General features: G+C 66.7%; 53 protein-coding genes and 1 tRNA gene. 24 read left to right on the top strand and 30 right to left on the bottom strand.

Going from position 1 to position 55,143, the window contains the following annotated elements; all coding sequences use genetic code 11:
• Positions 1-772 precede the first annotated feature (772 nt).
• The 8 genes from QO207_RS25560 to QO207_RS25525 form a co-directional block, all read right to left on the bottom strand.
• Positions 773-2,602 (bottom strand): long-chain-acyl-CoA synthetase, encoded by a 1,830-nt coding sequence (locus QO207_RS25560; RefSeq protein WP_301535059.1) that lies wholly within the window; start codon positions 2,600-2,602, stop codon positions 773-775.
• A 336-nt stretch (positions 2,603-2,938) separates the two neighbouring features.
• Positions 2,939-3,760 (bottom strand): NAD(P)-dependent oxidoreductase, encoded by an 822-nt coding sequence (locus QO207_RS25555; RefSeq protein WP_301535058.1) that lies wholly within the window; start codon positions 3,758-3,760, stop codon positions 2,939-2,941.
• A gap of 152 nt (positions 3,761-3,912) precedes the next feature.
• Positions 3,913-5,895: a geranyl-CoA carboxylase subunit apha gene (gene atuF, locus QO207_RS25550; RefSeq protein WP_301535057.1), complete on the bottom strand. Its 1,983-nt coding sequence runs from the start codon at positions 5,893-5,895 to the stop codon at positions 3,913-3,915.
• A gap of 68 nt (positions 5,896-5,963) precedes the next feature.
• On the bottom strand, positions 5,964-6,761 hold the full coding sequence (atuE, locus tag QO207_RS25545) for an isohexenylglutaconyl-CoA hydratase (protein ID WP_301535056.1): 798 nt from the start codon (positions 6,759-6,761) through the stop codon (positions 5,964-5,966).
• 133 nt (positions 6,762-6,894) lie between these two features.
• Positions 6,895-8,055 carry a citronellyl-CoA dehydrogenase gene (gene atuD, locus QO207_RS25540; protein WP_301535055.1) on the bottom strand — a complete coding sequence of 387 codons (1,161 nt, stop codon included), beginning with the start codon at positions 8,053-8,055 and terminating at the stop codon, positions 6,895-6,897.
• Between the two features lie 104 nt (positions 8,056-8,159).
• The gene (gene atuC / locus QO207_RS25535) at positions 8,160-9,776 is read right to left on the bottom strand and encodes a geranyl-CoA carboxylase subunit beta (protein ID WP_301535054.1); all 1,617 of its coding nucleotides are present in this window, start codon (positions 9,774-9,776) and stop codon (positions 8,160-8,162) included.
• Between the two features lie 3 nt (positions 9,777-9,779).
• Positions 9,780-10,655, bottom strand: coding sequence for an SDR family oxidoreductase (locus QO207_RS25530; protein WP_301535053.1), 876 nt, complete (start codon positions 10,653-10,655; stop codon positions 9,780-9,782).
• 141 nt (positions 10,656-10,796) lie between these two features.
• Positions 10,797-12,599, bottom strand: a complete 1,803-nt coding sequence (locus QO207_RS25525) for an acyclic terpene utilization AtuA family protein (protein WP_301535052.1) — start codon at positions 12,597-12,599, stop codon at positions 10,797-10,799.
• 231 nt (positions 12,600-12,830) lie between these two features.
• Between QO207_RS25525 and QO207_RS25520 the strand changes: the two genes are divergently transcribed.
• On the top strand, positions 12,831-13,451 hold the full coding sequence (locus QO207_RS25520) for a TetR/AcrR family transcriptional regulator (protein WP_301535072.1): 621 nt from the start codon (positions 12,831-12,833) through the stop codon (positions 13,449-13,451).
• A gap of 260 nt (positions 13,452-13,711) precedes the next feature.
• Here the strand turns inward: QO207_RS25520 and QO207_RS25515 are convergent, their stop codons facing one another.
• Together QO207_RS25515 and QO207_RS25510 are read right to left on the bottom strand one after the other, a co-directional pair.
• Entirely contained in the window at positions 13,712-14,476 is a 765-nt protein-coding gene (locus tag QO207_RS25515; protein WP_301535051.1) for a CPBP family intramembrane glutamic endopeptidase, read from the bottom strand.
• 100 nt (positions 14,477-14,576) lie between these two features.
• Positions 14,577-14,747 (bottom strand): DUF2897 family protein, encoded by a 171-nt coding sequence (locus QO207_RS25510; RefSeq protein ID WP_301535050.1) that lies wholly within the window; start codon positions 14,745-14,747, stop codon positions 14,577-14,579.
• A gap of 215 nt (positions 14,748-14,962) precedes the next feature.
• Here QO207_RS25510 and QO207_RS25505 point away from each other — a divergent pair, with 215 nt between their 5' ends.
• The 3 genes from QO207_RS25505 (at position 14,963) to pyrF (ending at position 17,989) form a co-directional block, all read left to right on the top strand.
• Complete coding sequence (locus QO207_RS25505) at positions 14,963-16,264, top strand: sensor histidine kinase (protein ID WP_301535049.1); 1,302 nt, start codon at positions 14,963-14,965, stop codon at positions 16,262-16,264.
• A 2-nt stretch (positions 16,265-16,266) separates the two neighbouring features.
• Positions 16,267-17,190 carry a response regulator gene (locus tag QO207_RS25500; protein ID WP_301535048.1) on the top strand — a complete coding sequence of 308 codons (924 nt, stop codon included), beginning with the start codon at positions 16,267-16,269 and terminating at the stop codon, positions 17,188-17,190.
• 100 nt (positions 17,191-17,290) lie between these two features.
• Positions 17,291-17,989 (top strand): orotidine-5'-phosphate decarboxylase, encoded by a 699-nt coding sequence (gene pyrF / locus QO207_RS25495; protein ID WP_024764511.1) that lies wholly within the window; start codon positions 17,291-17,293, stop codon positions 17,987-17,989.
• Positions 17,990-18,190: 201 nt separating this feature from the next.
• Here pyrF and QO207_RS25490 read toward each other — a convergent pair whose 3' ends face one another.
• Complete coding sequence (locus tag QO207_RS25490; protein WP_184586806.1) at positions 18,191-18,634, bottom strand: multidrug/biocide efflux PACE transporter; 444 nt, start codon at positions 18,632-18,634, stop codon at positions 18,191-18,193.
• A gap of 133 nt (positions 18,635-18,767) precedes the next feature.
• Between QO207_RS25490 and QO207_RS25485 the strand changes: the two genes are divergently transcribed.
• The 6 genes from QO207_RS25485 to QO207_RS25460 all read left to right on the top strand — a co-directional run bounded on the left by QO207_RS25485 (position 18,768) and on the right by QO207_RS25460 (position 25,368).
• Positions 18,768-19,628: a LysR family transcriptional regulator gene (locus QO207_RS25485; protein WP_301535047.1), complete on the top strand. Its 861-nt coding sequence runs from the start codon at positions 18,768-18,770 to the stop codon at positions 19,626-19,628.
• A 112-nt stretch (positions 19,629-19,740) separates the two neighbouring features.
• On the top strand, positions 19,741-20,658 hold the full coding sequence (locus tag QO207_RS25480) for a MoxR family ATPase (protein WP_301535046.1): 918 nt from the start codon (positions 19,741-19,743) through the stop codon (positions 20,656-20,658).
• A complete protein-coding gene (locus tag QO207_RS25475) occupies positions 20,658-21,620 on the top strand; it encodes a DUF58 domain-containing protein (RefSeq protein WP_301535045.1) in 963 nt (320 codons plus the stop codon). The genes QO207_RS25480 and QO207_RS25475 overlap by 1 nt, the downstream gene beginning before the upstream one ends.
• Positions 21,617-23,620: a DUF3488 and transglutaminase-like domain-containing protein gene (locus tag QO207_RS25470; RefSeq protein ID WP_301535044.1), complete on the top strand. Its 2,004-nt coding sequence runs from the start codon at positions 21,617-21,619 to the stop codon at positions 23,618-23,620. The genes QO207_RS25475 and QO207_RS25470 overlap by 4 nt, the downstream gene beginning before the upstream one ends.
• Positions 23,621-23,699: 79 nt before the next feature.
• The gene (locus QO207_RS25465) at positions 23,700-24,470 is read left to right on the top strand and encodes a CHAD domain-containing protein (protein WP_301535043.1); all 771 of its coding nucleotides are present in this window, start codon (positions 23,700-23,702) and stop codon (positions 24,468-24,470) included.
• A gap of 97 nt (positions 24,471-24,567) precedes the next feature.
• Positions 24,568-25,368, top strand: coding sequence for an acyl-CoA thioesterase II (locus QO207_RS25460; RefSeq protein ID WP_301535042.1), 801 nt, complete (start codon positions 24,568-24,570; stop codon positions 25,366-25,368).
• Positions 25,369-25,384: 16 nt separating this feature from the next.
• Here QO207_RS25460 and QO207_RS25455 read toward each other — a convergent pair whose 3' ends face one another.
• The 5 genes from QO207_RS25455 to QO207_RS25435 all read right to left on the bottom strand — a co-directional run bounded on the left by QO207_RS25455 (position 25,385) and on the right by QO207_RS25435 (position 30,475).
• Positions 25,385-26,956, bottom strand: coding sequence for a diguanylate cyclase (locus QO207_RS25455; RefSeq protein WP_301535041.1), 1,572 nt, complete (start codon positions 26,954-26,956; stop codon positions 25,385-25,387).
• A 5-nt stretch (positions 26,957-26,961) separates the two neighbouring features.
• A complete protein-coding gene (locus QO207_RS25450) occupies positions 26,962-27,474 on the bottom strand; it encodes an oxidoreductase (protein WP_301535040.1) in 513 nt (170 codons plus the stop codon).
• A 94-nt stretch (positions 27,475-27,568) separates the two neighbouring features.
• Complete coding sequence (locus QO207_RS25445) at positions 27,569-27,928, bottom strand: Mpo1-like protein (protein ID WP_301535039.1); 360 nt, start codon at positions 27,926-27,928, stop codon at positions 27,569-27,571.
• A gap of 130 nt (positions 27,929-28,058) precedes the next feature.
• Positions 28,059-29,537 carry a methyl-accepting chemotaxis protein gene (locus QO207_RS25440; RefSeq protein WP_301535038.1) on the bottom strand — a complete coding sequence of 493 codons (1,479 nt, stop codon included), beginning with the start codon at positions 29,535-29,537 and terminating at the stop codon, positions 28,059-28,061.
• A 137-nt stretch (positions 29,538-29,674) separates the two neighbouring features.
• Entirely contained in the window at positions 29,675-30,475 is an 801-nt protein-coding gene (locus tag QO207_RS25435) for a TatD family hydrolase (protein ID WP_301535037.1), read from the bottom strand.
• 224 nt (positions 30,476-30,699) lie between these two features.
• On the opposite strand from QO207_RS25435, the gene QO207_RS25430 reads away from it, so the two are divergent.
• Together QO207_RS25430 and QO207_RS25425 are read left to right on the top strand one after the other, a co-directional pair.
• A complete protein-coding gene (locus QO207_RS25430; protein WP_301535036.1) occupies positions 30,700-32,124 on the top strand; it encodes a transglycosylase SLT domain-containing protein in 1,425 nt (474 codons plus the stop codon).
• Positions 32,125-32,255: 131 nt separating this feature from the next.
• Complete coding sequence (locus QO207_RS25425) at positions 32,256-32,690, top strand: DoxX family protein (protein WP_184586785.1); 435 nt, start codon at positions 32,256-32,258, stop codon at positions 32,688-32,690.
• A gap of 238 nt (positions 32,691-32,928) precedes the next feature.
• Here the strand turns inward: QO207_RS25425 and QO207_RS25420 are convergent, their stop codons facing one another.
• The gene (locus QO207_RS25420; protein ID WP_301535035.1) at positions 32,929-33,957 is read right to left on the bottom strand and encodes a YeiH family protein; all 1,029 of its coding nucleotides are present in this window, start codon (positions 33,955-33,957) and stop codon (positions 32,929-32,931) included.
• Positions 33,958-34,050: 93 nt separating this feature from the next.
• On the opposite strand from QO207_RS25420, the gene QO207_RS25415 reads away from it, so the two are divergent.
• Positions 34,051-34,950 carry a LysR family transcriptional regulator gene (locus QO207_RS25415; RefSeq protein WP_301535034.1) on the top strand — a complete coding sequence of 300 codons (900 nt, stop codon included), beginning with the start codon at positions 34,051-34,053 and terminating at the stop codon, positions 34,948-34,950.
• Here QO207_RS25415 and thpR read toward each other — a convergent pair.
• Entirely contained in the window at positions 34,936-35,454 is a 519-nt protein-coding gene (gene thpR / locus QO207_RS25410) for an RNA 2',3'-cyclic phosphodiesterase (RefSeq protein WP_301535033.1), read from the bottom strand. The genes QO207_RS25415 and thpR overlap by 15 nt on opposite strands.
• 181 nt (positions 35,455-35,635) lie before the next feature.
• On the opposite strand from thpR, the gene QO207_RS25405 reads away from it, so the two are divergent.
• Entirely contained in the window at positions 35,636-35,956 is a 321-nt protein-coding gene (locus tag QO207_RS25405; RefSeq protein WP_301535032.1) for a hypothetical protein, read from the top strand.
• 117 nt (positions 35,957-36,073) lie between these two features.
• Here the strand turns inward: QO207_RS25405 and greB are convergent, their stop codons facing one another.
• The 3 genes from greB to QO207_RS25390 are packed head-to-tail and all read right to left on the bottom strand — an operon-like array spanning position 36,074 to position 39,811.
• Positions 36,074-36,571: a transcription elongation factor GreB gene (gene greB / locus QO207_RS25400; RefSeq protein ID WP_017517009.1), complete on the bottom strand. Its 498-nt coding sequence runs from the start codon at positions 36,569-36,571 to the stop codon at positions 36,074-36,076.
• Positions 36,572-36,612: 41 nt separating this feature from the next.
• Positions 36,613-39,114, bottom strand: a complete 2,502-nt coding sequence (locus QO207_RS25395) for an ABC transporter permease (protein ID WP_301535031.1) — start codon at positions 39,112-39,114, stop codon at positions 36,613-36,615.
• A 13-nt stretch (positions 39,115-39,127) separates the two neighbouring features.
• Positions 39,128-39,811, bottom strand: coding sequence for an ABC transporter ATP-binding protein (locus QO207_RS25390; protein WP_301535030.1), 684 nt, complete (start codon positions 39,809-39,811; stop codon positions 39,128-39,130).
• A 10-nt stretch (positions 39,812-39,821) separates the two neighbouring features.
• On the opposite strand from QO207_RS25390, the gene QO207_RS25385 reads away from it, so the two are divergent.
• From QO207_RS25385 to QO207_RS25375, 3 genes are all read left to right on the top strand, one after another.
• Complete coding sequence (locus QO207_RS25385) at positions 39,822-40,427, top strand: arylesterase (protein WP_301535029.1); 606 nt, start codon at positions 39,822-39,824, stop codon at positions 40,425-40,427.
• Positions 40,428-40,514: 87 nt separating this feature from the next.
• Positions 40,515-40,793 carry a hypothetical protein gene (locus tag QO207_RS25380; RefSeq protein WP_301535028.1) on the top strand — a complete coding sequence of 93 codons (279 nt, stop codon included), beginning with the start codon at positions 40,515-40,517 and terminating at the stop codon, positions 40,791-40,793.
• Positions 40,794-40,866: 73 nt separating this feature from the next.
• A complete protein-coding gene (locus tag QO207_RS25375; protein WP_301535027.1) occupies positions 40,867-41,850 on the top strand; it encodes a L,D-transpeptidase family protein in 984 nt (327 codons plus the stop codon).
• A gap of 143 nt (positions 41,851-41,993) precedes the next feature.
• On the opposite strand, the gene oprI is transcribed toward QO207_RS25375, so the two are convergent.
• Both oprI and QO207_RS25365 read right to left on the bottom strand, forming a co-directional pair.
• Positions 41,994-42,245, bottom strand: coding sequence for an outer membrane lipoprotei OprI (oprI, locus tag QO207_RS25370; protein WP_017517003.1), 252 nt, complete (start codon positions 42,243-42,245; stop codon positions 41,994-41,996).
• Positions 42,246-42,659: 414 nt separating this feature from the next.
• Positions 42,660-42,749 (bottom strand) — tRNA-Ser (locus QO207_RS25365).
• 173 nt (positions 42,750-42,922) lie between these two features.
• Here QO207_RS25365 and earP point away from each other — a divergent pair.
• Positions 42,923-44,050 carry an elongation factor P maturation arginine rhamnosyltransferase EarP gene (gene earP / locus QO207_RS25360; RefSeq protein ID WP_301535026.1) on the top strand — a complete coding sequence of 376 codons (1,128 nt, stop codon included), beginning with the start codon at positions 42,923-42,925 and terminating at the stop codon, positions 44,048-44,050.
• A 42-nt stretch (positions 44,051-44,092) separates the two neighbouring features.
• Entirely contained in the window at positions 44,093-44,659 is a 567-nt protein-coding gene (gene efp / locus QO207_RS25355) for an elongation factor P (RefSeq protein ID WP_138521874.1), read from the top strand.
• 69 nt (positions 44,660-44,728) lie between these two features.
• Here efp and QO207_RS25350 read toward each other — a convergent pair whose 3' ends face one another.
• The 3 genes from QO207_RS25350 to QO207_RS25340 form a co-directional block, all read right to left on the bottom strand.
• Positions 44,729-45,157, bottom strand: a complete 429-nt coding sequence (locus QO207_RS25350; RefSeq protein ID WP_301535025.1) for an organic hydroperoxide resistance protein — start codon at positions 45,155-45,157, stop codon at positions 44,729-44,731.
• A gap of 172 nt (positions 45,158-45,329) precedes the next feature.
• On the bottom strand, positions 45,330-45,779 hold the full coding sequence (locus QO207_RS25345; RefSeq protein ID WP_301535024.1) for a MarR family winged helix-turn-helix transcriptional regulator: 450 nt from the start codon (positions 45,777-45,779) through the stop codon (positions 45,330-45,332).
• Between the two features lie 59 nt (positions 45,780-45,838).
• Complete coding sequence (locus QO207_RS25340) at positions 45,839-46,795, bottom strand: LysR family transcriptional regulator (protein ID WP_301535023.1); 957 nt, start codon at positions 46,793-46,795, stop codon at positions 45,839-45,841.
• 120 nt (positions 46,796-46,915) lie between these two features.
• Here QO207_RS25340 and QO207_RS25335 point away from each other — a divergent pair, with 120 nt between their 5' ends.
• Positions 46,916-47,662 carry a sulfite exporter TauE/SafE family protein gene (locus QO207_RS25335; RefSeq protein WP_301535022.1) on the top strand — a complete coding sequence of 249 codons (747 nt, stop codon included), beginning with the start codon at positions 46,916-46,918 and terminating at the stop codon, positions 47,660-47,662.
• A 6-nt stretch (positions 47,663-47,668) separates the two neighbouring features.
• On the opposite strand, the gene QO207_RS25330 is transcribed toward QO207_RS25335, so the two are convergent.
• Entirely contained in the window at positions 47,669-48,520 is an 852-nt protein-coding gene (locus QO207_RS25330) for a LysR family transcriptional regulator (protein ID WP_301535021.1), read from the bottom strand.
• Positions 48,521-48,617: 97 nt separating this feature from the next.
• On the opposite strand from QO207_RS25330, the gene QO207_RS25325 reads away from it, so the two are divergent.
• The 3 genes from QO207_RS25325 (at position 48,618) to QO207_RS25315 (ending at position 50,687) form a co-directional block, all read left to right on the top strand.
• On the top strand, positions 48,618-48,848 hold the full coding sequence (locus tag QO207_RS25325) for a DUF1127 domain-containing protein (RefSeq protein WP_301535071.1): 231 nt from the start codon (positions 48,618-48,620) through the stop codon (positions 48,846-48,848).
• Between the two features lie 87 nt (positions 48,849-48,935).
• The gene (locus QO207_RS25320) at positions 48,936-49,406 is read left to right on the top strand and encodes a DUF3291 domain-containing protein (RefSeq protein WP_301535020.1); all 471 of its coding nucleotides are present in this window, start codon (positions 48,936-48,938) and stop codon (positions 49,404-49,406) included.
• Positions 49,407-49,466: 60 nt separating this feature from the next.
• A complete protein-coding gene (locus QO207_RS25315; protein ID WP_301535019.1) occupies positions 49,467-50,687 on the top strand; it encodes a winged helix-turn-helix domain-containing protein in 1,221 nt (406 codons plus the stop codon).
• 34 nt (positions 50,688-50,721) lie between these two features.
• On the opposite strand, the gene QO207_RS25310 is transcribed toward QO207_RS25315, so the two are convergent.
• Together QO207_RS25310 and QO207_RS25305 are read right to left on the bottom strand one after the other, a co-directional pair.
• Complete coding sequence (locus QO207_RS25310) at positions 50,722-51,483, bottom strand: M48 family metalloprotease (RefSeq protein ID WP_301535018.1); 762 nt, start codon at positions 51,481-51,483, stop codon at positions 50,722-50,724.
• Positions 51,484-51,612: 129 nt separating this feature from the next.
• Positions 51,613-52,959, bottom strand: a complete 1,347-nt coding sequence (locus tag QO207_RS25305; protein WP_301535017.1) for a class II 3-deoxy-7-phosphoheptulonate synthase — start codon at positions 52,957-52,959, stop codon at positions 51,613-51,615.
• A 404-nt stretch (positions 52,960-53,363) separates the two neighbouring features.
• On the opposite strand from QO207_RS25305, the gene QO207_RS25300 reads away from it, so the two are divergent.
• Entirely contained in the window at positions 53,364-54,140 is a 777-nt protein-coding gene (locus QO207_RS25300) for a spermidine synthase (RefSeq protein ID WP_301535016.1), read from the top strand.
• A 6-nt stretch (positions 54,141-54,146) separates the two neighbouring features.
• On the opposite strand, the gene QO207_RS25295 is transcribed toward QO207_RS25300, so the two are convergent.
• On the bottom strand, positions 54,147-55,143 hold a 997-nt coding region (locus QO207_RS25295), incomplete at its 5' end, for a ShlB/FhaC/HecB family hemolysin secretion/activation protein (protein WP_301535015.1).

The following is a 55,143-nucleotide window of genomic DNA, read 5'->3' as shown; positions in this document are numbered from 1 at the left end:
GGGACGGGTTATCCGCCGATGCCTCAACGGCGGATAACGCTGGCGCGTTATGCGCCCTACGGGCACTCCGGCGCGCTCGGATATTCCTCTGGAAACCTTCAAGAGCCAAAGCCGGAGCCAGATGTGGAGCGGTGCGGCGCGGCTTTTCGTAGGAGCGAGCTCGCTCGCGAACCGCCTCGCTCCGAACTCCCCTGTAGGAGCGGAGCTTCTCCGCGAATCGTCGGCAGGCGATGGGAAATCCCCTGTGGCTGCCATTTGCGCCGCGATGGATTTCGCGGACAAGGTCCGCTCCTACGGGAAGGTTCGGCGAGCTCATCGCATGGCGTAGGGCGAATAACCCGGAACGGGTTATCCGCCGATGCCGCGACGGCGGGTAACGCTGGCGCGTTATGCGCCCTACGAGGAACACCGGCGCGCTCGGATATTCCTCTGGAAACCTTCAAGAGCCAAAACCGAGCCAGATTTAGAGCGGTGCGGTATGGCATTTCGTAGGAGCGAGCTCGCTCGCGAACCGCCTCGCTCCGAACCCTTCCGTAGGAGCGGAGCTTCTCCGCGAATCGCCAACAGGCAATGGGAAATCCCCTGTGGCTGCCATTTGCGCCGCGATGGATTTCGCGGACAAGGTCCGCTCCTACGGGAGGCGGCGACGAGCTCGGCGCATTGCGTAGGGCGAATAACCCGGAACGGGTTATCCGCCGATGCCGCTACAAACAAGGTGAAACGTCGGCAGTGTGCGGTTCGCGAGCAAGCTCGCTCCTACAGTCTGTCGACGCTAGAAACGGTGGGTGCCGCCGCGTATAGCCTCGAACAATGTGGCGTCCAAAGCCCGATAGTCCGCCTCGCCGGGCAGCCGCACGAACAGCGCCTCGGTCACGGCAGAAGGGTCATAGGCGTTGCGCTTTAGGTCGGTCTTCTTGTACTTGAAGGTCCCGGTGGTCTCCACCTGGGCCAGCAGGCGCAGGAACAGCGGCACGGCGTAGGCGGGCAGTTCGCGGTCGAGGTGAGCGGCCAGCAGAGCTGCGTCCAGCGTTGCGCCGTCGGCCAGGCGCAGTGCGGCCATGCCGCAGCGGCCGTTGGTGCCGGGGATCTCCACGCCGTAGACCACCGCATCCTCCACGCCGGGGAAGGCGCCAAGGGCGTTTTCCACCTCGGTGGTGGAGACGTTCTCGCCCTTCCAGCGGAAGGTGTCACCCAGGCGGTCGACGAACTGGGTGTGCTTGAAGCCGATATCGCGCATCAGGTCGCCAGTGTTGAACCAGGTATCGCCTTCCTTGAACACGTTGCGATAGATCACCGCCTCGCTCTTGGCCGGGTCGGTGTAGCCGTCGAATGGCCACTTGTCGCTGATCTCGCTGATCAGCAGGCCGGCTTCGCCCTTGTCGACCTTTTCCATGAAGCCCTTGGCGCTGCGTACCGGCTGGTCGTTCTCCAGGTCGTAGCGCACGATCGCGTAGGTTGCCGGCGAGAAGCCCACGGTATTGTCGAAGTTGAATACGTTGGTGAAGCCGATGTTGCCCTCGCTGGAGGCGTAGAACTCGGTGATGCGCTCGATGCCGAAGCGCTCCTTGAACTCGTTCCAGATCGACGGACGCAGGCCGTTGCCGATCATGCAGGTCAGGCTGTTGCCGCGCTCCTCGGCGCACTCGGGCTGGTTGAGCAGGTAGCGGCAGAGTTCGCCGATGTAGCCGAAGCAGGTCGCCTGGTAGGTCTGCACGTCCTTCCAGAACGCGCTGGCGGAGAACTTGCGGCGCAGGGCGATGGCCGCACCGCCGGCCAGCACGGCGCTCCAGCACACGGTCACGGCGTTGTTGTGGTAGCAGGGCAGGGTCAGGTAGAGCACATCGCTGCTGGTCAGCCCCAGCCCGGAGTGGCCGAAGCCGCCATAGGCCTTGATCCACTTGCCGTGGCTCATGATCGAGGCTTTCGGCAGGCCGGTGGTGCCGGAGGTGTAGATGAAGAAGCAGGCGTCCTTCAGGCGTACCCGCGCGGTTTCGGCGAGGTTGTTCGAATCCTGCTCCTGAGCCAGGCGCATCAGGTTCTGCCAGCCAACCGGGGCTTGCGGCTGCACCTGCGAGGCGTCGTCGCCGTCGGCGATCCAGTAGCAGCGCCCGCCGCTGTTCTCCAGGGCCGGGCGGACGTCCTCGAAAGCCTCACGCAGTTCTTCGCCGACCACGAAGTGGCTGGGCTTGACCAGGTTCAGGCTATGGCTGAGCACCTGGCCGCGCTGGGTGGTATTCACCAGCGCGCCGATGGCGCCGAGCTTGGCCAGGGCGGCGAGTACTACCATGAGTTCGGCGCGGTTTTCCAGCATCACTGCCACCACGCTGGCATGGCCTACGCCTTCAGCCTGGAAGGCCCGCGCGAGGCGGTTGGCCCAGCCGTTGAAGAGGGCATAGGACAGGCGCCGCCGTTCGTCGATCAGCGCCGGGCTATCCGGGTAGAGACGCGCGGCGCGCTCCAGCGCCCAGCCCAGGGAGAGGTTCTTCTCGCGGTTGCGGATGCCGGTGTAGTACAGCCCGCGCAGCATGCGCGGCACGCGGCCGAGGGTGGCCGGCAGGTGGGCGAGGAAACGGGTCGGGGTGATGATGTCGGCGTGGCTCATTGACGCGTGCCCTTATTGTCATTGTTGTCTGGCTTGCAGACGCTCAAGCGCGACTCTAGGCCGGCCCCTGGCGGGAGGCTATGGCCCAGGTGCGCACGTGGCCGGGCAGATCGGCAAACCGGCCGGCAGCGTGTTCATCGCAGTCTAGGAGCGGTTGGCCGGGCGGCCAGGGTGGGATTGTGTCGATTGGTAAATGCCGCAGGGCGGGGCATTGGCGGCCTTTCGACGGATAACGCGTGCCGCGCTATGCGCCCTTCGGGGAGCTGGTGCTTAGGGGCGCAGGGCGAATAACCGCTTGCGGTTATCCGCCGTTGGCCGTGGTGCGATGGAAGGCGGTCAGTCGAGGAACAGGTCGGGCACCAGGCTGCCGCCGTCCGGGTCGAAGCGGTACTGCTCGAAGTCGGTCTCTCCCTGTTCGCGGAGGATGTCCTCGTCGATCAGCAGGCGCCCGCTGATCGCGCGTTCGCTGCTGGAGAGGATGGCGTAGGCGGCATCGGCCATGATCGCCGGGGTGCGCGCGCGCTTGAAGGCGTCGCGGCTGCCCAGTTCGAACTCGATGGCGGCAGTGGCGATCATGGTCTTCGGCCACAGCGCGTTGACGCTGATGCCGTACTTCTTGAACTCCTCGTGCATCCCCAGGGTGAGCATGCTCATGCCGTACTTGGTGACGGTGTAGGGGCCGTGCTGGGCGAACCACTTGCCCGCCAGGTTGATCGGCGGCGACAGGCTGAGGATGTGGCCCTTGCTCTGCTTCAGGTAGGGCAGCGCGGCCTGGCTGCAGACCATCACGGCGCGGGTGTTGATCTGGTACATCAGGTCGAAGCGCTTGGGCTCCAGGCGCTCCACACCGACCAGCTTGATGGCGCCAGCGTTGTTGATCACCGCGTCGATCCCACCGAAGTGCTCGGCAGCCTTGGCCATGGCATCGCGCACGGCGTTCTCGTCGCGCACGTCCAGTTGCAGGGCCAGCGCCTTGCCGCCGGCAGCCTCGACTTCCTCGGCGACGCTGAAGATGGTGCCTTCGAGTTTCGGGTGGGGCTCGGCGCTCTTGGCGGCGATGACGATGTTGGCGCCGTCGCGGGCGGCGCGCAGGGCGATTTCGCGGCCGATGCCACGGCTGGCGCCGGTGATGAAGAGGGTTTTGCCGTTAAGGGACATGCGTGGGGCTCCGTGTTCTTGTTATGAGTCTTCAGCTGTGGGACTGGTGGTGGCTGTAGGAGCGAGCTTGCTCGCGAACCGGCCCCGCAGCGGGGATTGTTCGCGAGCAAGCTCGCTCCTACGAAAAGCGCAAAGTGAAGAGTGGGTCAGACTTATTCTGCCTCCACTTCCACCAGCAACTGCCGGGATTTCACCTGTTCGCCCTTGCTCACCTGCACGCGGCGGATCACGCCGTCGACGCCGGCCTTGAGCGGGTGCTCCATCTTCATCGCTTCCAGCACCAGCAGCAGCTGGCCCTTGCTGACCCGCGTACCCTCGGCCACCAGCACGTCGACGATGGCGCCATCCATCGGCGCCTTCACCGTGCCGGAGCCGGCGCCCGCGGCAGCGCCGGCCGGTTCGTGGGTAACGTCCTGCAGCTCCAGATTGCCGTCCGTGCCATACAGCCACAGGCGTGCGCCGTCGCGGTGGAAGGGCAGGCGGCGGCGGATGCCGTCGGCTTCGAGGATAGCGTCGCCGTTCTCTTCGCCGAGCAGCCGCAGGTTGATCTCGCTGTCACCGATGCGCACCAGCAGCGTCGGCTGGGGGCCGTGCTCGCGGACCTGCAGCTCGACGACGAATTTCTCCTCGCCATGCTTGAGGGCGAAACGCCACGGCGCACTACCCGCACTACGCCAGCCGGAAAGGCCGGGCTGGTGCGCGCGGTCGTTGGCCGAGGCCTGGTAGAGCAGGGCGGCGGCGCAGGCCAGCTCCAGTGCCTGCGGCTGGCGCGGGGCCAGGCTCGGGTCGCCGGCGAACTGCTCGCCGATGAACGCGGTGGTGGCCTTGCCGGCAGCGAATTCCGGGTGCTTGAGCAGGTTGGCGAGGAAACGCTGGTTGCCAGTCACGCCCAGCAGCACGCAGTCCTCGACGGCGCGTATCAGCTTGCGCCTCGCCTCGTCGCGGGTGGCGCCGTAGGCGATGACCTTGGCAAGCATCGGGTCGTAGAACGGCGTCACCGGCTGGCCTTCGCGCAGACCGTGGTCGATGCGGATGCCGTCCAATTGCGGCGGCGTCCAGCGCAGTACCTGGCCGGTCTGCGGGAGGAAGCCGCCACCTGCGTCCTCGGCGTACAGGCGCACTTCGATGGCGTGGCCCCTGAGCTGGATCTGCTCCTGGGTCAGCGGCAGCGGATGGCCTTCGGCGACGCGGATCTGCCAGGCCACCAGGTCCTGGCCGGTGACCAGCTCGGTGACCGGGTGCTCCACCTGCAGGCGGGTGTTCATTTCCAGGAAGTAGAAGGCGCCGCTGGCGTCCAGCAGGAACTCCACGGTGCCGGCGCCCAGGTAGTTCACCGAAGCGGCGGCCTTCACCGCTGCCGCACCCATGGCGGCGCGCAGCTCTTCGCTGAGCACCGGGCAGGGCGCTTCCTCGATGACCTTCTGGTGGCGGCGCTGCACCGAACAGTCGCGCTCGCCGAGGTAGACGATGTGGCCGTGGCTGTCGCMGAACACCTGGATTTCCACATGGCGCGGCTGCACCACGGCCTTTTCCAGGATCAGCTCGCCGCTGCCGAAGGCGTTCTGTGCTTCCGAACGCGCGGTGCGCAGTTGTTCGGCGAGGTCTTCGCTGCGGGTCACCAGGCGCATGCCGCGCCCGCCGCCGCCGGCGCTGGCCTTGATCATCAGCGGGTAGCCGATGCGTTGCGCTTCGCGGGTGAGTGTGGCGTCGTCCTGCTCCGCGCCTTCGTAGCCGGGGATGCAGGGCACGTCGGCTTCGAGCATGGCGATCTTCGACAGGCGCTTGCTGCCCATCAGGTGGATGGCCTCCACGCCGGGGCCGATGAAGACGATGCCGGCGGCTTCGCAGGCGCGGGCGAAGTCGGCGTTCTCCGAGAGGAAGCCGTAGCCGGGGTGGACGGCGCCGGCGCCGGTGCGCTTCGCGGCGTCGAGGATCGCTTCGGGCTTCAGGTAGGACTGGCCCACCGGCGCCGGGCCGATGCACACGGCTTCGTCGGCCAGCTGCACGTGGCGGGCGTTGGCGTCGGCCTCGCTGTACACGGCCACGGTGCGGTAGCCCAGGTCATGGGCGGTGCGGATCACCCGGCAGGCGATCTCGCCACGGTTGGCAATCAGGATCTTGTCGAAGCTGGGCATGCTGGCTATTTCCCTCTCCCCAGCCCTCTCCCTGAAGGGAGAGGGGGTTGTCTGGCGTGCGCGGTGAGTCACTGCGCCCAGTTCGGTTTGCGTTTCTGCACGAAGGCCATGGTGCCTTCGGCACCTTCCGCGCCGGTCACCGCGGCGGCGAACTGGCGCGCGGCGTCGTCCAGCAGCGGGCCGAGGGCCTCGGTCTCGGTGGCCAGCAGGAGCGCCTTGGTGGCGGCGTTGGCGCCGGGGGCGCAGCGGCGCACCTGGTCGAGCGTCTGGGCCAACTGCTCGCCGAGGCTCTCGGCGCCGTCCGCGCAGGCGTGCACCAGGCCCAGGCGCAGCGCCTCGCGGCCGTCGAAGCGGGCGGCGGTGAGCGCCAGGCGTCGCGCCTGGGTCAGGCCGACGCGCTTCACGACGAAGGGTGCGATCTGCGCCGGCAGGATGCCGAGGCTGGTTTCCGGCAGGCCGAACTGCGCGTCCATCGCCGCCAGGGCGATGTCCGAGACGCAGGCGAGGCCGAAGCCGCCGCCGAGCACCGCGCCTTCCAGCACGGCGACCAGCACCTGGGGCTGCGCCTGGGCTTCCTCCAGCAGGCCGCCGAAGGCGCGGTTCAGCGCGGCGTAAGCATCGGGACCGGCGGCGCGAGCGCCGGCCATGTCCTTGATGTCGCCACCGGCGCAGAAGTGCCCGCCAGCGCCGCGCAGGACGATGGCGCGCACGGCGCGGTCGTCGCGCACGGCGGCGAGCACCGCGCGCAGTTCGCTGACCATCGCCAGGCTCATGGCGTTGCGGCTGTCCGGGCGGTTCAGGGTGACGTGCAACACGCCGCCGTCAGCTTCCAGCAGCAGGGTTTCGCAGTTCGGCAATTCGTTCATGCCGGGGTCCTCGTCAATTCGGTATCGGCCGGTTTTCTGTAGGAGCGAGCTTGCTCGCGAACGGAGTTTCACTTGGCGCCGAGGTGCCATGCGGTTCGCGAGCAAGCTCGCTCCTACGAAGAGCCAAAGGCTCTCAGCCCTTCTTCTTGCCCGGCAGGGTGCCCATCATCTTGCAGATGATCCCCAGCATGATTTCGTCCGCGCCGCCGCCGATGGACACCAGGCGGGTGTCGCGGTAGGCGCGGGACACCGGGTTCTCCCACATGAAGCCCTGGCCGCCCCAGTACTGCAGGCAGGCGTCGGTGACTTCGCGGGCCAGGCGGCCGACCTTGAGCTTGGCCATGGAGGCCAGGCGGGTCACGTCCTTGCCACGGATGTACTGCTCGGTGGCCTGGTAGGTGAGGGCGCGCAGGCACTCGATCTCGGTCATCAGCTCGGCCATGCGGAAGTGGATGACCTGGTTGTCGATCAGCGACTGGCCGAAGGTCTTGCGCTCCTTGCAGTAGTCGATGGTGGCGTTGACGCAGTACTCCAGGCCCTTGATCCCGCTGGCGGCGCCGAACAGGCGTTCCTCCTGGAACTGCAGCATCTGCATCATGAAGCCCGCGCCCTCGGCGCCGATGCGGTTGCGCTGCGGCACGCGCACGTCGTCGAAGAACACCTGGGCGGTCTCCGAACTGCGCATGCCGAGCTTGTCCAGGTGCGGGCTGACGCTGATGCCCTTGGACTTCATCGGCACCATGATCAGCGACTTGTTGACGTGGGGTTTGTCGTCGGAGGTATTGGCCAGCAGGCAGATGAAGTCGGCGGACGGCGAGTTGGTGATCCACATCTTGCTGCCGTTGATGACGTAGTCGTCGCCATCCTTGCGCGCGGTGGTCTTCAGGCCCGCCACGTCGGAGCCGGCGCCGACTTCCGAGACGCCGATGCAGCCGACCATCTCGCCGGCGATCGCCGGCCGCAGGAACTCCTCGCGCAGCTCGTCGGAACCGAAGCGCGCCAGGGCCGGGGTGCACATGTCGGTCTGCACGCCGAGGGCCATCGGCACGCCGCCGCAATGGATGGTGCCGAACTCTTCGGCAGCGACCACCGAGTAGCTGTAGTCCAGGCCCATGCCGCCGAATTTCTCCGGCTTGGAGATGCCCAGCAGGCCGAGATCGCCGGCCTTCTTGAAGACCTCATGAATCGGGAAGCGGCCGGCCTTTTCCCATTCGTCGACGTAGGGATTGATCTCGCGCTCGACGAAATTGCGCACGGTGCGGCGGAGTTCTTCGTGTTCCTGGGTGAAGATCATTTCTTGTTCTCCGTGGGATCTTTCAAGTCAGGTAGGGCGAATAAAGCGGAACGCTTTATCCGCCGGCTTGGCGGATGACGCCGGAGGCGTCATGCGCCCTACAGTCAAAATCGTGCAACGCCGAAACGGTTGTTCTTCAGCGGCCGCACGGCCGCCTCCGCGCAGATGTCCAGCAGGTAGCCGAGCAGCGCGCGGGTGTCGCGCGGGTCGATCAGCCCGTCGTCCCACAGGCTCGCCGTGCCGTAGAGCGCGGTGGACTGGGCGTCGAGCTTCTGCGCGGTCATCTGTTCGAGCATGTCGAGCATCTTCGGGTCGGGCTCCTTGCCCTCCTTGGCGTGCTTCTCCTCGGTGACGATGCGCAGCACCTTGCCGGCTTGGGCGCCGCCCATCACAGCCGTGCGGCTGTTGGGCCAGGCGAAGATGAAGCGCGGGTCCAGCCCACGGCCGCACATGGCGTAGTTGCCGGCGCCGTAGGAGCCGCCGACGACCAGGGTGAGCTTGGGCACCGTGGCGTTGGCCACCGCCTGGATCATCTTCGAGCCGTGCTTGATCACGCCCAGGCGCTCGGATTCGGTGCCGACCATGAAGCCGGTAGTGTTGTGCAGGAACAGGATCGGCGTGTTGCTCTGCTCGCACAGCTGGATGAACTGCGCCGCCTTGGCCGCGCCTTGCGGGGTGATCGGGCCGTTGTTGCCGATCAGGCCGCAGGCGTGGCCTTCGATGTGCAGGTGGCCGCAGACGGTCTGGCTGTCGAATTCGTTCTTGAAGTCGAGGAAGCGCGAACCATCGGCGATGCGCGCGACGATCTCGCGCACGTCATAGGGCTTCTTGGCGTCCGCCGGGACCACGCCGAGCAGCTCCTCGGCCGGGTGCAGCGGGGCGTCCCACTCCTTCTTTGGGCGCGCTGGCAACTGCGCATTCCACGGCAGCGAAGCGAGGATCTCGCGGGCCAGGCGCACGCCGTCGGCGTCGTTCTCCGCCAGGTACTCGGCGGTGCCGGCGACCTGGGCGTGCAGCTCGGCGCCGCCGAGGTCTTCATCGGTGGCGATTTCGCCGGTGGCGGCTTTCAGCAGCGGTGGGCCGGCGAGGAACATCTTGGCCTTGCCGCGCACCACCACCACGTAGTCCGACAGCCCCGGCTGGTAGGCGCCGCCGGCAGTGGACGAACCATGCACCACGGTGACCTGCGGAATGCCCGCCGCCGACATGCGTGCCTGGTTGGCGAAGCCGCGAGCGCCCTCGACGAAGATGTCCGCGGCGTAGTTCAGGTTGGCGCCGCCGCTCTCGGTCAGCGCCACCACCGGCAGCTTGTTCTCGAAGGCGATCTGCTGCAGGCGCAGGGTCTTTTTCAGCCCGGTGGGGGAGATGGTGCCGCCCTTGATCGCGCTGTTGCTGGCGGTCACCAGGCAGCGCACCCCGGCGATGTAGCCGATACCGGAGATGATGCCGCCGCCGGCCTGGGTGCCGTCCTTGTCGTCATGCAGCTTGTAGCCGGCCAGCGAGGAGATTTCGAGGAACGGCGCGCCGGCGTCCAGCAGCAGGTTCAGGCGTTCGCGCGGCAGCAGCTGGCCGCGCTTGTCGAACTTGGGCTTGGCCTCGGCGGCCTTGTCCAGCACCTTCTGCTCGACCTCGCGGAAGCTCGCCACGGCGGCCAGCATGGCCTCGCGGTTGCGGGCGAATTCTTCGCCCTGGGGATCGACTTCGGATTGGATGACGGGCATCGCTTACTCCTGATCCTTGAGGACGTCCGGCAGGTAGGCGCGGTGGAAGCCGTTGTAGGAGCGGCTCTGCCCCGGCTTGCCCTTCACCAGCGGGAAGGCGCGGCTGCCCTGGCTGGCGGCGCCGTCGATGCGGATGGTGTTGCCGCTGATGAAGGCGGCGCCGGGGGAGAGCAGGAAGACGATGGCGGCGGAGACTTCCGACTCGGTGCCGATGCGCTTGAGCGGCACGTGCTCGCGCAGGGTCGGGATCACCGCCTTGAACGCGCCTTCGTAGGTGTCCATGCCACTGGAAGCGACCCAGCCCGGCGCCACGGCGTTGACCCGTACCCCGGCGTGGCCCCACTCGATGGCGGCGGTCTTGGTGAAGTTCTCCATGCCGGCGCGGGCGGCTCCGGAGTGGCCCATGCCGGGCATGCCGCCCCACATGTCGGCGAGCATGTTGACGATGCTGCCACCAGTCTTGCTCAGGCTCTGGTTGAACACTTCGCGGGCCATCAGGAAGCCGCCCACCAGGTTGGTGCGCACCACGGCCTCGAAACCCTTGAGGTTGATCGAGGCCAGCGGCGCGGGGTACTGGCCGCCGGCGTTGTTGACCAGATGATGGATCGGCCCGCGCTCGGCGATGACCTGCGCCACCAGTGCCTTCACCGCCTCCTCGTCGCGGATGTCGCAGCTGTGCCAACTGGCGCTGCCGCCGTCCTCGATGATTTCGCCAGCGGTCTTCTCCAGCTTTTCCGCCTTGCGCCCGACCAGCACCACGTGGGCGCCGAGGGCCGCCAGCTCATGGGCAGTGCAACGGCCGATGCCGCTGCCGCCGCCGGTGACGATGATGGTCTGGCCGTCGAACAGGCCGGGTTTGAAGATCGAGTCGTATGCCATTTGTTGTTGTCGTCCTGCCGGGTTTGGACCCCACCATGTCAAGGTGGCGCTCTAACGCTGTTCTTTTGTAGGAGCGAGCTTGCTCGCGAACCGCCTGACGTCATTGCCTCCGGCGAAAAGCGTTCGCGAGCAAGCTCGCTCCTACAGGGTGTGGGCGTTCACTTCATCGGCGATGTGCTGCGGCACCGCCACCGGGAATTCCAGCAACTGCTGGGCGAAGGCCTTGCCCTGCGGGTCGATGCGCAGGCTGGCGACGCCGCCGCCGCCCAGGGCGTTCTCCAGCAGGAAGTTCAGGCTGTGGCTGCCCGGCAGGTACCAGCGGCCGACCCGGCCCAGTTGCGGGTCGAGCACGTGCTGCATCCATTCGGCCACGGCGCCTTCGCTCAGCGCCTCGGCGATCCACGGCAGGTACTCAGCCTTGCGCGCCATGACGCCGATGTTGCTGTGGTTGCCCTTGTCGCCGGAGCGCGCGACGGCCAGCTTCACCAGCGGCACGCTGGCCTGGGCCGGGCCGCTGGCGGCCGGCACCGGAAGGTCGTCGGCCAGCGCGGCGGGGTCGAAGGTATCGAGGGCGGGCAGGGCGGCGCTGTGGCGCTCACCGTCGATATCCACCGCCAGCTCGCAGCTGTCCTTGTCGATCAGGAAGGAGAACAGGCGGATCACCGGGTACACGGTCGGTCGGCCGCCGACGATGCCGGTCAGACCCGGCGCCATGCCGGTGGCAGCCTGGGCGATCTCGCGGGAGAACAGCACCAGCGCCTCCTTGCGGCTGTGGCGCACGGCGAGCTTTACCACGATCTCGCGGTTGTCGCCGCGGCGCCCGTGCGGGCCGTAGGTGGCCTCGCTGCCGAGCAGTTCGATACTCACCTCGCGGTACGGGCCCCAGCCGCGTTCCATGAGGATTTCCTCGGTCTTGGCGATGATCGCCTGGCTGACCCGCTCAGCCTTCTTCACCGCGTCGATGCCGGCAATCAGGCAGCTGGCGGTGCAGCGGAAACCGTCCGGGTAGGTGGCGCTGACCTTGTATTGCCCGGTCGGCGGTAGCCCGCGCGCGCCACTGACGGCGACGCGGTTGTTGCCCACCTGGGCAAGCTTGACCTGGGTGAAGTCGCAGACCACGTCGGGCAGCAGGTAGGCGCGCGGGTCGCCGATCTCGTAGAGCATCTGCTCGCCCACCGACAGCGGCGTCACCAGCCCGCCGGTGCCTTGCGGCTTGGTCACCACGAAGTCGCCGCTGGCCTGCACTTCGACGACGGGGAAGCCGATGTGCTCGTAGTCCGGCACGCTTTCCCAGTCGGTGAAGTTGCCGCCGGTGCACTGCGCGCCGCATTCGATGATGTGCCCGGCCAGGGCGGCCTGGGCCAGCTTGTCGTAGTCGTTCCAGGCCCAGCCGAATTCATGCACCAGGGCGGCGCTGACCACGGCGCTGTCCACCACGCGGCCGGTGATGACGATGTCGGCGCCGGCTTGCAGCGCTGCAACAATGCCGGGAGCGCCGAGGTAGGCGTTGACCGAGACACACATGGGCGGCATCGGTGCATCGCTGAACATCTCGCGGATGCCGGCCTTGGCCAGTTCGCCCAGGCGCGGCTGCAGGTTGTCGCCGTGCACCACGGCGATCTTCAGCGCCACACCGGCCTTCTCGCAGGCGGCGGCCAGGGCGCTGGCGCAGGCGCCGGGATTCACCCCGCCGGCGTTGCTGATCACCCGCACCTGTTTCGCCGCGAGGTCGCCCAGCAGGGGTGTCATCACCTCGACGAAATCGGTGGCGTAGCCTGCCTCGGGATTCTTCAGGCGCGCCCCGGCCATGATCGACATGGTGATCTCGGCGAGGTAGTCGAACACCAGGTAATCCATTTCTGCGCCGCGCACCAGCTGCGCGGCGGCGGTGGAGGTGTCGCCCCAGAAGGCGGAGGCGCAACCGATACGTACGGTTCTAGTCATTGTTCTGCCCGTGACGCTGAGTGATGGAACGACATTACCAAGCAAGCGCTTGGTTGAAAAGAGCCGAATTGTGGCTGTCTGTCACCGGCACCCCAACCATTGGATGGCCAAGCGCTTGCTTGGTTGGTATTCGCGGGCTTACATTTCGTCAGACAACACAAGCACTTGCAGGACGTTTCGATGAATCGTCCTGAGCAGATCGGCCGGATGCGGCCCATGGGGAGAAACAGCGTGGATGACCGCAAAGCTCGCGAAGTGATGCAGGAGCTGGTCGGGACCGGGCAGATCACCGACCCGGAGAGCGCCCGCGGCAAGCTGCTGCAGACCGCCGCCCACCTGTTCCGCAGCAAGGGCTACGAGCGCACCACGGTGCGCGACCTGGCCGGCGCGGTGGGCATCCAGTCCGGCAGCATCTTCCACCACTTCAAGAGCAAGGACGAAATCCTCCGCTCGGTGATGGAGGAAACCATCCTCTACAACACCGCCCTGATGCGCGCGGCCCTGGCCGACGCGACGACCCTGCGCGAGCGCCTGCTGGCGCTGATCCGCTGCGAACTGCAGTCGATCACCGGCGGCACTGGCGAGGCGATGGCGGTACTGGTCTACGAATGGCGCTCGCTGTCGGAAGAGGGCCAGGCCTACATCCTCAGCCTGCGCGACATCTACGAGCAGATGTGGCTGGAGGTGCTGGAAGAGGCGCGGCTTTCCGGCTACAGCCAGGGCGATCCGTTCATCCTGCGGCGTTTCCTCACCGGGGCGCTGTCCTGGTCGATCACCTGGTTCCGCCCCGAGGGCAGCCTGACCCTCGACGAGCTGGCGCAGCAGGCGTTGTTGCTGGTGATGCGCGAGTGAGTTCGGCGTTGGCGGAAATCGATCGCGGACGGAGTCCGCTCCTACGCACGTATCAGGTTCGGTAGGAGCGGACTCCGTCCGCGATAGCTCACCGGCGGAATCGATCTGACCCGGTGCCACGGCCTCGACGGATTACCCGTTCCAGGCCGAGCTTGGAGGGAGATGGATACCAATCGCGGACGGAGTCCGCTCCTACGCATGGTTCAAGTTCGGTAGGAGCGGACTTCGTCCGCGATAGCCCGCCGGCCGCGCGGAACTACTCAGATAATCCGCAACGGATAGCTGAACAGCAGCAGGTGCAGGCAGTTCACCGCCGCATGCAGCAGCACGGGCACGATCAGGCGGCCGCTGAAGTGGAAGGCCAGGCCGTAGCCGAGGCCGGCGACGCCGGCGACCACGGCGAACAGCGGGTTGATTGGCCAGTGCACCAGGCCGAACAGGATGCTGGAGAGCGCCACCCCGAAGAAGGCGCCCAGGCGGCGTACCAGTTCGCTTTGCAGCAGGCCGCGGAAGAAGGCTTCCTCGGTCAGCGAGATGACGCAGACGTTGACCAGCATCCACAGCCAGAAGCCCGGCGGCCATTTCGGGTTCCACACCACCAGGCCGCCCGCCACGGCTACCAGCGGCACGGCGAACAGCGTGGTGACGATGGCGATGGCGGCAAAGTCCGGCGAGYGTTTTTCTTCGGCGACCGGCTCGCGGCGCAGCCACCAGGCGAGCAGGGTGATGCCCACCAGGGCCTTGTCCCAGGACAGGTGCAGGGCGTAGACGGGAGCGTCGGGGCTGAGCTGGCGCACCGGCCAGAGCGTCCACGAAGTCGTGCCGGGCAGCAGGTGCGCGGCCAGCGCCACGCTCAGCACCAGGCACACAGGCCACCAAATGAGACGCGGCAGGCGCGCCTCGGCGTAGAGGGTCCAGGCGATGTAGACGGCGCCTATCAGCAACCCCACCGGCTGGACGAAGCCCAGCGCGAATCCGCAGAGCAACAACACGATCGGCAGCAGCGGCAGGAGTTTCCTGAGCATTCTTTCCTCCATCCAGGGAGGCGCAGTCTAGGCAATTTCAACCGCCGCTGGCCATCGCCGAGGCCAGTTTTTGACTGAAGCGTCAGTCAGTTAGCCCATTTCAGCGCTTGTCCTGCGCTTCCTTGGCATCCATCTCGGCATTGCGCTCGTGGATGCGCTTGAGCTGTTCCTCGGTGAGCGGGAGCTTCTTCGCGGTGTCGCGCAGCATCATCAGCGCGCCGACGATGGAGCCCATGGCAAGGGCAATGATCAACCAGGCATACCAGGGCATGGCCGCGTCTCCGAAAAAGTGGCAGGAATTGACTCACGATACGCTGTGATTCAGACCTTGTCAGGCGCGCTGCGGTTCAGAGAATTCGCGGGCATGGGCAGTTGTTGCACGCCGATGACCGCGCCGTGAAGCTTCCCGGCCGCGCGACGGCTGTCACAGGATGGCAATCTGCCGCTGCTCTACTGGCGCCCATCCCAGCGACCGGAGTTTCGCCGATGACCACCCGCGCCCTGCACGAGCTGTTGCGCCAGGTAGCGCCCTTGGCCCCGGAATTGAGCATCAGCGACGTAGCTGAACGCTTCCTCGACGCCGAGCACCGTTCCTTCCTCTCGCTGCCGGTGGTGGACGCCGCCGGCATGCCGCTGGGGCTGGTCAGCCGCAACGGCCTGCAGGACATCTTCATGCAGCGCTTCGGCCGCGACCTCTGGGGTCGCCGCCCGGCCAGCGACGTGATGAACGCGCAGCCGCTCAAGGTGCGTGCCGACCTCAGCCTCGAGGAAGCCTCGCAACAGGTCACTGCACAGCTGAGCTACCCGATCACCGAGGACTTCGTGCTGATCGACGAGCAGGGCCGCTACCTCGGCCTGGGCACCGTGCTCGACCTGCTCAAGGCCATGGAGCAGCGCGTCGCCCAGCGCAACCGCGTGCTCCACCAGACCCTGCAGGACCTGCGCGAATCCCAGGCGCAGCTGGTGCAGTCGGAGAAGATGGCCTCCCTCGGGCAGATGGTCGCCGGCGTCGCCCACGAGCTGAACACCCCGCTGGGCTACGTGAAGAACAACGTCGCGCTGCTGCGCGAACTGCTGATCCCGCTGCTCGGCCTGACCGAGGCGCAGACCCTGCTCAACGAATGCCTGGACGACCCAGCCTGCGATCCCGAGCAACTGACCCGCGCCCGCGCCGCCTTCGAGCAGGCCCGCGACGAGGCCGCGCTGGAGCAACTGGTGGGCGACCTCGACCAGCTGTTCGGCGACACCGACTTCGGCCTCGCGCAGATCGGCGAGCTGGTCGGCGGGCTGAAGGATTTCGCCCGCCTGGACCGTGCCCGCAGCGAGGAAGTCGACCTCAACGACTGCGTGCGCAGCGCGCTGCTGATCGCCCGCAACAGCATCAAGGAAAAGGCCGAGGTCGCCACCCAGCTCGGCGCGCTGCCCAAGGTCGCCTGCGCCGCCAGCCAGATCAACCAGGTGCTGCTCAACCTGCTGACCAACGCCGCCCAGGCCATGGAAAAATTCGGCCTGATCCAGGTGAAGTCCTGGGCCGACGAGACCCATGTGCACCTCTCGGTGCAGGACAACGGCAAGGGCATGAACGAGGAGGTGCGCGCGCGCATCTTCGACCCCTTCTTCACCACCAAGCCGGTGGGGCAGGGCACGGGCCTGGGCCTGTCGATCAGCTACAAGATCGTCCAGGACCACGGCGGCCGCATCCGCGTGGCGTCCGAACCCGGACGCGGCACGCGATTCCTCATCAGCCTGCCGCTCGTGCAGGCCAGCGAACTGAAACGGAGCGCCTGAACATGAGCCAGCAGCCTGTCCGCATCCTCTTCGTCGACGACGAGGAGCGCATCCTGCGCAGCCTTGCGATGCAGTTCCGCCGTCACTACGAAGTGCTGGTGGAGACCGATCCGCACAAGGCCCTGCAGCGCCTGCGCGAGGAGCGCATCGACATCCTCGTCAGCGACCAGCGCATGCCGCAGATGACCGGCGCCGAGCTACTGGCCCAGGCCCAGGAGATTGCCCCGGATACTCTGCGTATCCTCCTCACCGGTTATTCCGACCTCGACGCGGCGGTGGAGGCACTCAACAGCGGCGGCATCTTCCGCTACCTGACCAAGCCCTGGGACCCGCAGGAAATGGCCTTCACCCTGCGCCAGGCGGCCGAGATCGCCCTGCGCCAGGCGCCGGTCGAGCCCATCGACACCAAGGCCATCAGCCGTGTGGTAGCGCCGCTCAACGTGCTGCTGCTGGACGAGGACCCCGAGACCCTGGCCAGCGTCGGCGAGTTCTGCAGCGCCGGCACCCACCAGCTGCACCGCGCGCGCAACCTGGCCGAGGCCATCCTGCGGTTGAACAGCGAGCCGATCGACATCCTCGTCAGCGACCTGAAGCTCGCTGGCGAAGACACCGCGCCGCTGCTCAAGTCCCTGGCCCAGGCCCATCCGCGCCTGCTGAGCATCGTCGTCACGCCGTTCCGCGACACCCAGGATCTGCTGGCGCTGATCAACCAGGCGCAGATCTTCCGCTACCTGCCCAAGCCGATCCGCCGCGGGCTGTTCGAGAAGGGCCTGAAGGCCGCCGCCGAGCAGGCGTTGCTGTGGCGTGCGCAGCCCGAGCAGAAGGTCACGCGCATCGCCGAGGTGCCGCGCGAGGAGCGCGAACGCGAGAAGGTCGGCAGCCTGCTGGGCATGCTCGGCCGGCTGCGCGAGCGGCTGAGTGCCTGATCGCCGTCGGCGACGCAGCATTCCTGCCCGGCGGGCTACGGAAGTCGGCGCGTTTCTGCGACAATGCGCGCCGATTTTTTCGATACCCGCGAGAGAGCCCATGTCCGCCTGCCAGACCCCGATCATCGTCGCCCTGGATTTCCCCACCCGCGAAGCCGCGCTGGCGCTGGCCGACCAGCTGGACCCGAAGCTGTGCCGGGTGAAGGTGGGCAAGGAGCTGTTCACCAGCTGCGCCGCCGGTATCGTCGAGACCCTGAACAGCCGCGGTTTCGAAGTCTTCCTCGACCTGAAATTCCACGACATCCCCAACACCACCGCGATGGCCGTGCGCGCCGCCGCCGAGATGGGCGTGTGGATGGTCAACGTGCACTGCTCCGGCGGCCTGCGCATGATGAGCGCCTGCCGTGAGACCCTGGACGCCTTCAACGGCCCGTCGCCGCTGCTGATCGGCGTGACCGTGCTGACCAGCATGGAGCGCGAGGACCTGGCCGGCATCGGCCTGGATGTCGAGCCCCAGGAGCAGGTGCTGCGCCTGGCTGCGTTGGCGCAGAAGGCCGGCATGGACGGCCTGGTGTGCTCTGCCCAGGAAGCACCGGCACTGAAGGCCGCGCACCCGGCGCTGCAACTGGTCACTCCCGGCATCCGCCCGGCCGGCAGCGCACAGGACGACCAGCGCCGCATCCTTACCCCACGGCAGGCGCTGGACAATGGCTCCGACTACCTGGTGATCGGCCGCCCGATCAGCCAGGCCGCCGACCCGGCCAAGGCCCTGGCCGAGATCGCGGCCAGCCTGGCCTGAGTTTTTCTCACGGCACAAAAAAGCCCGCATCGCTGCGGGCTTTTTGCTTTTTGCTTTTCGTAGGAGCGAGCTTGCTCGCGAACGTGTTTCCCAGCAGCCACGGAGCTGGGCGGTTCGCGAGCAAGCTCGCTCCTACAGTGGTAGGGCGCATAACCCGGAACGGGTTATGCGCCCTACATTCATTGCGCGTCGGTCGTTTAATCAGTTCGCTTGCGCTACGGGTTCCCGACCCACCCAACGCTCGCGCAGCACGTCGTACACCCAGTTGAACACCAGCGCATAGGGCAGGAAGAACAGCACCAGGCCGATGTCGAGAATGAACGCTTCCAGCAGGCTCACCGACAGCCACCAGGCGGCCAGCGGCACCAGCAGGATGATCAGGCCCAGCTCGAACAGCGAGGCGTGTAGCACGCGCACCGACAGGGTGCGGGAAAAGCCCATGCGGTTCTGCGCACGGTCGAAGGCGGCGTTGAACAGCATGTTCCACACGGTGGCGATGGCCGAGAACATCAGGGTCATGGCGCCCATGTGGCCCAGCGGTTTGTCCATCAGCCAGGCCAGGGTCGGCGCGCAGATGACCACCGCCAGCAGTTCGAAAAGGCCGGCGTGGAACATCCGCTCTTTCAGGGTTTTAGTGGGGGTCATGGGGTATCTCCAGGTATGCAACTCTCAGATCACGAGAAGGCCGACTCCGTCGGTCCGGCGCCATTATCATCGGTCGACCGGCTGGATCTAAGTTGGATACCATCGGCTTGACCGATGGAAGAGGGTTGCCACCATGCAATATTCCCCCGAATCCCTGCAGGCCTTCGCCGAAGCCGCCTGCCAGGGCTCCTTCAGCGCCGCCGCGCGCAAGCTGGGCAAGAGCCAGTCCACCGTCAGCGAGGCCATCGCCCGCCTGGAGATCGACCTCGGCCTGACCTTGTTCGACCGCAGCAGCCGCCAGCCGCAGCTGACCGAGGCCGGCCATGCGTTGCTCGGGCGGGTGGAGGAAGTGCTGATGGCCAACGACCGCCTCGGCCAGCTCGCCCATCAGCTCGTCGGCGGATTGGAGTCGCGGGTGACCCTGGCGATGTCCGACACCTATCAGTCCGCTGAATTCGAGGCGCGGCTGGCGGAGATCGATGCGCGCTACCCGGACCTGGAGTTCGAGTGGCTGATCGCCGAGGACAGCGATGTGCTCGACCTGGTCGTGCAGGGCCGCGCCAGCCTCGGCCTGCTGGCGGCGCAGCCGGAATACGCGCCGGACATCAGCTCGGCGACCCTGAGCGAACAGGCCGAGTTCGGCCTGTTCGTCAGCAGCAACCATCCGCTGGCCGGGCGTGAACGGGTGGAGCGCGAGGACCTGCTGGCCTACCGCGCGCTGCGTCTGAACACTTATCTCGATGATGCTGCGCCCATGCTCGGCGGGCGTTGCTGGAGCGCGCCGAACTACCTGCTGCTGCTGGACATGGCGGTACTCGGCTTCGGTTGGATCGAATTGCCCAGCTGGATGGTGGGACGTTTCGCCAGTGGGCGTATGCAGGAGCTGAAGGTCGCCGGCTGGCCGCGCCGCGTGGCGGTGGACGTGATCTGGTCGCGGCAGCGCCGGCTGGGGCCGGCGGCGAGCTGGTTGGCGGAACGCCTGCTGGGACGTTGAGGCGCTCTGCATCACGGCTCTGCATCACAGATTGCGGACTAAATGTGTCGAAGCCTTTGATGGTCGGCGCGACACCAGTAGGATCGGAGTTTTCCTAGATTGCGAGGTCAGGATGCGCGCCAAGCTGGAAAATTGTCTGAAGGCAGTAGATGAAGTCCTGCTCGGCAAGGACATCCAGGTGCGGCTCGCGCTGACCTGCCTGCTGGCCCGTGGTCACCTGCTCATCGAGGACCTGCCCGGCATGGGCAAGACCACCTTGAGCCATGCGCTGGCGCGGGTGCTCGGCCTGAGCTTCCAGCGCATCCAGTTCACCTCCGACCTGCTGCCCGGCGATGTGCTCGGCACCTCGGTGTTCGACAAGGACACCGGGCAGTTCGTCTTCCACCCCGGGCCGATCTTCTCCGAGCTGGTGCTGGCCGACGAGATCAACCGCGCCACGCCCAAGAGCCAGAGCGCTTTGCTGGAAGCGATGGAGGAGGGCCAGGTGACCATCGAGGGCGCGACCCGTCCGCTGCCCGAGCCGTTCTTCGTCATCGCCACGCAGAACCCGGTGACCCAGGGCGGCACCTTCGCGTTGCCCGAATCCCAGCTCGACCGCTTCCTCATGCGCCTGTCCCTGGGCTACCCCGGCCGCGCAGCGGAGAAGGCCCTGCTGCTGGGCGAGGCGCGTCGCGACCTGCTGCCGCGCCTGGAGCCGATGCTTGAGCCGAAGGAACTGATGGCGCTGCAGGCCGAGGCGCTGCAAGTGCGCGCCAGCGATGCGCTGGTGGACTATGTACTGCGTCTGGTGGAAGCCACCCGTACGCAGCCGGCCTTCGCCCTCGGCCTGTCGCCGCGCGGCAGCCTGGCGCTGCTGGCGGCGGCGCGAGCCTGGGCGTTGCTCGCCGGGCGCGATTACGTGATCCCCGAGGACGTGCAGGTGGTGCTGCCATCGGTGGCCGGCCACCGCCTGCGTGACCAGGCCGACCCCACCGGCCATGGCGGCGGCGCGCTGGTGCAGTGGCTGCTGCGCGAAGTCCCGGCGCTCTGATGTCGCTCCTGCCCGCCTGGGTCCGCCCCCGCTGGCAGGGCTGGATCGCCCGGCGCATCCCGCCCGCGCCCAGCCTGCAGCTCAACCAGCGGCGCATCTTCATCATCCCCACGCGGCAGGGCATGGCCTTCGGCGTGGCGCTGCTGCTGATGCTGCTCACCGCGATCAACTACCAGAACAGCCTGGCCTACGGTCTGACCTTCCTGCTGCTGTCGCTGTTCATCGTCGCCATCCTCCATACCTACCGCAATCTGGGCGGCCTGCGCCTGACGGCGCTCGGCGCGCAGCCGGTGTTCGTCGGCGAACAGGCCACCTTTCGCGTGCGCCTGGAAGGCGAAGGACGCCCCCGCCAGGCTATTGCCCTGGGCTGGAGCGCCGAGCGCCTGCAGTTCGCCGATGTCGCCGCCGACCAGGCCGAAGAGCTGCTGCTCAGCCTGCCGGCCGAGCGCCGTGGCTGGCTGCGACCCGGCCGCTTGCGGGTGGAGAGCCGCTTTCCGCTCGGCCTGCTGGTGGCCTGGAGCTGGGTCGATCTGGACCAGGCCGCGCTGGTCTACCCCCATCCGCTGCCCGGCGACCTGCCGCTGGATACCGGCGTGGCCGACGACGAAGAGGAGGGCGCCCGCGCCGTTGGCCGAGGCGTCGACGACTTCCAGGGGCTGCGCCCCTACCAGCCCGGCGACTCGCGCCGACGCCTGCACTGGAAGGCCTATTCCCGTGGCCAGGGGCTGCTGGTGAAGGATTTCTCCGCCCTGGCCGGGCGCAATCTCTGGCTGGAGTTCAACAGCCTGGGCGGCGACGCCGAGGGGCGTCTGTCGCGGCTGTGCTACTGGGTGCTGCAACTGTCCCTGCGGCAGCAGCCGTTCGGCCTGCGGCTGCCGGATGCGCAATTGCCGGTCGGCCTGGGTGACGGGCACCGCGAGGCCTGCCTGCGCGCCCTGGCGCTTTATGGTGTGCGCACGTGAGCAAAGCCTCAGCCGTTGCCGGCCAACCGATCCCGCGGGTCGCGCTGACCTGGCTGCTGGTCGCCCAGGCGGTGGTGATCATCCCGCACCTGGAGCACCTGCCGATCTGGATCGTCGCCCTGTGGCTGGGCTGTGCGGCCTGGCGCATCCAGGTGTTCCGCATGCGCGCGGATTATCCCAGCGGCTTCGCCAAGCTCGGCCTGGTTGCCCTGGCTGGGCTTGGGGTGTGGTTCTCCCGCGGCTCGCTGATCGGCCTGGATGCCGGCGTGGTGCTGCTGATCGCCGCCTTCGTGGTCAAGCTGGTGGAACTGCGCACGCGCCGCGACGCCTGGGTGCTGATCCTGCTCGGCTTCTTCGCGGTGACCACCAGCTACCTGTTCCAGGACGACATCCTCGCCGCCGCCTTCAGCCTGTTGCCGGTGCTGGCGCTGCTGGCGGCGGCCATCGGCCTGCAGCAGAGCGGCTTCGCCGCGCGCCCGTTCACCACCCTGCGCCTGGCCGGCAGCCTGCTGCTGCAGGCGCTGCCGCTGATGCTCCTGCTGTTCCTGCTGTTCCCGCGCATGGGGCCGCTGTGGTCGCTGCCGCTGCCGGGCGAGCAGGCCATCACCGGGCTGAGCGATTCCATGGCGCCGGGGGACATGGTCTCTCTCAGCCAGTCGCCGGCACTGGCCTTCCGCGTGAGTTTCGACGGGCAGCCGCCAGCGCATTCGCAGCTGTACTGGCGGGCATTGACGCTGGAGCGCTTCGATGGCGTGCGCTGGACCGCTGCCTTCCAGCGCGGTGATGTGGCGCCGCAATGGCGCGAGCAGGGCGCAGCGCTGAACTACCAGGTGATCATGGAGCCCAACGGGCGGCCCTGGCTGTTCGCCCTGGATGTTGCCCAGAGCACGTCGGGCAACGCGCGGCTGATGAGCGACTTCCATCTGGAGCGGCGTGCGCCGGTGCGCCAGGCGCTGATGTACCGCGCCACTTCCTGGCCGCAGGCCCTGCTCGAACCCGACGATGGCGCCCGTGCACAACGCCTCAACCTGGCACTGCCCAAGGCTGGCAACCCGCGCGCGCGGGCCTGGGCGCAAGAGCTGCATGAGCGCTATCCGCAACCGGCCGAGCTGGTCCAGGCGATGTTGCGGTATTTCCGTGAGCAACCCTTCAGCTACACCCTGCGGCCACCGGACACGGGCGCGGAGCGCATCGACGGCTTCCTGTTCAATACGCGGGCTGGCTTCTGCGAGCACTACGCCGGGGCGATGACCTTCGCGCTGCGTGCAGCCGGCATTCCGGCACGGGTGGTCACCGGCTACCAGGGCGGCGAACTCAGCGCCTCGGGGACTTACCTGAGCGTGCGCCAGTTCGATGCCCATGCCTGGGTCGAATACTGGCAGGAAGGCACCGGCTGGACCCGCGTCGATCCCACCGGAGCGGTGTCGCCCGAACGCATCGAGCAGGGGCTGGAAGCCGCCATGAGCAGCGAAGGCAGCTTCCTCGAACAGGACCCGTTCTCGCCGCTGCGCTATCGCAACATCTCGATCATCAACGAGCTGCGCGCCGCCTGGGACAACCTGAATTACTCCTGGCAGACCTCGGTCCTGGGTTACCAGGGCGAGCAGCAGGACGACATGCTCAAGCGCTGGTTCGGCGACCTGGACCGCAGCTGGATCGGTGCCTTGCTCGTAGGCGGCGGCGCGCTGCTGCTCGGCCTGCTGGCGCTGCTGCTGTTCAAGCCCTGGCGGCGCGAGCGCGACGTGCAATTGCGCAGCTTCCAGCGCTTCGAGCGGCTTCTGGTGCCGCTGGGTGTACGCAGGGAGGCGGGCGAGGGGCCACGGGCTTTTTCACGACGAGCCATCCACAAGCTGCCGGCCCACGCCGACGCGATCCGCGCCTACTGCAACGCCTTCGAAGCGCAGCGATTCGGCGGTGCGCCGCCGGATCCCGCTGCCCTGCGCGCGCATCTGAGTCGCCTGCGCCGCGAACTGCCCTGGAGGCTTTCCCGCCACCCATGAAACCAACCGTGACACAGGCCGCTTGCCGCCGCGGCGGCGAGGGCTAACCTGAGATTTCCCCTGCCCAGTGGAGTACGCCGTGACTGCCTTCAGCGATTACCTGGTGAGCCATCTGATCGAACAGGAGGTGGCGCTGTTCTCCGCTTCCTCGCGCCTGCGGGCCGACTCCGATCCGGAGGCGCTGCACGACCTGCGCATCGCCGTACGCCGCCTGCGCAGCCTGCTGCATCCGGTGCGCGGCATGCCCGGCATCGACGAGCTGGAGCAGGCCTTGGGCGACATGGGCCGGCTCAGCGGCCCGCTGCGCGACCTGGAAGTGCTGCTGCCGGTACTCGAAGCCCAGGGCTTTGACCGCGCCGCCGCGCTGCGCCGGCCGGCGCTGATCTCCGGCTACGCCACCTTGCTCGCCAGTCCGCAATGGGAACGGCTGATGATGCGCCTCGACGGCTGGCCACAGCTGTGGCGGACCGCCGAGCGCCACGATGTGCTCAAGGGGCTGCACACCAAGGTCGAGAAGCGCCTGGCGAAGGAGTGGCAGAAGCTGCGCGACGCGCTCAAGGACCCGGCCCACGACCGCCATCGCCTGCGCCTGCTGATCAAGCGCGTGCGCTATTCCCTGGAGGCCTATCCGAAGGAATCGGCGGTGCCGCAACGCCTGCTGGCGCCGCTCAAGGATGCGCAATCCGCCCTGGGCGAATGGCATGACTACGAGCAGTGGCTGATCCGCAGCGAACGCGAGCTGGACCTTATGCCCCTGCAGCCGCACTGGAACGCCCGCCACGACCTCGCCGAGCAACTGGCCGACGAGAGCCTGGAAGCCCTGGAGAAGGCCCTGCATCGAGCCCATTGATGGCGTGGCATTTCCTCTCGGGGACAAGGCTTTGGATGGTTTGCCGCAGCCGCCGGGCAACCTAAGATCGCCGGCAGTCCCCCATGGAAGAGCGAACATGACCTTCACCGAAATGCTCCAGGCGGCCCGCGCCGCGCCCTTGTCCATCGTCATTCCGGCCGCCTGGGCCCAGGGCCGCGCCAGTTTCGGTGGCCTGGTGGCGGCACTGGCCTACGAGGCGATGGCGGCGGTGGCCGAGGCCGGGCGCCCGGTGCGTTCGCTGGCGATCACCTTCGTCGGCCCGATCGAGGTGGAAGTCCCGGTGAGCTTCGAGGCCGAGGTGCTGCGCGAGGGCAAGTCGGTCAGCCAGGTGTCCTGCCGCGCCGTGCAGAACGGCCAGGTGGTGCTGCTGGCCCAGGGCAGCTTCGGCGTGGCGCGGGAATCCGTCGTGCAGGTCGAAGGCCTGCCGCCGCCGGTCTTCAAGGCCATCGAGGACTGCCAGGAGCTGCCCTATATCCGCAAGCTGATGCCGGCCTTCACACAGAACATCGCCATGCGCTGGGCGGTGGGGCACATGCCGTTTTCTGCCAGCCGCGAGCGCGAGATGGGTGGCTGGATGCGCTTCCGTGGCGACGGTGTGGGCGAGGAGCCGATGGAGGTCAGCCACCTGCTGGCGCTGATCGACGCCTGGCCGCCGGCCAACCTGCCGCACTTGAAATCCCCGGCGCCGTCCAGCTCGCTGACCTGGACCGTGGAGTTCGTCCAGCCGCTGCCGGCAATGCCCGCCAATGGCTGGTGCCAGTACCTGGCAAGTATCGAGCACGCCCGCGACGGCTATGGTCACATCGCGGCGCAGACCTGGTCGGCCGACGGTCAACTGCTGGCGATCGGTCGGCAGACGGTGACCATCTTCGGCTGACGCCGGCCAGCGCTGATCAGAGCCCGGGCGCAGTTTCCGTGCGATTGCGCCCACCGGCCTTGGCCCGGTAGAGCGCGCGGTCGGCGCGGGCCAGCAGGTCTTCCAGGCGCACTTCGTCGGCATGCCGCTCGGCCACGCCAATGCTCAGGGTCAGGCGCACGCGGCTGCCGTCATCGCAGGTGAAGGACAGCGCCTGTACGCTGTTGCGCACCCGTTCGGCCACCTGCTGCGCCTGCTGCAGGTCGGTTTCCGGCAGGATCGCGGCGAACTCCTCGCCACCCAGCCGGCCCAGCAGGTCGACCTCGCGCAGGCTGTGGGTCAGCTCCTGGGCCACCGCCTTCAACACCGCATCGCCGAAGGCGTGGCCATGGGTGTCGTTGATCGGCTTGAAGAAATCGATGTCCAGCATCAACGCCGCGCACTGGCGGTTGTAGCGCTGCGCGCTCTTGAGCAGGGCGAGGCCGCGTTTGACGAAGGCGTGGCGGTTCTGCAGGCCGGTCAGCGGATCGGTGGTGGCCAGCAGGCGCAGTTCCTGTTCCATGGTCTTGCGCTGGTTGATGTCGAAACTCCAGACCAGCGAGGCGGGGCGGCCGTCCACTTCCATGCGCCGTGCCCAGACGATTGCCCAGTAGGGCGGGTTGCCTGCCAGGCGGGTTTCCCAGCTGTCGAGCTGGCCGTGCTCGGCGAGGGACAGGCGGAAGCGTGCTTCCTCGTCGGGGTCGTCGAACAGCCGGTGCAGGGTGAACGGCTCGTGCGGCTGGATGCCGGTGCGCTGCAGCAGGCGCGGGCTGACGTAATGGGCGCGGGAATCCTCGTCGCTGAGCAACGCCACGTCGCTGGGGCTGGTGTCGAGGATGTAGCGCAGCAGCGTCTTGCGCTCGCTCAGCTCGTGGGTGCGCTGCTCGACCCGCTGTTCCAGCGATTGGTTGAGGTCGTTCAGGCGCTGGGTCAGCAGCAGCTTGCGCCGCGAGTTGGCGATCACCCGCAGGGCCAGCAGCACGCTGCACAGGCCCAGGCCCGTGAGCACCCAGGCGAGCAGGTTGAAGGCGTGCTGCAGGTCCAGGCGCTCGGCGTCGAGGTAGTTGGTCAGGGCGATATTGGTGGCCACCACCAGTTCGTGGGCGGGTTCGAGCAGCGGCGGCAGCTCGCGCTGCATTTCCTCGGCCAGCACCTTCGCCGCCTGCGGCTGGCCCCAGGGCGCGCGGGCCAGCCAGGCGTCGCTCAGGCGCTGGATCTGTTCCAGGGTGGCCTGGATTTCCGGGCGCGGCATGCCCAGGTAGGCGTAGACGGGTGTCTCGCGCAGCGGCGGCAGCAGGCTGGAAAGGACCTCGATGCGGGTCGCCAGCGCATCGCTGTCGCTCTCGCCGGCCAGCACCTGACGCGCGGTCTTCAGCGAGCGGCCGAGCTCCGCGCGCAACTGGTAGGCCTGCCAGAGTTCGCTGTGGGTATCGGGCTGGGCCAGCAGGTGGACGTGCTGGCGCACCAGCAGCAGCGCGGCGCCGGCGCCGACAGTCAGCGTCACGATGAGGGCGCTGAGAACGCTGATGATCAGCCGGCGATGGCGCCGGCCGGGACGATGCGGGGGCACGGCGCTCACTCCACGGTTATACGGCTGACCTGCCAGACGGTGCGATTGATGTACACCTGGGTGCGCAGCTCCGGGTGATCGACCATCGGGTAGATGATGAACAGCGGGCCGCGCTCGGCGATGCTGATGAGCTGGTCGTCACGGCGGTAGGCGAGGATCGGCTGGAAGCGTTCGAGGTCGCTCAGCGGGATCAGCGCGGAGTAGTCGTTCAGCGCTTCGACCCGCAGGTGCTGCGCGGCATAGCGCGGGCTGCCCACCAGCAGGTCGCTCAGGCGCACACCTTCCCAGGTGTGCGCCTGAGTCTCCTCCGGGAGCATTGCCCGCACGGTGCGGCTAGGCAGGGCCTGCAGCCGGGCCAGGGTGAAATGGCGCGCGAGCTGCGGCTGCCCGGCTACCGCCACGGTCAGCAGGGTGCGCTGGTCGGCCGGCTGCTCCGGGGCGGCGAGGGCGATTGTGCCAGCGCAGGTGCCAATAATCAGGCAGGCAAAAATGCCAATAAAATGACGAAAAGCCGACATCTCAACAGCTCGTGACGAAATCTCGTCGATTATATCGGCGAACCTGCCGGGTTCTTGAATGGCCGAAATGCCGCGCCCTGCGGTTATCCCCGACTTAGCGGTGACGATTGCGCCAGGCGCGCCACCAGGCGCCGCTGAGAACGAAGCGCGGGAAGGTGACGAATTGCTCCGCCAGCAAGCGGCCCACGGCGTCCTGGCGATCGGTGAAGGGCTCGGGCGCCTGCGCTTCGAGCTTGTGTCCGCGGCCCTGGATCGCCAGCGAGGCGACCATGCCGATCAGCCCCAGCAGGATGCTCGCCAGGCTCAGGCTGAATAGCCCGCTGAGCAGGGTCAGGGCGCCGAGGATGAACAGCGGCACGGCAATGATGTGCAGGGCCAAGTTGGTCGGGTTGCGGTGGTTGGCGGCGTAACCCTGCCATTGCCAGGTGAACAGGTTGGGGTGGCGTTTGCCCATGGTGCAGCTCCCTGGGCTTGAAAGCCCGAGACTGAAAAGCCCGCCTGAGCGCAGGCGGGCGCAATGCCAGCAGTCTAGGTGCTGCCGCGCAGCCCGCGCCAATGGGCGCAGGCTATTCGGGCAATAGGCGTTACAGGCGCAGCTGGCGAATGGCGCGGCTGAGCTCGCCGGCGAGGTCGGCCAGCTGGTGGCTGGTGCCGGCCGAATCCACCGTCTGCTGCACGGTGTGTTCGGTGACGTCGCGGATGCCTACCACCGAGCGGGTCATCTCTTCGGCCACCTGGCTCTGCTGCTCGGCGGCCACGGCGATCTGTGTGTTGCTCTCGCGCATCAGCGCCACGGCCGAGGCGATGGCGGCCAGGGCTTCGCCGGCTTCGCGGGCTTCCTCGACGCAGCCGTCGGCCTTGATCGAGCTTTCCTGCATGAACTCCACGGCGTCACGGGTGCCGGACTGCAGTGCGTTGATCATCTGGGTGATCTCGTCGGTGGAGTCCTGCACGCGCTTGGCCAGGTTGCGCACTTCATCGGCGACCACGGCGAAGCCGCGGCCCATTTCGCCGGCACGGGCAGCCTCGATGGCGGCGTTGAGGGCGAGCAGGTTGGTTTGTTCGGCGATGCCGTGGATCACGCTGACCACGCTGCTGATCTTGTGGCTGTCCTGGGCCAGCTGCTGGATCATCTCGGCGGTCTGCTGCACGCCCTGGGACAGTCCGGCGATGGACTGGCCGACGCGGCCGACCACCTGCTGGCCATTGCCGGCGAGGCGGTCGGCTTCCTGCGACTGGTCGCGGGTGTCGGCGGCGTGCTGGGCGATGTGGTGAACGGTGGTGGACATCTCGTTGATGGCGGTGGCGGCCTGGTCGGTCTCGCTCTGCTGGCCGAGCATGCCCTGGCGCACCTGGCCCATGCTGTTGGCGAGGCTGCGCGCACCTTCGTCGAGGCGCCCGGCGGCCTGGGCAACGGTGCCGACCACGCGCTGGTAGCCRGCCTGCATGGCGTTGAAGGCGGTGGCCATCTGGCCGACTTCGTCGCGGCTTTCCAGCGGCACGCGGGCAGCCAGGTCGCCACTCTTCTCCACATGGAGCATCACGTCGCGCAGGGTCAGCAGGTGGGTGAGGATGAAGCGGATCAGCAGCTGCGAGGCGGCCAGCAGGGCCAGCATCAGCACCAGCACGGCGCCGGCGAAGGGCAGGGCGCGATCCTCGAAGACAGTCCAGAAATCCCCGCCTGGGGCGAGCACGGCGACCCGCTGGCCATTGCCGATATCCTGCACATAGGCCCCGGCCAGTGCACCGTTGCGGCTCTGCGCGCCTTGCAGGTCGACCCAGCCGCTGGCGCGGGACAGCGCCGAGGCGTCGATGCCGGCGATCTGCGGCGTGCTGCCGGCAGCGAAGCTGACGAGGTTACTGCTGCTGGGCAGCGGCGTGCCGGCCGGCCAACTCTTGAGCAACTGGGCCTGGGCTTCGGCACCCTGGCGTGCCTGCTGGTCGCGCCCGTCCAGCTCCTGGTGCATGGCGAACAGCACCAGCAACAGGGTGGTGACGAAGGCGACCGCGTTAACGGCCCAGAACTTGTACTTGAGGGAAATATCGCGAATCCAGGCGGCCATAAATCTCTTCTTGTCGGTCAAATAATGGCAAGGCGCCATTATTGTCGTGAAAAGGGGGAAGGTTGGCCATTGATACCGATCAAGCCACCTTCTGCCCCCGACTTATCGGCCGACGAGCCGCGATCTTGAGAGCTGGTTCAAATTTCCGGCAGGTTGAAAAACGCTCGCGCGCAGGCCGTGGTGTGGGCCGCAACCGCCTCGGCGCTCTCGCCACGATGCTCGGCCACGCAGGTCAGCACTTCCGGCAGGTAGGCCGGCTGGTTGCGGCCGCTCTTGGGCTTCGGGCGCAGGGTGCGTGGCAACAGATAGGGAGCGTCGCTTTCCAGCATCAGCCGGCCGGCGGGAATCTCCCGCACCAGTTCCTGCAGGTGGGTGCCGCGGCGCTCATCGCAGATCCAGCCGGTGATACCGATGTGCAGGTCGAGGTCGAGGTAGGAATAAAGAGTGCGGCGCTCGCCGGTGAAGCAGTGCACCACAGCGGCGGGCAACTGGTCGCGGAAACCCTTGAGAATCGCGAGCAGGCGCTCGCCGGCATCGCGTTCGTGGATGAACACCGGCAGTTGCAGTTCCACCGCCAGGCCCAGCTGTTCTTCGAAAGCCTTCTCCTGCAGCGGGCGCGGCGAAAAGTCGCGGTTGAAGTCCAGCCCGCATTCGCCCACCGCCTTTACCCGATCCTCTGCCAGCAGGCCGCGCAGCACCTTCGCGCTGCCGCTGTTCCAGTGGCTGGCTTCATGCGGGTGAACGCCCGCAGTGCAGTAAAGACGCTGCTCTTCGTCCAGTTGCCGGCACAGTTCCAGGGCCTGTTCGCTGTCGTCCAGGCTGGTGCCGGTGAGCACCATCTGCACGACGCCGGCATCGACCGCGCGAGCGAGGACCGCTTCACGTTCCGGCACAAAGCTCGGGTGGGTGAGGTTGACGCCGATGTCGATCAGTTGCATTTTTCTTCTCTTTTGTCAGAAAGCGGAGCATAGCAAACCCCGCTTTTTGCATGAAATTTCTTAAAAAACAGCGGGTTGCGGATTATTCCGAAGATCTATCGGAAGTTTCGGGTTGGTAATGAACCCCTCCTGTGAGAGTCTTGCGCGCCCTTGGCGGCCGGAACTTCCGGCCGAAACCGCACTCGAATCGGCCCGTCGCCGAGTGCGAGCCCCCGGAGAGCTGGATGACCCGACTGCTGCTGATACTGCTGTGCCTGGTGGCCTTGACGCCACTGCCGGCGGCTGCGCGTCTGACGACCCAGCCGGAAAACTGGGAGCAGGAAAGCAGCGATAGTCGCGACCTGGCCTCGATCCGTTCCGGCGGCACCCTGCGGGTGCTGGTCAACCAGAGCCGCAACAGCTCCGGCGAGATCAAGGGCGAGCCCATCGGCGTCGAGTACCGTCGCCTGCGCGCCTTCGAGCAGTACCTCAACGACAGCGCCCCGGGGCGCAAGCCGCTCACCATCAAATTCATTCCCAAGGCCAAGGATCAATTGCTCGGTGCGCTGCAGCGTGGCGAAGGTGATCTGGTCGCGCCCGGGGAGGTCCTGCTGGCTCGCGATGGCCAGAATGTCAGCGCCAGCCTGCCGTGGAAGGCCGACGTGCCGCTGGTGCTGGTGACCAAGCAGGGCAACCGCAAGTTCGTCCGCCTGGAGCAACTGGCCGGCCGCACCATCACCCTGCCGGCCGGCAGCGCCGCTGGCGAGGCGGTGCGCAAGGTCAACGAGCGCCTGGCGCAGAAGCGCATGGCGCCGCTGCAACTGGAGTGGACCGATACCTCCCTGGCCGTGGAAGACGTGCTGGAGATGGTCCAGGCCGGCATTTTCAACTACACCGTGGTCGAGCAGCCGATTGCCGAGCGCTGGGCCAAGGTGTTCACCAAGCTGCGCGTGGATCGCCATCTGGTGCTGGATAACAGTGAGCCGATGAGCTGGTACGTGCGCCGCGACGCGCCGATGCTGCGCGCCAGCGTCAATCGCTTCCTCAAGGATTACCGTGCGCCGGCCGACCAGGATGCGGCGTTCCAGCGTCTCTACCGGCGCGCCTATCAGGTGCGCAACCCGCTGGTGGTGCCGGACCGCAAGCGCCTGGAAGCGGTGCGGCCGACGCTGCAGCGCTATGGCGAACAGGCCAACGTCGACTGGCTGGCCCTGGCCGCCGTGGCCTTCAAGGAATCCAATCTCGATGCCAGCGCGCGCGGCGCTGGCGGTGCCACCGGGCTGATGCAGATCACCCCGGCAGCGGCCCGCGCCGTCGGCGTGGATACCGTGCACCACAAGGAGAGCAACGTGCAGGCCGCCAGCCGTTACATGGCCATGCTGCGCAAGCGTTTCTTCTCCAGCCCGCGCATCAACGAACGCGATCGCATGGCGTTCGTCCTCGCTGCCTACAACGCCGGTCCCGAGCGGGTGCAAAGCCTGCGCGCGGAGGCCAAGCGCCAGGGCCTCAACCCCAACCAGTGGTTCTTCCAGGTCGAGCGTGTGGCGGCCGAGCAGCTGGGCATGGGCGTGGTGAACTACGTCAGCAGCGTCAACAAGTACTATCTTGCATATCAGCGGGAACGTGATGGCCTGGAGCCACGCGAGCGCGTCGCAGCGATCAAGAAGTAATTCAATTATTCGATAGTTATCAGCGCTAAATTGCGCTTTTAGTATCGGAATATTCGGATATATTGATCGCCAAGCAACCGCGGTTGCCACCCACTTCCTACGCAGCCCCGTCACTCCTCTAAGGACGCACCATGAACTCGCTGATCAAATCCATCCTGACCACTAACGCCGGCGCCGGTATCGCGGTGCTGCGCATCACCACCGGCCTGACCTTCATGGCCCACGGCTCGCAGAAACTCTTCGGCGCCTTCGGTGGCCCGGGTCTGCAGGGCATGGCGGGCTGGCTGGAATCCCTCGGCGTGACCCCGGGCTACCTGATGGCCACCCTGGCCGGCAGCGCCGAGTTCTTCGGCGGCCTGGCCCTGGTCCTCGGCCTGCTGGTGCGCCTGGCGAGCATCCCGCTGATCGTCGCCATGCTGGTGGCCGTGTTCAGCGTGCACCTGGCCAACGGCTTCTTCATCACCGAGAACGGCTTCGAGTACGCCTTCACCCTGATCATGATCAGCGTTGCGCTGCTGATCAGCGGCGCCGGCCCGTTCTCCCTGGACCGCAAGCTGTCCAGCTGATCACAGGCGTCATCCATGAAAAAGCCGGGCTGATGCCCGGCTTTTTCGTTTGTGTCGGCTCCAAGGGGTATCTGTAGGAGCGAGCTTGCTCGCGAACAGTGGTTCCGACGGCACCGGCATCAGGCGGTTCGCGAGCAAGCTCGCTCCTACGAAGAGCAAAATGCCGGTCATTGCCCGGCATTTTTCGTTTTTCCTCTTGTGTAAGAACGAGCTTGCTCGTCGTTGCACGGGTTTCGAGTCAATGGAAGAGGTACTGCACGCCGCCGTTGATCAGGCCGCCGCCCACCAGCAGGAAGACGAACAGACCGGCGCCCAGCAGCAGCGGCTTGGGGCCTTCCTTGCGCAGGTCGCCCAGGCGGGTGGCCAGGCCCAGGGCGGCCATCGCCATGCCGAGCATCACGTCGTCCAGCTGTTGCAGCGGCGCCAGCCAGCTTTCCGGCACCCAGCCCAGCGAGCGCAGGCCGGTCACCAGCAGGAAGAACACGGCGAAACCGGGGATGTGCAGCTTGCGACGAGTGCCTGGCTCGGCGGCTTCGGCGCAGCCGACGCGGCCGAGGATCAGTAGGGCCGGAGCCAGCAGCAGGACCCGCAGCATCTTGCTGATCAGCGCGGCGTCGGCGGCGGCCGGATCCATGGCGCGACCGGCGGCGACCACCTGGGCGACCTCGTGGATGGTTGAGCCGGTGAACACGCCGAAGGCCTGCTCGCTGCCAAACAGATTGGGCAGCGCGGCGTAGATCAACGGGTGCAGCAACATGGCGAGGGTGCCGAACAGTACAACAGTGGCCACCGCGACGGCGGTGTGCTCGGCACGCGCCTTGAGCACCGGGCTGCTCGCCATCACCGCCGCGGCGCCGCAGATCGCGCTGCCGGCGCCGATCAGCAGGGCGCTTTCGCGCGGCAGCTTGAGCCAGCGCTCGCCGATCCACCAGGCCACGGTCAGGGTACTGGCGACCATCAGGACGTCGATGATCAGCGCGGCCGGGCCGAGGGCGGCGATGTCCTGGAAGGTCAGGCGCAGGCCATAGAGCACCACGCCCAGGCGCAGCAGTTGCTGGCGCGACAGGTCGATGCCGGGGCGGATGCTGCCGAAGCGCGCCAGGCCGAGGTTGCCGGCCAGCAAACCGATGAGGATCGCCAGGGTCAGGCTGCCCAGCCCCAGGTGCTGCAGTGCGGGGATTTCCATGAGCTGGCGCGAGCCGAAGGCGATGGCCAGGCAGAGCAGGGCGCCGGGGACGAAGTAGGGCAGGCGGCGAAGGGCGTTCATGACAGGCTCCTTGTGTAAGGTGAAGCCATGGTGCCGCTGCGCTGCTTAGTGTAAAAACGGATTGTTCTTATTAGGTTGACCGGTTTTATCGATATGGGCCCGCGCATCACCCTTCGCCAGCTGGCGACCTTTACCGCCATTGCGGAGCTGGGCAACGTGACTCAGGCGGCCGCACGCATCGCGCTTTCCCAGTCCGCCGCCAGCCAGGCGCTGCAGGAGCTGGAGCGCACCCTCGGTACGCGCCTGTTCGACCGCAGCGGCAAGCGCCTGGCGCTGAACGACAACGGTCGCGCCTTCTATCCCAAGGCCAGTGCGCTGCTGGCGCAGAGCGCCGAGCTGGAAAGCCTGTTCGAGTCGGCGCCGGTGCAGCTGAGTCTGGGCGCCAGCCGCAGCATTGGCGGCTACCTGCTGCCGCAGGTGATGTCCGGCTTCCTGGCCGAGCTGCCCGAGAGCCGGCTGGAGTTGCAGGTGGCCAACAGCGGCGGGGTGATCGAGGCGCTGGCGGAGTTCCGGCTGGACGTGGCCTTCATCGAGGCGCCGATCCAGCACCCGCAGATCCAGCTGACACCGTGGATGGCTGACGAGCTGCTGCTGGTGGTGGCGCCGGATCACCCCCTGGCGCTGACCGGGCAGGTCACCTTGGCGGATCTCGCCGCGGCGAGCTGGGTGCTGCGCGAGGCGGGGTCGGGCACGCGGGTGACATTCGAGCAGCAGGTCCTGCCGCGCCTGGGCAGCGTCAACGCGCCGCTGGAAGTGAGCAACGCCGAGGCGATCAAGCATCTGGTGGGCAGTGGTTTCGGCATTGGCTGCCTCTCGCAGCGCGTGGTGCAGGCGGAGCTGGAACGCGGTGAACTGGTGCGCCTGGACAATCCGCTGGGGCCGCTGCGGCGCACCTTCTTCCGCGCGCTGCACATCGACAAGTACCCGACCGCGGGCCTGCGCCGCTTCCTCGATTACGCCGAGAGCTGGGCGGCGCGCTCAGAGGCTGTCTAGCGGCCACTCGCCGATGGCGCGGTAGCGCACACCGCTGGGGCTGTTCTCCGAGCTGAACAGGGTCACGGCCTGGGCTGGCAGAACGAACGACGCATTGGCAATCGGCGTGTGATGGGCGTGGCGGGCGAGGGTGATGTGTGGATGGAACGGGCGATGCTCGACCTCAAATCCACCTGTCTTCAGCTCATCGCGCAGTGTCTGCACCAGTTCGTGTAGGGCAGCCGGCACATTGCTGGGCGCCAGGTGCAGGATGCCGTTGCTCCAGCGGGCGACGTGGTCCAGTTCCAGGTTGAAACCCTGGCGTGGCAGGCGCTCGCCGATGGCGCGCAGTTCCGCCTTGCGCCCGCGCGGCACCGCGCCGAGGAAGGCCAGAGTCAGGTGCAGGTTGGCCTGGGCGACGGGCTGGCCGTCCAGTTGCAGGCCGTCGCGCCAGGAGCAGATGCGCGCGGCCAGTTCCGTCGGGCAGGGCAGGGCGAAGAACAGCCGCAGGGGTGGGGTGGTCATCGACTGATGTCTCCTTGACAGCTTTGCCGGGGCTTCTCTAGGATGCCGCACAGCGCCGATTTAAGTAGCAACTTGCGGGGCGCGGATGCAGCGATGGCTGACATCGAAATACCGCTAAAGCGCTGGTTCGGTGTGCCTCTCGCCGCGTCCAGCAGGACCCCTGAGGCGGAGACGTGACACCATGACCTGTCCCAACCCGCATGTGCGCCTGGCCCCGATCACCACTGGCCTGGTTCGCCGCAATCCGAAGATTCTCCTGGGCGGCAATCACCAGCCCACCCTCGTCCGTTACCTCGATGGCTGGCCCAAGCGCTGGAACGGCTCGCGCACCTTCCTCATCCAGTTCGCCGAAACCTTTGCCGATCTTGCGCGCTTTCCGACCGATAGCTTCGACTTTGCCGTGGTCCAGTCGCCGGTGGCCGAGCAGCTGGAGTCAGCCGTTCACGAACTGACCCGCGTCGCTCGGCAGGGGCTGATCACTCGCCGCCCGCCACCGCTCTGAACTGCTCACTGTAGGAGCGAGCTTGCTCGCGAACGGATTCACCGGCAGCTTCGGAGCTGGGTGGGTTCGCGAGCAAGAGCTAGGCGCCCCCCTCGCTCCTACACGGGAAACTGGCGCTCAGGGATACTCGATTTCCACCACGAACCACATCTTCTCGCCCGACGGGCTGCGCACCATCACCTCGGCGTCCAGCTCCTTGCCCACCAGGGCACGGGCCAGGGGCGAGTCGATGCTGATGTGGTTGTTGCGCAGGTCCAGTTCGTCCGGGCCGACGATGCGGTAGCGGGCCTGCTCGCCGTCCTCGTCTTCCAGGGTGACCCAGGCGCCGAAGTAGACCTTGTTCGGATCGGCCGGGCGCTCGCTGACCACCTTGCAGTTCTCCAGGCGCTTGCGCAGGAAGCGCACGCGGCTGTCGATCTCGCGCAGCATCTTCTTGCCGTAGGTGTACTCGGCGTTCTCCGAGCGGTCGCCCTGGGCGGCGGCCTCGCTGACCGACTGGGTCACCTGGGGCCGGCGCACGTTCCACAGCTCGTGCAGTTCGGCGCGCAGGCGCGCCTCGCCTTCGGGGGTGATCAGCGGGGTTCCGGCGGGGCGGGGCGGGCGATAGCGGCTCATGGCGTCCAGTGCGGCGAGAGTGATCGGGGGAGTCTACCCGATCAGCTCTCGCGCAGCAGGCGCAACGGGCTCACGTTGAGCGCGCGGCGGGTGCCGAGCAGCCCGGCGCCGCCGACCAGCAGCGCACCCAGTACCGGCAGCACCAGCAACCAGGGGTGCGGGCTCCATGGCAGGTCGAAGACCAACCGGTAGAGCAGATAGCTGATCAGCTCGCAACCCAGCGCCGCCAGCAGGCCGCTGACCGCGCCGAGCAGGGCGAATTCGCTGCGCCGGGTGCGCATCAGCAGGCCGCGCTCGGCGCCGAGGGCGCGCAGTAGCGCGCCCTGGCGCAGGCGCTCGTCGAGGGTTGCCTGCAGGCCGGCGAACAGCACCACGAAGCCGGCGGCGAGGACGAACACCAGCACGTACTCCACGGCCAGGGTCACCTGGTCGAGGATGCTGCGCAGCTGGGCCAGCAGCGCGTCCACCGGCAGCAGGGTGACGGTGGGGTAGGCGCGGGCCAGTTCGATCAGCTGGCGTTCCTGGCTGGCCGGCAGGTAAAAGCTGGTCAGGTAGGTCACCGGCAGGTCGGTCAGGGTGCCGGGCTCGAAGACCATGAAGAAGTTTGGCTGGAAGTTGTCCCACTTCACCGAGCGCAGGCTGCGGATCTGCGCTTCGCGGGTCTGCCCGGCGACGGTGAAGCTAAGGTGATCGCCGACCTTCAGGCCGAGGTTGCCGGCAAGCTTTTCTTCCACCGAGACACCCGGCAACTCGCTGCTCTCTCCAGCCTTCCACCAGTCGCCGGCGACTATCTGGTTGCCCGCCGGCAGGCGTGCCGACCAGGTCAGGCCGAGGTCGCGGTGCAGGGCGCGCTCGCTGCGCACATCTTCCTTCAATGTCTGCACGGGCTTGCCGTTCACCGCCACCAGGCGACCGGGAACCATCGGGTAAAGGTCCTCGGCGTTGGGCGACAGCGCCTTCACCTTCTGCTCGAAGCCGTCTTTCTCGGCCGGCAGGATGTTCAGGGCGAAGTGGTTCGGCGCATTGGCCGGCAACTGGGAATGCCAGGTGTCCAGCAGTTCGCCGCGCAGCAGGGCGATCAGCGCCATGGCCAGCAGGATCAGGCCGAAGGCGAGGCTCTGCCCGGCAGCGGCCAGCGGGTAGCGCAGCAGCTGGCCAAGGCCCAGGCGCCACGGCAGGCTGGCGCCCTGCAGGGCGCTGCGCAGGCCGCGCAGGGCGAGCAGCAGGATGAAGCCGAGGATCACCGCGGCGATGGCGCCACCGCCCAGCAGGGCGAGGGTGAGTTTCAGGTCCAGGCTCAGGCGCCACATGATCAGGCCCAGAGCGAGCAGCGCACAGCCGTAGGCCATCCAGGTGCGCATTGGCACCGGTAGCAGGTCGCTGCGCAGCACCCGCAGCGGCGGTACGCGGCCCAGCGCAGCAAGTGGCGGCAAGGCAAAGCCGGCCAGGGCGACCAGCCCGGTAGCCATGCCGGCGAGCGCGGGGACGATGCCGGCTTCGGGAATTTCCGGCGGCAGCAGGTTGCCCAGCAGGTGCATCAGGCCCAGTTGCGCGAGCCAGCCAAGGAAGGCGCCGCAGACACTGGCGACCAGTCCCAGTGTGAGCAGTTGGCTGCCATACAGCAGAAGGGCTTCCCGGCGCGACAGGCCCAGGCAGCGCAGCAGGGCGCTGGCGTCGAAGCGGCGGGTGGCGAAGCGGTTGGCCGACAGTGCCACGGCGACGCCGGCGAGCAGCACGGCGGCGAGGCTGGCGAGGTTCAGGTAGCGTTCGGCGCGGCCCAGGGCGTCGCCGATCTGGCGGTTGCCGTGGTGGGCGTCCTGCAGTTCCTGGTTGGCGGCGAGGTTGCCCTGGGTCGCCTGCCGGTAAGTTTGCAGCGCATCGTGGGCGCCGCCCCAGAGGTCGCGGTAGCGCACCCGGCTGCCGGGCTGCACCACGCCGGTGGCGTCCAGGTCGTGCAGGCTCATCATCACTCGCGGCGTGAGGCTGTAGAAGTCGCCGGCGCGGTCCGGTTCGTAGGTCAGCACGCGGGCGATGCGCAGGGACTTGCGGCCGATGTCGACGCTGTCGCCGATTTTCAGGTCGAGGCTGGCCAGCAGGCGCGACTCCACCCAGATGTCACCCGGAGCAGGGCGGCCGCCCTCGACTTCCGCTTGCAGCGGCGCGGGCGCACTCTTCAGTTCACCGCGCAGGGGATAGCTGTCACCTACAGCCTTCACGCTGCTCAGCTGGATGCCATTGTCGGTGGCCACCACGCTGGAGAACTCCACGCTCTGCGCATGTTGCAGGCCGAGCTTGAGGCCGCGGTCGATCTGTTCCTGCTGCGCCGGCTGGGTGCCGGTGAGCACCAGGTCGGCGCCGAGGAATTCGGCGGCGCGCACCAGCATCGCGCCATTCAGGCGGGCGCTGAAATAGCCGATGGCGGAGCTCGCCGCCACCGCCACCAGCAGGGCGAAGAACAGCACGCGTAGTTCGCCGCTGCGGCCTTCGCGCCAGAGCTGGCGCAGGGACAGGCGGAACAGGTTGGGCAGCGACAGTGGCTTCATCGGCTCTCGTCCGTCAGGGTTCGACGTGGTCGATCAGGTGGCCGCTTTCCAGGCGGATGTGGCGCTGGCAGCGGTGGGCGAGGCGCTCGTCGTGGGTTACCAGGACGAGGGTGGTGCCGCGCTCGCGGTTCAGCTCGAAGAGCAGGTCGCTGATGCGCTCGCCGGTGTGGGTGTCGAGGTTGCCGGTGGGCTCGTCGGCGAACAGCACGTCCGGCTCGGCGGCAAAGGCGCGGGCAATGGCGACCCGCTGCTGCTCGCCACCGGAGAGCTGGCGCGGGTAGTGGGTCAGGCGCTGGCCCAGGCCGACTCGCTCCAGCAGTTCGCGGGCGCGCTGCCCGGCGTCCTTGCGGCCATCCAGCTCCAGCGGCAGCATGACGTTCTCCAGCGCATTGAGGCTGTCGAGCAACTGGAACGACTGGAAGACAAAGCCGACGTGGGCAGCGCGTACCCGCGCCCGCTGGTCTTCATCGAGGTTGCCCAGGGTGTGGCCGAGCAGGACGATCTCACCGCCGCTGGGCAGGTCCAGCCCGGCGAGCAGGCCGAGCAGGGTGGATTTGCCCGAGCCGGAACTGCCGACGATGGCGAGGCTGTCGCCGCGAGCGAGTTCGAGGGAGAGGTCGTGGAGGATAGTCAGCTTGCCTTCCGCGCTGGAAACAACCTTGCTAAGGTTCCGCGCGGTGAGAATGCTTTCGCTCATGGAGAATCCGATGCGTGCATGGCTAATGGGCGGCTGCCTGGCGTTGCTTCTGATCACGCAGCAGGCCGCGGCGCAGACGCTGTTGGTCGTCGGCGATAGTATCAGCGCCGGTTTGGGGCTGGATACCAGCCAGGGGTGGGTAAACCTGCTGGACAAGCGCCTGAAGGAGCAGGGTTTCGACTACCAGGTGGTGAATGCGTCGATCTCCGGCGACACCACGGCAGGAGGCCTGGCGCGGCTGCCGGCGCTGCTTTCGGGGCAGAAGCCGAAGCTGGTGCTGATCGAGCTGGGTGGCAATGACGGCCTGCGCGGGATGGCGCCGGCACAATTGCAACAGAATCTTAATGCGATGGTTGAGCAGTCACAGAAGTCCGGCGCCAAGGTCATTCTGCTGGGCATGCGCCTGCCGCCCAACTACGGACAGCGCTACACCGATGCGTTTGCCAAGGTCTTCGACAGCGTGGCGAGCGAGCAGAAGATCGCGTTGGTGCCGTTTTTCCTCGAAGGGGTAGGGGGCGTGCCGGGCATGATGCAGGGTGATGGCATCCATCCGGCGGAGACGGCCCAGCCGCGGCTGCTGGATAACGTCTGGCCGACGCTCAAGCCGCTGCTGTGAGGCGACTTTACTGGCGAAATCCGCAGAATCGAGGCTTCCCCGCGAACGGCCTTTCGGCTATGTTTGCGCACCCTTCTGGAACCCCCTATGCCGCGCCCCGCCTGGACCCTCTTCGCCTACCAGCTGATCGAACCTGACGAACAGCTGGATCTGTTCGCCTGCCGCGAGGTCCGGGTGCATCTGGTCGCACGCCAACTGGAGCTGGGCACCCCGGCCGACCGCACGCTGTGCGGCAGCCTGCTGCCGGCGCAACCGCTCTGGCGCGGCGCGGAGAAGCCGTTGTTGCGCGATCGGCGCATCTGCGCCGCCTGCCTGAAACAACTCGATCAGGAAAAGCACGGCGCACGGGGCTCCTGGCTCATCTGATATCTCCCAGCGAAGCGGTCGGCAATGGTAAACTGTTCATCCTTTGCTCACTGCTCACGTCAAGGATCCTCGGATGTTGTCGCGCGTCATTGCCGCCTGCTCGCTGTCCCTCGCCGCGCTGCTCTCGGCCGGCCCCGTTTCCGCCATTGAATTGCCGCTGCCGGCGCCGGGCGACGATATCGTCGGCCAGGTCCAGGTGATCAAGGCCAAATACGAAGACACTTTCGCCGACCTCGGCGAGAAGTACGGTCTCGGCTACTCCGAGATGATCGCCGCCAACCCGGGCGTCGACGCCTGGCTGCCGGGCGTGGGTACCGAAGTCATCATTCCGACCCGCTTCGTCCTGCCGGCAGGCCCGCGTGAGGGCGTGGTGATCAACCTCGCCGAGTACCGCCTGTACTACTTCCCCAAGGACAAGAGCGTCGTCTACACCTACGCCCTGGGCATCGGTCGCGAAGGCTGGGGCTCGCCGGTCGGCAGCACCACCGTGATCGCCAAGACCAAGGACCCGGCCTGGTACCCGCCGGCGTCGATCCGCGCCGAGCACGCCGCCGATGGTGACCCGCTGCCCTCCGTGGTGCCGCCGGGCCCGGATAACCCGCTGGGTCCGTACAAGATGAGCCTGGGCTTCCACGGCTACCTGATCCATGGTTCGAACAAGAAGTTCGGTATCGGCACCCGCACCAGCCACGGTTGCTTCCGCATGTACAACTGGGACGTTACCCAGCTGTTCTCGATGATTCCGGTGGGCACCAAGGTGCGCATCATCAACGAGCCTTACAAATTCGGCCGCAGCGAAGGCAAGATCTACCTCGAAGCCCACGCGCCGATCGACGACAACGGCAACCCGTCGGTAGTCGACAAGCACACCGCAGTAATCAACGCCCTGCTCAAGCGCGAAGATATCGCCAACCAGATGCAGATGGACTGGAATGTGGTGCGTGAAGTCGTGGCTGCCGAAGACGGCCTGCCGGTCGCCATCGCCCAGCCCCAGCAAGTGCCGCAAGGCGGCTCGGTGGCTGCCACCGTCGACCAGAACGCCATGCCGCTGCAGTAAGCGGTAGCTGCAACGCAAAAGCCCGCCGACTGTCACCGGTCGAGCGGGCTTTTTCTTGCCTGCTTTTTTATGTGAGCAAAAACTGCGGGCATAAAAAAACCGACCCCGAGGGGTCGGTTCTTTCGAACAGATCCGAAGATCTATTACTTGCGGCTGGCTTTGTCCAGCATACGCAGGGCGCGCTCGTTAGCCTCGTCAGCGGTCTGCTGGGCTTTCTGAGCGGCGGCCAGAGCTTCGTCAGCCTTGCGATAGGCTTCATCGGCACGGGCTTGAGCGCGAGCAGCGGCGTCTTCAGTAGCGGTCAGACGTGCTTCGGTTTCTTTCGAGTGGCTGCTGCAACCGGTGGCCAGAACAGCAGCCAGAGCCAGAGCAGAGAATTTCAGAACGTTGTTCATCGTGTTCCCCTTAAGGTGGACATTTCCATTAAAAGCAATCTCCCATGACTGGGAAATTAGCCGGACTACATAGTACCCATTACTTGTAGTAAGTAAACTGACCGAGCGCAAGTACGGCACTTTTTTTTCATGTTACGGGCACTGTTAGCAGTTGTGCGAGGCCGATTTGGGCAAAAACTGTCCAATCTGGCAAAGGAGTGTTTCGAAAGGGTGTCAGCCGCGGCCTGCGGCAGGTTTCCGGCCTTCGGAACCAAGCTGTCAGATGACTGTCGACTATGGTCGAACAACTGTTTAATCGCCGTTGTGCATTTGTCCAACTGGCAACTTGCAACAGCGTCGCAACAGGTGAAGAAAGTGTGAAGGTGGAAAACGAAAAAGCCCGGCTAATTGCTTAGCCGGGCTTTTTCATGAATCTGGCGGTGAGGGAGGGATTCGAACCCTCGATACGATTTCTCGTATACACACTTTCCAGGCGTGCTCCTTCAACCGCTCGGACACCTCACCAGATTTCTCGACAGCGCTGTGTCTGTCGAGGCGCGCACTTTACTCAAAGGTTGCCGGGTTGGCAAATGTTTTTTGAAAGTTTTTTCCAAGGGATTCATCGGCTTAAGGAGCACCGGATGGATCGCGGGTACACTGGCGGCCTTTGATACAGGCTCTGGTACGTAGGAAAGCACATGGCGAGCTGGGACATCTTCTGCAGCGTGGTCGACAACTATGGCGACATCGGTGTCACCTGGCGCCTGGCTCGCCAGCTGGCAGGGGAGCACGGGCAGCAGGTTCGCCTCTGGGTGGATGATCTGGCGGCCTTCGTGCGGCTTTGTCCCGGCGCCGATGTTGCCGCGAGCTCGCAGTGGCAGGCGGGCGTCGAGGTTCGCCATTGGCCCGCGCCCTGGCAGGACACCCCGGCCGCCGATGTGGTGATCGAAGCCTTCGCCTGCGAAATGCCGCCTGCCTATATAGAAGCCATGGGGCGGCGCCAGACGCCCTCGCTGTGGCTGAACCTGGAATACCTCAGTGCCGAGCCGTGGGTGGAGTCCTGCCACGGCCTGCCGTCGATGCAGGCCGGTGGTCTGCAGAAGTACTTCTATTTCCCCGGTTTCACCGCCGCTGCCGGCGGCTTGTTGCGCGAGGGCGATCTGCTGGCGCGGCGCGATTCGTTCCAGTCCGACCCGGCAGCCAGCCTGCGCTTCCTGAATAGCCTCGGCGTGCACCCGCGTGCTCATGAACGGCGCATTTCCCTGTTCGCTTATGAAAACGCCGCGCTGGCCGGCTGGCTGGACGCCCTGGCCGCAAGTACCCACGCAACCCTGTTGCTGGTTCCCGAGGGCAAGGTGCTTGCCGATGTCGAGCGCTGGGCGGGCAGGACGCTGGCGGCGGGGGAGCAGTACCAGAAGCAATCCCTGCGCGTGCAGGTGCTGCCGTTCGTGCGCCAGGAAGAGTACGACCTGCTGCTGTGGAGCTGCGATCTCAATGCGGTGCGCGGTGAGGATTCCTTCGTCCGTGCGCAGTGGGCGGGGCGGCCGTTCGTCTGGCACATCTACCAGCAGGATGAGGATGTCCACCTGGAGAAGCTGGAGGCTTTTCTGGCGCTGTTCAAGCAGGGAACGGAGGAGGCGCTGCGCGATGAGATCAGGGATTTCTGGCTGGCCTGGAATGGCCAGGGTGACGTCGCCAGTGCCTGGCTGAAGCTGGAAAACCGACTGCCGGCATGGAGCGAGCGGGTTGGCGATTGGCAGCGGCGACTGAGCGAACAAACCGATCTTGCTGCGGGGCTGGTGCGTTTTTATACAAATTGGCTATGATATGGCCCCTGATTTTTGTCTCCAATCCAATCGGATAATCGTATGAAAACCGCACAAGAGTTCCGCGCTGGCCAGGTTGCCAACATCAACGGCACCCCCTGGGTAATCCAGAAAGCCGAGTTCAACAAATCCGGCCGTAACTCTGCGGTCGTCAAGATGAAGCTGAAGAACCTGCTGACCGGCGCCGGCACCGAGACCGTGTTCAAGGCCGACGACAAGCTGGAGCCGATCATCCTCGATCGCAAGGAAGTGACCTACTCCTACTTCGCGGACCCGCTGTATGTCTTCATGGACACCGAGTTCAACCAGTACGAGATCGAGAAGGGCGACCTGGAAGGCGTGCTGACCTTCATCGAAGACGGCATGACCGACGTCTGCGAAGCCGTCTTCTACAACGAGAAAGTCATCTCCGTTGAACTGCCGACCACCATCGTTCGCGAAATCGTCTACACCGAGCCGTCCGTCCGTGGCGACACCTCCGGCAAGGTGATGAAGACCGCTCGCCTGAAGAACGGTGCTGAAGTCCAGGTTTCCGCCTTCTGCGAAATCGGCGACTCGATCGAAATCGATACCCGCACCGGCGAGTACAAGTCCCGCGTCAAGGCCTGAGCCTGATCCGAGACATGAAAAAGCCCGGCTGATGCCGGGCTTTTTCGTTTCTGCCGTTTAATCGGACGATTAAACGCTCACGTTCAGACGCACGTCGATGTTGCCGCGGGTGGCGTTGGAGTAGGGGCAGACCTGGTGGGCCTTGGCGACCAGCTCTTCGGCCTCGGCCTGGTCCAGGCCCGGCAAGTTGATGTTCAGCTCCACTTCCAGACCGAAGCCGCCGGGGATCTGGCCGATGCCGACCTTGCCGGTGATCGAGGCGTCCGCCGGGATCTGCTGCTTGCTCTGACTGGCAACGAACTTGATGGCGCCGATGAAGCAGGCCGAGTAGCCGGCGGCGAACAGCTGTTCCGGGTTGGTCGCTTCGCCGCCCGCACCGCCCAGCTCGCGCGGGGTGCTCAGCTTCACGTCGAGGATGCCGTCGGAGGAGACGGCGCGGCCATCACGGCCTCCGGTGGCGGTAGCGGTGGCGGTGTAGAGGGCTTTGATGGTTTGCATGGTGGGTCTCCGATTCTAGGGTCAATCTGTCTGCGGGAAGTGTCTGGCTGCCTAATATCTTGTGCGCTAAGCAGTTCGTGAGATGAAAGTTAGTTCTAATTAATTTAGTGCGCAAGATAATTATTGGAAGATTTCTGCCTAAGAGACCTGCAGCTTTGGCATAAGCCCCGGATTACGGGGCTTGCAGATGACCGCGCAGGTCCACGAGCTCCTCCTGGAGTCGTTTCAGACTGTCCAACGTTAGACCGCTGCTGGTCAGGATGCAGGCCGGAATACTCTCCGCCTGTCGGCGCAGGTCGCGGCCCTTGTCGGTCAGGCGCAGCTGTACCACGCGTTCGTCCGCCTGGCTGCGGGTGCGGGTGATCAGGCCTTCGGCTTCCAGGCGCTTGAGCAGGGGCGTGAGCGAGCCGGGGTCGGTGAGCATGCGCGAGCTGATTTCGCCCACGGTGATGCCGTCTTCTTCCCACAGCACCAGCATGGCGATGTATTGCGGGTAGGTGAGGCCCAGTTCCTGCAGCAGCGGCTTGTAGACCTTGGTCATCTGCAGGGAGGTGGAGTAGAGGGCGAAGCACAGCTGATTATCCAGCTTGAGGGCTTCGCAGGTCGCGTCTGGCTTGGCCATGGCGTTCTCCGGGAGTGAGAGCAGCGAAGAGGTGATTGCGCCTTAATTTAGCGCGATGGTTAATTCTTGAACAGCGCTTGTTCCAGCGCAGCATCCCAGGGCGGCGGGAAGCCGAAGCGCTGCAGCAGGAAGGCCAGCAGGCGTTCGCTGCGCGGATGCGTGCCGCGCTCCAGACGCAGTGCGTGAATGACGCCGGGCTCAGGCTCCGGCAGGCCGTTCTCGCAGAACAGCGGCAACAGCTGGCCGCTGACCAGGTATTCGCTGCACAGCCAGGTGGGCAGGTGGGCCAGGCCGATACCCTGAAGCGCACCTTCCACCAGGGTTTCGGCATTGTTGGCGGTCATGCGCAGCCGGCGCGGCCTCAGGTGCTGCAGCTTGCCGTCGATCAGAAAGCGCCAGGCCAGCGGCGGCGCCAGGCCCTCCCAGTCGAGGCCGATGTGCTCCGGCAACTCCAGCGGTGAGGCAGGGCGGCCGTGTTGCTGCAGATAGGCACGGCTGGCGCAGACGATCCTCCGCATGGGCGCCAGACGCGTGGCGACCAGACGGCTGTCCGGCAGGGTGCCGATGCGCAGGACCAGGTCGACCTGGCCGAGGTTTTCCCCGCGAGTGTCGGTGAAGCTGTCGATCAGCCGCAGCTGCACGTCGAGGCCGGGGTTGGCGGTGAGGAAGTCGGCCAGCGCCGGGGCCAGGTGACGGCGACCGAAGGGCACCGGCGCGTCGATGCGGATCAGGCCTTCCGGCGCGGTGCTCAGGGATACCGCTTCCGCCCGCGCCTGGCGCAGCTCGCTGACGATCCGCCGCGCCCGCTCGGCGAACGCCAGGCCCGCCGGCGTGGCGCGCACGCTGTGGGTGCTGCGTACCAGCAGGGTCGATCCCAGGCTCTGCTCCAGCGAATCCATGCGCCGGGCTACGGCAGAAGGGGTGAGCTGACGCAGGCGCGCGGCGGCGGAGAAGCTGCCGTTGTCGAGCACGTCGAGGTAGAGGTCGAGCGGGTCTTCGAGGCTGGAAGGATTCATGGTGGTTTATCGCTGTGCGTAGATTGCACAGCCATTGTGCTGTGCTTTGCGTTTCCCATCCAGCCAGGGTTTTCTAGCATGGGCGCATGGTTGTAGCGGTGATTGTTGTGGAGGTGCGTGATGTGGGACCTGGTCCTGGATTTTCTGCTCGGCGTCGTGCTCGGTAGCCTCGGTGGGCTGTTCGGTATCGGCGGCGGGCTGCTGGCGATTCCGGCGCTGGGCGTGCTGTTCGGGCTGGACCAGCAACTGGCGCAGGGCACCGCGCTGGTGATGGTGGTGCCGAACGTGCTGCTGGCCATCTGGCGCTACCACCAGCGCAACCGCATCGACTTCGCCCAGGCTGGCGTGCTGGCGCTGACCGGCCTGGTCTGCGCGTTCTTCGCTTCGAGCATCGCGGTGAACCTGGATGCCCGCAGCATGCGCACGGCCTTCGTGGTGTTCCTCGTGCTGCTGGCGCTGTATCTGTTGATGCGCCTGTTCCAGCGCGTTCCCCAGGGCGGTAGCACGCCGCGCTACGGCCTGCCGTGGATGGGCGTGCTGGGGCTGGGTGCTGGTTCCCTGGGCGGGCTGTTCGGCGTGGGCGGCGGGGTGCTGGCCACGCCGGTACTGACCTCAGTGTTCGGCCTGACCCAGGTGATCGCCCAGGGCCTCGCATTGGCGCTGGCAGCGCCCAGCACGGGCGTGGCGCTGGCGACCTATGCGGTGCACGGCCATGTGGACTGGCGCATGGGCAGCGCGCTGGCGCTGGGCGGGCTGGTGAGCATTTCCTGGGGCGTGCGCCTGGCCCATGCGCTGCCCGAGCGTCAGCTGCGGATGGCCTTCAGCGCCTTCCTGATTGTCTGTGCGGCGCTGCTGGCGGTGCGCTGAGCCGCGTCAGGTGCGGAAGCCTTCGACGATGTATTCGGCGAGCTTGTCGGTCACCGGCGTCATCTTCTGTCCGCGCAGCAGCACGATGCTGGCGTTGGGCAGCACCGGCAGGCCTTCGTCCTCGCCGATGATGCGCAGGTTGCCGGTGAGTAGGCTGCGCAGCTGCGCAGTCACCGCCAGCCCCGCGCTGGCCACGGCGAACAGCGCCGAGAGGCTCGGGCTGCTGTAGGCGATGCGGTAGTCCACTTGCATCGCCTCCAGCGCGTTGCAGGCCCAGGCGCGGCAGAAGCAGGCGGTGTTGAACATCGCCAGCGGCAGCGGGCGCTGGTCCTGCGGGCAGAAGCTCTCGGCGGCCATCCAGACGAAGGATTCCTGGCGCAGCAACTGCCCTATCTCGGTGCCCGGCTCGCGGGTGACGATGGACAGGTCCAGGTCGCTGCGCATCAGCAGCTGCGCGGACGAATCGCAATGCACTTCCACCTGCACCAGCGGATAGGCCTCGGCGAAGCGCGAGAGGATGCTGGGGAGGAAGCGCATCACGTAATCATCCGGCGTGCCGATCTTCACGGAGCCGACCATGTGCGGCTGGCGGAAGGTGTTGAACACCTCGCCCTGCAATCGCAGGATGCGCCGCGCGTAGCCCAGCAAAATCTGCCCCTCCGGCGTCAGCCGCACCTGCCGGCCTTCGCGTTCGAACAGGCTGCGCTCCAGCACGTCTTCTTCCAGGCGTTTCATCTGCATGCTCACCGCCGACTGGGTGCGGTTGACCATCTCGGCCGCGCGGGTGAAGCCGCCGTGATCGGCGATGGCGACGAAGGTGCGCAGCAGTTCGCTGTCGATGCTGGGGAAGCTGCTCATTCATCAATCTCCGAGATGGGTCGCATAAGAATGATTCGTTGGATTGATCTTAGCGCGAGCCTGAAACTGCATCCAACCCCACAGGGAGGAAAGCATGATGAAAGGTCAACTCGGTTTCGTAGCAGCGTCCTACCATGTCCATAAAGTGCCGTCGGCGCCGATCTGGAAGCGCGTCGTGCAACGTGTCCTGCACTGGCACGAACTGGCCCGCCAGCGTCGTGAACTGGCGACCATGAGCGACGAAGCGCTGAAGGATATCGGCCTGAGCCGCGCCGATATCCAGCAGGAAGTCGAGCGCCCGTTCTGGGCGGACTACACCCGCCGTTGAAGCCGCCGGGCGGCACGGACCTTCACCGTGTCGCCCGCTCCTGCAAGCCTGGTTAAACCGCTGACAAGCACGATGACAAGGAAGCCCATGCCCGCCCATTTCCACCTCGCCCAGGTCAATATCGCCAAGGCCCGCGCCCCGCTGGATCACCCGCTGATGCAGGGTTTCGTCGACCAGCTCGACCACATCAACGCCCTCGCCGAGCGCAGCCCCGGTTTCGTCTGGCGCCTGCAGACGGAGGAGGGCGACGCCACTTCCATTCGCGTGTTCGACGACCCACTGATCATCGTCAACCTGTCGCTGTGGGAGTCGGTGGAGGCGCTCAAGGACTACGTCTACGCCGGTGAGCACTTGCAGGTGCTGCGCAGCAAGCGCGACTGGATGGAACGCCTGCCTGCGCCGAGCCTGGCGCTCTGGTGGCTGCCCGCCGGCCAGCTGCCGGATGTGGCCATGGCCCGCGAACGCCTGGAGCGCTTGCGATTGGAAGGCCCGTCGGCGAACGTCTTCACCTTCGCCCGACCCTTCCCGATGCCCGAGCCGCTCGGCGAACCCGCCTGATGCAGCCAGGCGCGGCGATTGGCGTTAGGCTCTAGGGCTCGCCCAGCCCTGGAGGCCACGATGCCGACCGTCGAATCCCTGTCCCTCAAGCAGGCCCGCCGCCTCGCCCTGTCCGCCCAGGGCTTCACCCTGCGCAAGCCCGGTGGCGAGGTGCAGCGCCGGCATGTGCGCAGCCTGCTGGAGCGCCTGGGTGTGCTGCAGATCGACTCGGTGAACGCGCTGGTGCGTTCGCACTACCTGCCGCTGTTCTCGCGGCTGGGCAATTACGCGCCGACCTTGCTGGAAGAAGCCGCCTGGAGCGGCGGGCGGCATCGCCGGCTGTTCGAATACTGGGGCCACGAGGCGTCTCTGCTGCCGCTGGAACTCTACCCGCTGATGCGCTGGCGCATGCGCCGCGCTGCCGAGGGGCGGGGTATCTATCAGCAACTGGCACGCTTCGGCCGCGAGCAGCAGCCGGTGATTCAGCGGGTGCTCGATGCCGTGCGCGAGCAAGGCGCGCTGGGCGCCGGCAGCCTGACCACCCGCGCCGAGCGCGCCGGCCCCTGGTGGGACTGGAGCGACGAGAAGCACGCGCTGGAATGGCTGTTTGCTGCGGGTGAGGTAACGGTCGCCGGGCGGCGCGGCTTCGAGCGTCTGTATGACTTGCCGGAACGAGTCCTGCCGGCCGACCTGTTGCAACAACCCGAACTGGACGAAGCCGAGGCACAGCGCCAGTTGTTGCTGCATTCGGCGCAGGCACTCGGAGTGGCCACCGAGAAGGACCTGCGCGACTACTTCCGCCTCGACCCCGCCGACAGCAAGGCCCGACTGGCCGAGTTGGTTGAGGCGGGCGAGCTGCTGCCGGTGCAGGTCCAGGGCTGGCAGGCGCCGGCCTACTGCCTGGCGGACCCGGTGATTCCGCGTAAGGTGCGCGCCAGCGCCTTGCTCTCACCGTTCGATTCGCTGGTCTGGGAGCGTGCCCGCACCGAGCGCCTGTTCGACTTCCGCTATCGCCTGGAAATCTACACGCCGCAGCACAAGCGTGTTTACGGCTACTACGTGCTGCCGTTCCTGTTCGACGAACACTTGGCGGCGCGGGTCGACCTGCGCTCCGACCGGGCGGCGGGCAAGCTGGTGGTGCACGCGGTGCACGAAGAGGAAAAGGGCCTGAGCGAGGAGGGCCACGCCGAACTGGCCCGGCAGCTGGGCGAGATGGCGAGCTGGCTGGGGTTGGATACGGTCGAGGTGAGTTGCCGTCGGCCCTCCGGCGAGCGGCTGCTGGGCTGGCTGGCGCAGGCCTGAAAGCAAACGGGCCTCCGTGGAGGCCCGTTCGGGATCACTTGCCGCTGGCGATGCGCTGGCGGATGTGGTCCGCGCGCTGCTGCGAGCCGGGGTGCGAGTCGAACATGCTGCTCTCCTTGCCGCCGCTGAGCTTGGCCAGCTTGTCGAAGGCGGTGGCCAGGCCTTCGCGCGGGATACCGCGCTGCTTGAGCAGGTCGAAGGAATAGTCGTCGGCGGCCGATTCCTGCGACTGCGAGAACTGCGCGTTGACCAGTGCTTCGCCGATCTCACCCAGCTGCGATTGCGACAGGGCAGCGACGGCGCTGTTGCCGGCAGCGGAGGCGGCGGTGCGCGCGGCGGCAGTGGCGTAGGCGGTCTGGGTGGCCTTCTTGATATGGCCCAGGGCAACGTGGCCGATCTCGTGGCCGAGCACGCCTTCCACTTCGTTGTCGTTCATCAGGTCCATCAGGCCGGAGTACACGCGCACGCAGCCGTTGGCCATGGCGAAGGCGTTGACGTCGTTGGCGATGTAGACCTTGTAGTTGACCGGGGTGCCGTTGAGCGGGTTGCCCAGGGCGGCGGCAATCTTGTCCAGGCGCTGGGTGTAGGGGCTGGAGGCCGGCGCGATCTGCGCTTCGGCGTCCTGCTTGGCGCAGGCCTCGTCGGCCACCTGCTTGATCTCGGCGTCGCTCAGGGTGGCGGCCTTCATGGCCATCATGCCGGACTGCACGAGGCTGTCGGTGTTCATGTTCTGGCAGCCGGAGAGGGCGGCGCTGGCGCCGATGAGCAGGGCGAGGAGGGTGCGGTGCAGTTGCATCGGGTTCTTCCTTGGTTGACGGGTTTCCATGGCGCGGCGGCTGCCGCGCGGGGGCCACTCTAGGTAGGCACCCCGGCACCGTCAATCAAGGGAAGTGGTTTTAGGATTGGCCTGAGACCCGTGTCGGATTCAGCGCCGTACCTGCTTCAGCGTTTCCGCAATGAGGAACGCCAGCTCCAGCGACTGGTCGGCGTTCAGGCGCGGGTCGCAGTGGGTGTGGTAGCGGTCGCTCAGGCCGTCCTCGGTGATCGGCCGCGAGCCGCCGATGCACTCGGTGACGTTCTGCCCGGTCATCTCGATGTGGATGCCGCCGGCGTAGCTGCCCTCGGCCTGGTGCACCTCGAAGAACTGCCGGACCTCGGCGAGGATGCGCGCGAAGTCGCGGGTCTTGTAGCCGCTGGAGGCCTTGATGGTGTTGCCGTGCATGGGGTCGGAACTCCACAGCACCTGCTTGCCCTCGCGCTGCACGGTCTGGATCAGCCGTGGCAGGCCGTCGCCGACCTTGTCCGCGCCCATGCGCACGATGAGGTTGAGGCGGCCGGGGTCGTTGTCCGGGTTGAGGATGTCGATCAGGCGGATCAGCTCCTCGCTGTCCATGCTCGGGCCGACCTTCACTCCGATGGGATTGCCGACGCCGCGCAGCATTTCCACGTGGGCGCCATCGAGCTGGCGGGTGCGGTCGCCGATCCACAGCATGTGCGCCGAGCAGTCGTACCAGCCGCCGGTGAGGCTGTCGCGGCGGATGAAGGCTTCCTCGTAATTCAGCAGCAGCGCTTCATGGGCGGTGAAGAAGCTGGTTTCGCGCAGCTGCGGCGCCGTGTCCAGGCCGCAGGCGCGCATGAAGGCGAGGGTCTCGTCGATGCGGTCGGCCAGTTGCTGGTAGCGCTCGGACAGCGCCGAGTTGGCGATGAAGTCGAGGTTCCACTGGTGCACCTGGTGCAGGTCGGCGAAGCCGCCGTTGGCGAAGGCGCGCAGCAGGTTCAGCGAGGCGGTGGWCTGATGATAGGCCTGCAGCAGGCGCTCCGGGTCCGGCACACGATTCTTCTCGTCGAAGCCGATGCCGTTGACGATGTCGCCACGGTAGGCCGGTAGGGTCACACCGTTGATGGTTTCATCGCCGGAGGAGCGCGGCTTGGCGAACTGCCCGGCCATGCGCCCGACTTTCACCACCGGACAGCCGGCGGCGAAGGTCATCACCACGGCCATCTGCAGCAGCACCTTGAAGGTGTCGCGGATCTTCGCCGCGGAGAACTCGGCGAAGCTCTCGGCGCAGTCGCCGCCCTGCAGCAGGAAGGCGCGGCCGGCGGTTACCTCGGCAAACTGCCGGCGCAGCTCGCGGGCCTCGCCGGCGAACACCAGCGGCGGGAAGCTGGCCAGGGTGCGCTCGACTTCGCTCACGCGGTTGGCATCGGGGTAGGCGGGCTGTTGCTGGATCGGCTTGCTTCTCCAGCTGTCGGGGCTCCAGGGCAGGCTCATCGGCGATTCTTCACGGCTGTGGACGGTAATCGGCCCATGGTATCAGCTCGGCTTTTGCCCCGCGCGGCGCTGGAGTAGGTGGGGAAGGGGCGGACATCCTTGTCCAAGGGGAACGCTGGAAGACGATCAGCCGCCTGCGCAGCACGCGCGCGAGTACTGATGGCGTAATTGCCCTGGGGCAGGGTGTCGTGGGACTGAATCGCGAAGGGTGTTGCGCTGGTGCATGCTCGTTTGTGCCTCTTGGGCTGTTATTCTTGCGGTTTTGCCGACCTAGCGGTCGTGGCTGGCCGTCTTGATTCGAAGGATTATTGCGTGCGCGAGCCCCTGTATTTCAATGGCAATCCGTGCCGTTCGCCGCTCCCGGCGGATCGCATGGTCACGGTCGCTTCCGCCCGGAGCCGGTCATGAGCGAGGAACTGCTGGACGAACAGCCGCTCAACGAAGAGCTGCTGATCGTCGAGGAGCGCGATGATTTCGGGGTGATCCGCGTGGTGGAGAGCGGCGCCTATCGCTACCTGGAGTTCGGCGATGAGGTCGAGCAGAGCTGCGTGCTGATGGACGATCCGAGCTGGCTGGAGTACGACTATTCCCGCGCCATGCTGGTGGGCGCGCTGTGTCACTCGCGTCCGCGCCGGGCGCTGTTCCTCGGCTTCGGCGCCGGCAGCCTGACCCAGGCCTGCCTGAAGTACCTGCCGCTGGAGGAGGTGGAAGCCATCGAGCTGCGCCCGTCGATTCCCAAGCTGGCCCGCGAGCACCTTGGCCTGGTGGAGGATGAGCGCCTCAACCTGCGCATCGGCGATGCCGTGCGGGAACTGGCCGAGTGCGAGCCGGCGGATCTGATCTTCCTCGACCTCTACACCGATACCGGGCCGGCGCCGGCGCACATCGCCTGGGATTTCCTCGGTACCTGCCGCGAGCGCCTGCGCCCCGGCGGCTGGCTGGTGATCAACCAGTGGAGCACCGACGATGGCCGGCCGCTGGGTGCGGCGCTGCTGCGTGGGCGCTTCCACCGGCACTACTGGGAATGCCCGGTGCCGGAGGGCAACGTGATCGTCTTCGTGCCCGCCGACCTGGACCAGGAGCTGAACCTGCGCGGCTTGAAGAAACGCGTCGGTGCACTGGAGCCGAAGCTGGGCTACTCGCTGAAGACCTACATCGAGTCGCTGCGCCCGGCTCAGTGACTGCCTTCAAGGGAACTGGTAGCTGAAGGCGAAGTTCAGCCGCGCGCTGCGGTCGTTATTGTCCAGCGCGCGGTCGCCGAAGGGCTTGGCGACTTCCGCCGACACCAGGTAGTGCTTGCGGTCGGAGAAGCGGACGCCCAGCGCCGCCGAGCCCATCTTCGCTTCCGTCAGGCCGTTCTGGTTGTAGTGGGTGCGCGCCGTGTCTGCGACCACATAGGGCTGGATCTGGCTGAGCAGCGTGCTCTGCCGCAGGAACGAATAGTTCACCTCATATGACGCGCCCCAGCCCTTGTCGCCGGTGGCCTGGTCATCGGGGTAGCCGCGGCCGAAGTTGGCGCCGCCGTAGGTCACCTGTTCGGAGTCCGGCAGCACGTCATCGCTCCATTGGAAGGCAGCGGTTACCACTCCCTGCCAGTTCGAACCGAACTGATCCTGCTGCGCGCCGTAGCCGAGCAGGCGGGTGAAGTCCTTCTTCACCGGTTCCGGAGTTTCCGCGCCCATGCCGTTGAGGCCCTGGTAGACCGCCAGGCTGCCGGCGCGCACGCGCTTCTCGGCGAACTGCTGGACCACCGTCTCGACGCCGACCACCCGCAGTTTGCTCTTCTGCTCGATGCGGAAGGGGATGTCCGGGTAGACCAGGTCGTAGCGGCTCGCGTCGTTGACCGTGTAGCCGCGCAGGGTGACGTCCCAGGTCAGGTCGCGGCGCAGCATCAGCGGCAGGCCGAGGCCAGCGCTGACCCGCTCGTTCTGCCGGTGCCGTTCGAACTCCAGGCCGTTGGCCAGATACAGGTTGTCGCCGGGACGCGAGTTGTACTTGGAGTAGCCGGCCTGCAGCTGCACGCCGTCGTCGCCCAGCAACTGGCTGTAGTTCCAGGCGCGGTAGTACTCGTGGTCGTCGCCCGGCGGGTAGAGGTAGCTGTACTGCAGTTGCTCGCCCCAGCCGAGCAGCGACATCGCTGCGGCATTGAAGATGCCGCGCTGCTGGTTGCGTCGCGAATCCAGG

The organism is Pseudomonas sp. CAN1, from assembly GCF_030462585.1.
Taxonomy (GTDB): Bacteria; Pseudomonadota; Gammaproteobacteria; order Pseudomonadales; family Pseudomonadaceae; genus Pseudomonas.
The sequence above is the reverse complement of the archived record's forward strand: the minus strand, read 5'-3'. Positions and strand labels throughout refer to the sequence as shown.

What these genes read in the sequence shown, in the direction of transcription:
- QO207_RS25560 (WP_301535059.1), bottom strand. Translation starts at nt 2,602, where the DNA reads ATGAGCCACGCCGACATCATCACCCCGACCCGTTTCCTCGCCCACCTG.
- QO207_RS25555 (WP_301535058.1), bottom strand. Translation starts at nt 3,760, where the DNA reads ATGTCCCTTAACGGCAAAACCCTCTTCATCACCGGCGCCAGCCGTGGC.
- atuE (WP_301535056.1), bottom strand. Translation starts at nt 6,761, where the DNA reads ATGAACGAATTGCCGAACTGCGAAACCCTGCTGCTGGAAGCTGACGGC.
- atuD (WP_301535055.1), bottom strand. Translation starts at nt 8,055, where the DNA reads ATGATCTTCACCCAGGAACACGAAGAACTCCGCCGCACCGTGCGCAAT.
- atuC (WP_301535054.1), bottom strand. Translation starts at nt 9,776, where the DNA reads ATGCCCGTCATCCAATCCGAAGTCGATCCCCAGGGCGAAGAATTCGCC.
- QO207_RS25530 (WP_301535053.1), bottom strand. Translation starts at nt 10,655, where the DNA reads ATGGCATACGACTCGATCTTCAAACCCGGCCTGTTCGACGGCCAGACC.
- QO207_RS25525 (WP_301535052.1), bottom strand. Translation starts at nt 12,599, where the DNA reads ATGACTAGAACCGTACGTATCGGTTGCGCCTCCGCCTTCTGGGGCGAC.
- QO207_RS25510 (WP_301535050.1), bottom strand. Translation starts at nt 14,747, where the DNA reads ATGCCCTGGTATGCCTGGTTGATCATTGCCCTTGCCATGGGCTCCATC.
- QO207_RS25505 (WP_301535049.1), top strand. Translation starts at nt 14,963, where the DNA reads ATGACCACCCGCGCCCTGCACGAGCTGTTGCGCCAGGTAGCGCCCTTG.
- QO207_RS25500 (WP_301535048.1), top strand. Translation starts at nt 16,267, where the DNA reads ATGAGCCAGCAGCCTGTCCGCATCCTCTTCGTCGACGACGAGGAGCGC.
- pyrF (WP_024764511.1), top strand. Translation starts at nt 17,291, where the DNA reads ATGTCCGCCTGCCAGACCCCGATCATCGTCGCCCTGGATTTCCCCACC.
- QO207_RS25490 (WP_184586806.1), bottom strand. Translation starts at nt 18,634, where the DNA reads ATGACCCCCACTAAAACCCTGAAAGAGCGGATGTTCCACGCCGGCCTT.
- QO207_RS25485 (WP_301535047.1), top strand. Translation starts at nt 18,768, where the DNA reads ATGCAATATTCCCCCGAATCCCTGCAGGCCTTCGCCGAAGCCGCCTGC.
- QO207_RS25480 (WP_301535046.1), top strand. Translation starts at nt 19,741, where the DNA reads ATGCGCGCCAAGCTGGAAAATTGTCTGAAGGCAGTAGATGAAGTCCTG.
- QO207_RS25475 (WP_301535045.1), top strand. Translation starts at nt 20,658, where the DNA reads ATGTCGCTCCTGCCCGCCTGGGTCCGCCCCCGCTGGCAGGGCTGGATC.
- QO207_RS25460 (WP_301535042.1), top strand. Translation starts at nt 24,568, where the DNA reads ATGACCTTCACCGAAATGCTCCAGGCGGCCCGCGCCGCGCCCTTGTCC.
- QO207_RS25450 (WP_301535040.1), bottom strand. Translation starts at nt 27,474, where the DNA reads ATGTCGGCTTTTCGTCATTTTATTGGCATTTTTGCCTGCCTGATTATT.
- QO207_RS25445 (WP_301535039.1), bottom strand. Translation starts at nt 27,928, where the DNA reads ATGGGCAAACGCCACCCCAACCTGTTCACCTGGCAATGGCAGGGTTAC.
- QO207_RS25435 (WP_301535037.1), bottom strand. Translation starts at nt 30,475, where the DNA reads ATGCAACTGATCGACATCGGCGTCAACCTCACCCACCCGAGCTTTGTG.
- QO207_RS25430 (WP_301535036.1), top strand. Translation starts at nt 30,700, where the DNA reads ATGACCCGACTGCTGCTGATACTGCTGTGCCTGGTGGCCTTGACGCCA.
- QO207_RS25425 (WP_184586785.1), top strand. Translation starts at nt 32,256, where the DNA reads ATGAACTCGCTGATCAAATCCATCCTGACCACTAACGCCGGCGCCGGT.
- QO207_RS25420 (WP_301535035.1), bottom strand. Translation starts at nt 33,957, where the DNA reads ATGAACGCCCTTCGCCGCCTGCCCTACTTCGTCCCCGGCGCCCTGCTC.
- QO207_RS25415 (WP_301535034.1), top strand. Translation starts at nt 34,051, where the DNA reads ATGGGCCCGCGCATCACCCTTCGCCAGCTGGCGACCTTTACCGCCATT.
- thpR (WP_301535033.1), bottom strand. Translation starts at nt 35,454, where the DNA reads ATGACCACCCCACCCCTGCGGCTGTTCTTCGCCCTGCCCTGCCCGACG.
- QO207_RS25405 (WP_301535032.1), top strand. Translation starts at nt 35,636, where the DNA reads ATGACCTGTCCCAACCCGCATGTGCGCCTGGCCCCGATCACCACTGGC.
- greB (WP_017517009.1), bottom strand. Translation starts at nt 36,571, where the DNA reads ATGAGCCGCTATCGCCCGCCCCGCCCCGCCGGAACCCCGCTGATCACC.
- QO207_RS25395 (WP_301535031.1), bottom strand. Translation starts at nt 39,114, where the DNA reads ATGAAGCCACTGTCGCTGCCCAACCTGTTCCGCCTGTCCCTGCGCCAG.
- QO207_RS25390 (WP_301535030.1), bottom strand. Translation starts at nt 39,811, where the DNA reads ATGAGCGAAAGCATTCTCACCGCGCGGAACCTTAGCAAGGTTGTTTCC.
- QO207_RS25385 (WP_301535029.1), top strand. Translation starts at nt 39,822, where the DNA reads ATGCGTGCATGGCTAATGGGCGGCTGCCTGGCGTTGCTTCTGATCACG.
- QO207_RS25380 (WP_301535028.1), top strand. Translation starts at nt 40,515, where the DNA reads ATGCCGCGCCCCGCCTGGACCCTCTTCGCCTACCAGCTGATCGAACCT.
- QO207_RS25375 (WP_301535027.1), top strand. Translation starts at nt 40,867, where the DNA reads ATGTTGTCGCGCGTCATTGCCGCCTGCTCGCTGTCCCTCGCCGCGCTG.
- oprI (WP_017517003.1), bottom strand. Translation starts at nt 42,245, where the DNA reads ATGAACAACGTTCTGAAATTCTCTGCTCTGGCTCTGGCTGCTGTTCTG.
- earP (WP_301535026.1), top strand. Translation starts at nt 42,923, where the DNA reads ATGGCGAGCTGGGACATCTTCTGCAGCGTGGTCGACAACTATGGCGAC.
- efp (WP_138521874.1), top strand. Translation starts at nt 44,093, where the DNA reads ATGAAAACCGCACAAGAGTTCCGCGCTGGCCAGGTTGCCAACATCAAC.
- QO207_RS25350 (WP_301535025.1), bottom strand. Translation starts at nt 45,157, where the DNA reads ATGCAAACCATCAAAGCCCTCTACACCGCCACCGCTACCGCCACCGGA.
- QO207_RS25345 (WP_301535024.1), bottom strand. Translation starts at nt 45,779, where the DNA reads ATGGCCAAGCCAGACGCGACCTGCGAAGCCCTCAAGCTGGATAATCAG.
- QO207_RS25340 (WP_301535023.1), bottom strand. Translation starts at nt 46,795, where the DNA reads ATGAATCCTTCCAGCCTCGAAGACCCGCTCGACCTCTACCTCGACGTG.
- QO207_RS25335 (WP_301535022.1), top strand. Translation starts at nt 46,916, where the DNA reads ATGTGGGACCTGGTCCTGGATTTTCTGCTCGGCGTCGTGCTCGGTAGC.
- QO207_RS25330 (WP_301535021.1), bottom strand. Translation starts at nt 48,520, where the DNA reads ATGAGCAGCTTCCCCAGCATCGACAGCGAACTGCTGCGCACCTTCGTC.
- QO207_RS25325 (WP_301535071.1), top strand. Translation starts at nt 48,618, where the DNA reads ATGAAAGGTCAACTCGGTTTCGTAGCAGCGTCCTACCATGTCCATAAA.
- QO207_RS25320 (WP_301535020.1), top strand. Translation starts at nt 48,936, where the DNA reads ATGCCCGCCCATTTCCACCTCGCCCAGGTCAATATCGCCAAGGCCCGC.
- QO207_RS25315 (WP_301535019.1), top strand. Translation starts at nt 49,467, where the DNA reads ATGCCGACCGTCGAATCCCTGTCCCTCAAGCAGGCCCGCCGCCTCGCC.
- QO207_RS25310 (WP_301535018.1), bottom strand. Translation starts at nt 51,483, where the DNA reads ATGCAACTGCACCGCACCCTCCTCGCCCTGCTCATCGGCGCCAGCGCC.
- QO207_RS25300 (WP_301535016.1), top strand. Translation starts at nt 53,364, where the DNA reads ATGAGCGAGGAACTGCTGGACGAACAGCCGCTCAACGAAGAGCTGCTG.